The following is a 57,671-nucleotide window of genomic DNA, read 5'->3' as shown; positions in this document are numbered from 1 at the left end:
CTGAATCAGATCCAGGAATTGCAGGCCACGGTTGGTGTATTTCTTGGCGATAGAAATAACCAGACGCAAGTTCGCTTCAACCATTTCTTTCTTCGCACGGCGTGCTTTCGCTTCACCGATTGACATGCGACGGCTGATGTCTTTAACGCGCTCTACAGAAAGGCCGGTTTCGTCTTCAACGATTTTCAGCTTCTGTACGCAACGACGAAGATCTTCTTCGTACTGCTTCAGGCGATCGACGTATGGCTTTTCTGAAGCCAGTGCTTCATCCAGCCAGCTGTCTGATGATTCGTTGCCGCTGAACAGTTGTACAAAGGTTTTCTTCGGCATTTTCGCTTGGTCTACACACAGGCGCATCACGATGCGTTCTTGTGTGCGTACGCGATCCATTGTGTCGCGCATTTCGTTAACCAGGCGGTCGAATTGTTTTGGTACCAGACGGAATTGCTTGAACACTTCTGACAGCTCGGCGATTGCGCCTGCAGTGTCTTCGTGGAAGCGGCCGTTTTTCTGGATTGACAGCTGCATGCCTTCGTAAGCCAGACGCAAGTCGTTAAACTTTTCGCGTGCTAGCTCTGGGTCGATGCCAGTGTCTTCTTCTTCCTCGTCATCATCATCGTCGTCGCCGTCATCGTCCTCATCTTCCAGTTGCTCTTCGGTGAGCTCTGAACCGATGTGGGTGGCGGTAGGTGCGATGTCTTCCTGGTTCGGGTCTACGAAGCCAGAAATGATGTCTGTCAGGCGAAGCTCTTCTGCTTCTACTTTGTCAAACTGATCGAGCAGTGATGAGATGGAGCCAGGGTATTCGGCAACCGATACCTGTACTTGGTTAATACCATCTTCGATGCGTTTGGCGATGTCGATTTCGCCTTCGCGGGTAAGCAGTTCTACTGTACCCATTTCACGCATGTACATGCGCACTGGGTCAGTTGTACGACCTATTTCAGATTCAACGCTAGAAAGTGCTGCTGCTGCTGCTTCGACGGCATCTTCGTCCGCGACAGTTTCAGACATCATCAGCTCATCGGCATCTGGCGCTGTTTCCACCACCTGAATGCCCATGTCGTTGATCATCTGAATGATGTCTTCTATCTGATCAGAATCGACAATGTCTTCCGGTAGGTGGTCATTTACTTCTGCATAGGTTAGATAGCCTTGTTCCTTACCTTTTGCGACAAGCAACTTTAGCTGTGACTGCGGATTTTGATCCATAGACGATATCCAACTTCGGGTCTGAGTGAAGAATTTAGTATGCGGAAACGCAAACTGCCAATTTTAGCAAAATACAAGTATGCTGGCTAGTTTCTAGTCGGGCCGGTTGAGGATTAACAACTGCAACTCCCGCTTCTCTTCGACTGATAAGCCGACGGTATTCGATTTAGCTTGCAACTTGGCTATTTGTTGTTTGACACACTGATCCAGAATTTTGTCCAGTGAGTCTAAAAATACATCTAATACATTGTTTTCGTTGATAGGTAGTTCCCAACTTGCCAATTTGGCTAACAATGCTTCTTGTTCTGTGCCGCGCCAATGTTCCAGCAGCTGTCCTGTCGTAATATTGGGACGGGATCGGCAAAGTTCAAGCATGGTGGTGAATAAATTTAAGCCGGGGATCCCGAGCTCTTCCACACCATCAAGTGGCGGTACGTTTTCTACAAACCCTGGGTTCTGCAATAACAGGGTTATCACTTCGCGCATCGGCGTGCGTTTCATCTCCGGCAAAGGTTGACGTTTTTGCGTCTGACCCTGTCGGCTGATGAGCTTTTCGAGTTGTTGCTCATCAGGTAGACCTAGCTTCTGGCCCAAAATGTTACGTAGGTAGAGACGAAGTGTGCCGCCCGGCACTTTATCAATCAGTGGCACCGCCAAAGTGGTGAGCTTGGCTTTACCTTCCTGACTGCTGGTGTCGACCTGTTCCATCAAGGTGTTAAACAGAAATTCTGACAGTGACATGGCACCCGCAAGGCGCTGTTCAAAGCCTTCTTTGCCTTCCTGTCGAACCATGGAATCCGGGTCTTCACCGTCTGGCAGGAACATGAATTTGAGCTGGCGACCATCTACCAAATGGGGGAGTGCCTGCTCCATCGCACGCCATGCGGCGTCACGTCCTGCGCGGTCACCGTCGTAGCAGCAAATCACGTTGGAGGTCTGGCGGAACATGGTTTGCATATGTTCTGCGGTGGTAGCTGTACCCAGTGATGCAACGGCATAATCAATGCCAAATTGTCCTAGGGCGACCACGTCCATGTAACCTTCAACAACGAGTAATTGCTTGGGCTCGCGGTGTGCCTGTAGCACTTCGTACAGGCCATACAACTCACGTCCTTTGTGGAATATCGGGGTTTCCGGTGAGTTGAGGTATTTCGGTGTGCCATCGCCAATCACGCGGCCACCAAAACCGATAACACGTCCACGACGGTCACGAATAGGGAACATCACACGGCCACGGAAGCGGTCGTAACGGCGTCCGTTGTCGTTTTCGATCAGCATACCGGTTGATACCAGTGCCTGCTGGCTGGTGTTGTCACGGCCAAAGCGTGAACGCACCTGATCCCATTCGTCAGCGACGTAGCCAATCCCAAACTTCTGTACGATTTCACCGGAAAGGCCACGGCCTTTAAGGTAATCAATCGCTATTTTACCCGCTTCATTACGCAGCCCACCCTGATAGAACTGGGCGATTTGGCCCATCATCTGGTAGAGGTCGCGTTTCTGATCGCTACGTGCATAAGGCCCTTTTGGGGCTCCACCGCCGGATTGTTCTCTTGGTACATCTAGACCGAGCGAAGACGCTAGTTCTTCGATGGCTTCGACAAATTCAAGGCGATCGAACTCCATGACGAAGTCGATGGCATTGCCGTGCGCACCACAACCAAAACAATGATAGAACTGTTTCTCTTGGCTGACGGAGAAAGACGGGGTTTTTTCGTTATGGAAAGGACAGCAGGCACCGTAGTTTTTGCCTTGCTTTTTAAGTTTCACCCGCGCGTCTATTAGCTCGACAATATCGAGTCGTGCTAGCAGATCATCAATGAATGAGCGTGGGATCTTTCCTGCCATAAACCTTTATGCATTCGGTGAATAAGAGAAGAGGGTACTCTCAGTATTTGCTACTGAGCGAATACGAACAAGCCGCGCACTCCAAAAATGGATAGCACGGCTTGTTTGCAGGTCGGATAAAAGTTAAGCCAGATTAGCTTTAACCAATTGGCTGATTTTACCCATGTCAGCTCGGCCCTGAACCAAAGGTTTCAGAACGGCCATGACTTTACCCATGTCTTGCATGGAGCCTGCTCCAGAAGTTGCGATGGCTTCTTTCACCAGAGCATCAACTTCTTCGTCGCTGAGTGGCTTTGGCATGAACTCTTCCAGAACGGAAATTTCTGCCAGTTCCACATCAGCCAGGTCATCACGGCCTGCTGACTGATATTGCGAAACAGAATCACGACGCTGCTTAACCATTTTGGTCATCACTGCCAGCACTTCGTCTTCGTTCAGAGTTTTCTGACCGTCAACTTCTTGCTGTTTAATTGCAGCCATGATCAAACGGATAGTGCCAAGACGAGGTTTGTCTTTGGCTTTCATCGCCGTTTTTTGTTCGTCTTTCAGACGTTCAATCAATTCCATCTCGCAATCCTGTATTAATCGTAATTAGTACAGGCGAACGCGACGTGCGTTTTCGCGAGCCAGCTTTTTCAGGTGGCGTTTAACTGCAGCTGCTTTAGCGCGTTTGCGAACGGTAGTCGGCTTTTCGAAGTGCTCACGACGGCGAACTTCAGAAAGGATACCTGCTTTTTCACAAGAGCGCTTGAAGCGACGCAGTGCTACGTCGAATGGTTCGTTTTCACGTACTTTAACTACTGGCATGTGCCTTTCACCTCAGGGGTTAGTCAGTTATCGCTGGAGACAGATTGACCAGCTTTGATTAAAAATGGTGCGGAATTCTAATCCGATACTAGGGTGCTTGTAAAGCATAACTGGTGAATTTGATGCCGCCCATGTAAGATTGCCGCCTGATTTAGAAACCAGCAGATCGAAAGCGGATCGATCTGTGATCCAAGTGAGCTGAGGTGTTATGCGAATTCTGGGCATCGAGACGTCGTGCGATGAGACCGGCGTGGCTATTTATGATGATGAAAAAGGTCTGTTAGCGCACCAGTTATACAGCCAGGTAAAACTGCATGCTGATTACGGCGGTGTGGTGCCTGAACTGGCTTCTCGCGATCATGTTAAGAAGACGATTCCGCTGGTTAAAGCTGCGCTGAAAGAAGCGGGCCTGACGCCGAAAGACTTGGATGGCGTGGCTTATACGGCAGGCCCGGGGCTGGTGGGTGCGCTTTTGGTCGGCGCGACGATTGGCCGAAGTCTGGCTTATGCGTGGGACATTCCTGCGGTGGCAGTTCATCATATGGAAGGTCACTTGCTAGCGCCGATGCTGGAAGATAACCCTCCTCCGTTCCCGTTTATTGCGCTGCTGGTCTCTGGCGGTCACTCGATGATCGTTGAAGTAAAAGGTATCGGTGAATACCAGATCCTTGGTGAATCGATTGATGATGCTGCCGGTGAAGCGTTCGACAAAACCGCGAAGCTGATGAACCTGGATTACCCAGGCGGCCCTCTGCTTTCTAAACTGGCAGAAAAGGGCGACAGCAGCCGCTTTACTTTCCCACGTCCAATGACCAATGTACCGGGTCTGGATATGAGCTTCTCTGGCCTGAAAACCTTCACTGCCAATACCATTGCTGCCAATGACAATGACGACCAAACCCGCGCTGATATCGCCCGTGCGTTTGAAGATGCTGTCGTAGATACCTTGGTGATCAAGTGTAAGCGTGCGTTAAAGCAGTGCGGTATGAAGCGTGTGGTGATTGCTGGCGGCGTGAGTGCTAACCGTCATCTGCGCGCCAAGCTTGAAGAGCTGGCGAACAATATCGGTGGTGAAGTTTACTACCCACGCACTGAGTTCTGTACCGACAACGGTGCCATGATTGCTTACGCTGGCATGCAGCGCCTGAAAAACGGCGAGCACAATGATTTGGGCGTGAAAGCTTTCCCACGCTGGCCGATTGATACGCTTAAGCCGATTGAAGGGTAAGAGTGAAGAACAGGTCCTAGGAAAAGAAAGGTCCTAGATCCTAGGAAGAGCAAAAGCAGAGCTCATAGAACAGAAAAAGCGGCAACTGAATTTCAGTGCCGCTTTTTGTTTTTTTCTAAAGAAGGTAAGACTGCTTTCAGTATTCAGTATTCAGTATTCATTGCTCTAGTACCTAGGATCCTAGGACCCTAGGACCTCAAATCTCTTTCCCTTCCTGCTCTTCACTCTCTGTCAGCTTCTTCTTTTTGTTCCAGATCTTCTGCTCTTCGCCACGGATGAGACGTTTAATGTTTTCCTGATGGCGGAAAATGATAAGACAGGAGAGCATGGCGACAGGCATGGTGAACTGGGGTTTGACCATCCACGTAAAGAGTGGGGCAAACAAAGACGCGAGAAGTGCGCCGACAGAAGAATAGCCCGTGACTAAAACGGCAGCTATCCATGTCCCTAACATCATGCCGGTGAGATCTAAGCCTATAGGTGCAATGGCACCGAGTGCAGTTGCGACCCCTTTACCGCCACGAAAATGAAAGAAGATGGGGTAGATGTGGCCGAGGCAGGCAGCGATACCAATCAGGCCAAGCATGAAAGGATTGACGCCCAACAGGTAGCTTACCCAGACAGGAATAGTGCCTTTGAGCATGTCGCACAGCAGCACGAGTGCCGCAGCGAGCCGACCACCTAAGCGGAATACATTGGTCGCACCTGGATTACCTGAGCCTTGTTCTCGTGGGTCTGGCAGGCCATAGAGACGACAGATCAATACTGCGCTGGATATGGAACCCAGTAAATATGCAAGTACGATCATCAATAGGCCAAAAGCAGTCATTCAGTCATCCAGTTTGAACATTCGCTAGGGCGGCGAGAACTTGGTATAGTTCGCGCACCAGACACAAAGTATCCAATTTTTTAAGGATATTGTGTAGATATAATGAGCGCTCAGGCTATTTTTGCCATGGCGCTGGTTGAGCCGATGTTACGTGCTTTTGCGCATAATGGGTATCCGACCTCTGATATTTTTGAGTGAACATGGATTTAGTATTTATTGAGCAGCTTGAAGTCGTGACCACTATCGGCGTCTACGACTGGGAACAACAAATCAAACAGAAGCTGGTGTTTGATATTGAAATGGCACACGACAATAAACCTGCGGCAGATAGCGATGATGTGGCTTACGCACTGGACTATGCCTCAGTGAGTGGTGCGATTATCGATTTGGTCGAAAACGGCCGTTTTCTCCTTGTGGAACGCGTTGCTGAAGAAATTGCGGCGCTGATCCAGTCCCAATTCTCTGTGCCTTGGGTTCGCGTAAAAGTGAGCAAGCCAGGTGCTGTGCCTCAGGCCCGCACCGTGGGTGTGGTGATTGAGCGAGGCGCCAAGTGACTCAGGTTCTCGTGAGCGTCGGCTCGAACATTGAGCGCGAGCATCATATCTCTGAAGGTATTGCTGCACTCAGGGAACTCGACCCTCAATGTCGTTGCTCCCGCATTTTTGAAGCTGTTCCCGTCGGCTTCGAAGGTCCTAATTTTTATAACCTTGTCGTTGAACTTCATACCGAACTGAGCCTCGAAGGCATTATGGCTGCATTGCGTGAGATTGAATCGCGCTGGGGGCGTGAGCGAGATGCTATCAAGTTCCGTGATCGCACGTTGGATATCGATTTGCTGACTTACGGTGAGTTGTCTCAGCCTTCTGGGCCAGCTTTGCCACGTAATGATGTCTACAAGTTTGCTTTTACCCTATGGCCATTGGCAGAGCTTTGCCCTGACCAGATCATTCCGGGTGATGACAAAACTTATCAAGAAGCGTGGGAGGCATTCTCTGAAGAACAACCCCTTTGGCCGGTGACCGATTTTTCCCTTTAATAACTATAAGTGACTTAAAACTATGAGCATGTTTGAAGCCTTTGCGCTGGCTTTAATTCAGGGTCTGACGGAGTTCCTCCCCGTCTCAAGCTCTGCGCATCTTATTCTTCCGTCAGAAATTCTAGGTTGGCAGGATCAGGGCTTAGCCTTTGATGTTGCTGTTCACGTGGGTACCTTGCTTGCTGTTGTGGGCTACTTCCGAAAGGAAGTAACGCAATTGCTGGGCGCATTCTTCCGCTCCATCTTCAAAGGCGAGCGTTCTTCTGATGCCACGCTGGCATGGATGATTGCACTGGCGACGATTCCGGCCTGTCTGTTTGGCCTTTTCATGAAAGATATCATCGAAATTTATCTGCGTTCAGCGTGGGTGATTGCGGTGACCTGTATTGTTTTCGGCCTGCTGCTTTGGTGGGTTGATGTGAAAGCCAAATGCGAGTTTGACGAATACAAAACCACGCCGAAAATGGCGCTGTGGATTGGTATTGCACAGGCGCTGGCGATGATCCCGGGTACTTCCCGTTCTGGCGCGACCATGACCATGGCCCTTTACCTGGGTTACACCCGTGAAGCTGCGGCGCGTTTTTCTTTCCTGATGTCGATTCCAATCATCGTACTGGCGGGTTCTTACCTTGGCCTTGGTCTGGTGAAAAGTGACGTACCTGTCATGTGGGCACCTATCATGACTGGTGTACTGGTTTCTTTCATCAGTGCGTATGCGTGTATCCACTGGTTCCTGAAACTCGTCACCAAGATGGGCATGAAGCCATTTGTGATTTACCGTGTGGCGCTGGGTCTTGGCCTAATGGCGTTCCTGGCGACGCGATAAGAGCTTGAGGGCTTGGAAAAGCAGATCCTAGGCCCTAGGAATAGCAAGAGCAGATCCTAGGAATAGAAAAAGCGGCAACTGCTAACAGTGCCGCTTTTTTACGTCTGAAGTTGGAGATACTGCCTTCTAGGACCCTAGGACCCTAGGACCCTAGGACCCTAGGACCCTATTCCCTTCCAGATACTTTTTCACCGCTTCAATTCGCTGCTTTGTCAGCTCTTCCCGTATTGCTGGGCCTTTAAAACCTGCAGCGACAATCGGTTTCACTTCCACAGCACTTGCTGCATCAAATGCGCCGGTCAGCCATTCAGACTGCGGATAATCACGCTCTTCAAAGCCTGTGCGGCCCTGATGATCAGCTTTGCTCGCCGTGGCGAGCTGAGGGATTTTCTCGGGCTTTCGCCAGCAGTCATTGCGGTCGAATATCTTGACGAAAGTGGCGGCTTTTAACTCGCCCGCGTTGTGCACATTGGTGTGCTCGGCGCAGACCAGAAGCGCGGCGTCGCGGTAGGCGTTCGGTACACGGATGCGCTCACACAGGGCTTTAATCGGTTTCAAACCGAGCTTGGTATGTAGCTTGTGGCTTGGCCACTCTTCCTGTGGTGTCAGCCCCTTGCCCAAATCATGAACTTGAGCAGCAAAGCGGATGACTGGGTCTTCCGTCAGCAGTGCAGCTTGTCTGGCGACCATTAGGGTGTGAATACCGGTGTCGATTTCCGGATGCCACTGTTCGGGCTGAGGTACGCCGAACAGGGCATCTATCTCAGGCAGCACGACAGTCAATGCGCCGCAGTCGCGCAGCACACTTAAGAACACTTCAGGATGCTGGGAAGTGAGTGACTTTTCCCATTCTTTCCAGACGCGCTCGGCGGTCAGGGCGTCAAGCTCGCCGCTTTCGACGATTTCCTGCATCATCGCGAGGGTTTCATCAGCCACGCGAAAACCAAGATGATGAAATCTTGCCGCAAAGCGTGCAACGCGCAGCACACGTAGCGGGTCTTCTACAAAAGCAGGGGAAACATGGCGAAGCAGGCGATCGTTGAGATCTTGCTGGCCACCGTAAGGGTCAATCAGAGATCCATCTTCGGCTTTCGCAATGGCATTGATGGTCAGATCACGTCGCTGCAGGTCTTCTTCCAGCGTGACATCAGGTGCGAAATCACAAACAAAACCCGTGTAGCCTTTACCTGATTTACGTTCTGTCCGCGCCAGTGCATGTTCTTCATGGGTTTTAGGGTGGAGGAAAACGGGGAAGTCCGAGCCCACTTGCTGGTAACCAGCGTTTAGCATGGAATCAATGTCTGTGCCGACCACGACCCAGTCCCGATCTTTGACTTCCAGACCGAGGAGTTCGTCGCGAACGGCACCGCCGACAAGGTAGGTTTTCACATTACTATCCGAAATCTAAGCAATAATGTGATCATCATATACTGAAACCATGGGTCTATGCAGGCGCGAACCGTGCGCAGAATACAGGGATGTGTGTAAAAGCTGCGAACCTGTCCCTGATTACACAGTCTGAAGCTGTGACTGGCTTTACTTCATCTTTAGGCCGCGCTACCTTGCGAGCCATTGAGGGAACAGAGAAATATTCATGTACCAAGACTTTTTCCGGTTAACCGAGTCGCCATTTGCGATCGTGCCTAATCCTAAATTTTACTTTTTGAGCGAAAGGCACAAAGAAGCGCTGAGTCATGTCTTGAATGGCATTGAGGATGGCGGTGGTTTGGCACTGTTAACCGGCGAGGTGGGGACGGGTAAAACCACCACCATGAAAGCCTTGTTGGATCGCATGCCTGAGAAAACGCAGGTTGCAACGATCCTGAATCCGAGTGTGTCTGTTCTCGAACTGCTTCAAACGCTTTGCGATGAGCTGGGCGTGGAATACAAAGAGGACGATAGCTTCAAACGCCTCTATGACGCCATATCCGATAAGCTGTTCAATAACGAATCCAAAGGCATCCAAACTGTGTTGCTGGTGGATGAAGCCCAGCATTTAATGCCTGATGTGTTGGAGCAGCTTCGTCTTCTGACCAATATCGAAACCTCTTACCGCAAGCTGTTAAAAGTGATTCTGATTGGTCAGCCTGAGCTGCAGCAAATGCTGCGTCAGTCCAATCTTCGTCAGCTTGCTCAGCGCATTACCGCGCGTTATCACCTGATGCCGCTCACGCCGGATGAAGTACATCAATACATCACGCACCGTATCAGCTGCGCGGGTGGTTTGGAGCCTTTGTTTGATGGGGCTGCTATTAAGCTGATTGCCAACGAGACGGGCGGTGTGCCGCGTCTGGTGAACCTGGTGTGTGATAAAGCGCTGAAGATGGCGTTTAAAGAATCGCGCCAGAAGGTCAATAAAGCCATCGCGGCGCGTGCTTGTCAGGACGTATTGGAATGGCAGGGCGTGGTACAAAGCAAGCCACAGACTGACTACAAACGTTATTGGCCTGTTTATGCAGGTGCGATCGGTGGTGCAGCCTTACTTGCTATCGCTATTCGGGTTGGACTTGGTGTTGGCAGCGAGGACGAAGCGATTGTGGTCGCCACAGAATCTCCTGCTCCTGTGGTTGTCACTCAGCCAGCTGCTGTTGAAGTGGTTGAACAACCAGCGCCTGTTGTTGTTTCCGAGCCAACACCTGTGGTGAAAGTCGAGGCTAACAAGCCGGTCCAGACTATTGTCACTTTGCCACTTAGCGAAGTGACTCGTGAGAGCCTGAGCGCAGGTTCATCGATGCAGTCCCTTTATAAGCTTTGGGGCTTTGATGCCGATGTGTTGGCGGCGGGCTGTTCATCAGAAGTACGTGGAGAGCTTGCCTGCTTTAAAGGAAACTTACCGCTTTCCCAATTGTTGACCATCGACCGCCCCGCAGTGCTTGAAATGAACGGCACTGGTGGCCAAAACTGGTTTGCGGTGCTGTATGGCAGAGGTGACGGTCAGTTTGAATTGCTGGCTGCGGACAAACGTCTGCTGGTGAGCGAAGAATTCCTGAACCAATACTGGAGCGGCGAAGCCTTGGTGCTTTGGCGTCCGCCATTGGGTAACCCTAACTTTATCCGCTTTGGTCAGCGTGGAGAGCGCGTTCAGTGGCTGGATCAGCGCCTGAATCTGGTGCTGGGCGAGAATGCGCCGGTATCTAATACCTTTGGTCAGGAGCAGCGCGTGAAAGTGCGTGAGTTCCAGCGCAGCAAAGGCTTGGATGCTGACGGTATCCCTGGTGCGATGACCTTTATGGTTCTGGACTCTGTGCTGCAAATGCCTGGGCCAACGCTGGTGGGCAGCATTGATGCTACACCGGGCGAAAAGCTGGCGCTTTCAGATGGCGAGATTGTGGTGATGCCAGATTCAGATGTCTTTGAACTCGCGCTTGAGCCTTTGCCGCAGCCTGTCATTGAGGCAGTTGTGGAAGAAGAGATTGCTCAGTCTGAGCCGTCAGAGCCTGAAGTGGTAGAAATCGGCAGCACAACCTTTACCGCGCCGAATCAGACACAACTGAAAGGGAATAACGAGCTAACACTGGAAGATTTGGACTTGTCTGAGCTTTCTCCTGAATTGGCACAGAAAGTCGAAGCCGCCATGGGCAGTGATAAGTCGCGTACCCTAGAAGCGAAATTGGACCGCGCTCAGCCAGAGAGTAATGTCGTGCCGATTGCTGAACTGAATTCTGCGCAATTGAATCGCTTACCTGCGATGGACTTTCAAACCCATATCTATACCTCTAATGAGAGTAACCGTTGGGTGAAGGTAAATGGAAAAGAAGCCCGTGAAGGTCAGTTCGTGGCAGATGGTGTGTTACTCCGAGGTATCGAGCCTCAGCAAGTGGTGGTGCAGTTTGAAGATGCGCTTATCGCCATTCCAGCGCTGACGACATGGTAATTCAAGAGTTCGCCTCTAGAGTTTTTTCCTAGGACCTAGGACCTAGGGCCTAGGGTCTGGGAAAAGCAGCAAGAGCCAAACGCTGTGACCTTTTGCGCTGATTCAAAAAACAAAAAAGCCGCTTCCGCGGCTTTTTTATTGTTTTTCGGTTATCGCTTACGCCCAACCGTTATTACGCTTCTTGCGGCGTGGGATCAGGTGCGGCAGGATAAGACCAAACAACAGGCCACCACCCGCAACCATGCCACCGTAAGCAAAGTAGCGCATCAGCAGATCATCTTTCTGAGTGTCGATACGCGCGCGCAGTTCGCGGATTTCAGTTTGCGCATCGATCAGCTTCTGGTTCAGTTCGCTGGTGTGTTGCTCCAGCTCTTTCACCTGTGCGTTGCGCTGATCCAGCGACTCAATCAGGCCTTTGGTTTTTGCTTCCGCGTCGCCTTGTGCACTCGACAGTGCTTCTTTTACCTGCTTCAGTTCTTCTTCCAATGCAGGTACACGAACTTTCAGGCCTGGTTGGTTAGAAACATACTTGGTCTCAACCCAGCCTTTACGACCACGATCATCGATAACTTGGGTGTAGCCAGCGTTACGGTTACTGTCCACAACTGTTACTTTCGTGCCCGCATCCACACTGCCGATAATACGGAACTGGGTGCCCGGGCCAGAATGCATGTAAGTGAAAAGCTCATCTGAGATGTAGTTGTCCTTCGCATGTGCAGCAGGGACCGCCAGCATCATAAGTACAGCCAGGGCAGAGAAAAGTTGCTTCACGGAGTATTCCTTTGTTTTGGTCGTGAGTATCTGTTTGTGCCAAATACTAAAAAATTTTGGGGTTCAGGTACAACAAAAGGGAGGCATAACCTCCCTTTTTTGACCGAAGACTGACATCACTGCACAAAAACGTGACTGAAATGCCTTTCTTAGTTTGTCTTATACGCCGAATGCAGCCTGCATAACGTAGAAGAAAATCACTGCAAGCAGCGCACCGGCTGGTAGGGTGACTACCCAAGAAGCCACGATATTACGCACGACACCCAGATTCAGAGCACCGATACCACGGGCAAAACCAACACCCAACACTGCACCGACCAGCGTTTGCGTGGTAGAGATAGGAAGGCCCGTACCAGATGCCAGAACAACCGTTGATGCGGTTGCCAGCTGAGCGGCGAAGCCACGGCTTGGTGTTAGCTCAGTAATACCAGAACCGACGGTCGCCATCACTTTGTGACCCAAAGTTGCCAGACCCACCACGATACCGATACCACCCAGAGGCAGAATCCACCATGCAATGGTGCTCTTCTCGGTGATTTGGCCCATGTGTTCAACGGTAGAAACGATAGCCGACAGTGGACCAATCGCGTTTGCTACGTCGTTAGAACCGTGCGCGAATGCCATCGCACAGGCTGTCACGACCATCAACAGGCTGAATACGCGCTCAACACCCTGATAGCCATTTGCGCTTGCCGTGTCATCTTTGTATTTGCGGCTGATGTAGACGTAACCGAACATCATGATCAGAGAAGAAACCGCAATGGATACCATCACTGCTTCACCGGTAGAAAGATGCAAGCCGACGTGCTTCAGACCTTTCTTGATCGTCACCATAGCGATAATCATCGCGGTCAGGAACATGTAGACGGGTACGAAACGCTTGGCATTGATCAGCGGTTTGTCGGTATCAAAAATCAAACGCTGGGCACTGACAAAAATCGCGTAAGCGAACACACCGGAAATCAACGGCGTGACAAGCCAGCTACCTACGATGCCTTGCACCGAGCTCCAATCCACCGCTTCGGTACCCACAGACACACAGGCGAAACCGATGATCGCACCAATGATGGAGTGAGTGGTGGAAACCGGCCAGCCCATGTAGGACGCAACCAGCAGCCAGGTGCCTGCAGCCAGCAGCGCAGACATCATGCCGTAAACCAGCACTTCAGGTTGGGAAGCGTAAAGCGACGTTTCAATCACCCCTTTTCGGATGGTGTCTGTCACTTCACCACCGGCCAGATAAGCGCCGGCAAATTCAAAAATCATCGCAATGATGATGGCTTGTTTAACGGTCAGCGCTTTAGAACCCACTGACGTACCCATGGCGTTGGCAACGTCATTTGCACCGATACCGATAGCCATCATGAAACCAAAGACTGCGGCCACCAAAATAATAATGGTGCCGTAATTCGCTAGGATTTCCATTGTTTTACCTTGTTATCTCTTAGATGAATGGCGCGTTACGAGCGCGACAGCATCAGCTCTAGACGCGAGCCAACACGTTGTGCCTGATCAGCGATAGCGCCGACCCATTCAAGAATCTTGTAAAGGAACATCACATCAACCGGGTTGTATTCACTCTCGATTGACATCAATTGCTGGCGAAGCTTGATTTGCATTGAGTCAGTATCGCCCTCAATGGTATCCAACTGGTGGATCATTTCTTCAACCAGAGTGACTTCACGTCCTTTAAAGCCAGTTTCCAGCAGTTCATCCAATTCACTGATAACGCGACGTGCCTGTTCGGCAGCATCCAGACAACGTTGCACGTAAGCGACGAAGTCGGTGTAGAGCAAGGAAGGGACTTGGAGTTGTCGACCAATCACACGGCCGGCAATGTCTTTGGCGAGGTTTGCAAGCTTGTCCTGTTGGATAAGCAGGTCGAGCATGTCAGTACGATCTACCGGGAGGAACAGACCGCGAGGCAATTTGAGACGGATTTCACGTTTGAGCACATCAGCTTCTTTCTCAATCGTGGAAATCTCGTGGCGCAGTTGTTCTGCACGCTCCCAATCGCCTTTCTCACATGCTTCAAAGAAAGGGACCAACAGTGAACAGCAGTCATTAACGCGGCTCACGTGGCGTTGCAAAGGTTTTAAAGGGCTCTTTGCGAACAGCCCAACAATTGTATTTACAGGCATAGCCGTATCTACCTAAAAGACCTGTCCAAAGGATCAGGCTAAATATTACACCGAAAGCCATCTGATTATTTCAGGAGTATGGCTTTTTGGTGACGCGATGGTTATTTAGGCGGCGAATGTTATCGTAATCACATTTGTATTGATACCGTTTCAGATCAATGAAAGTCTCTTGCTCGACTTAGCGAATATCCATATCCTTGTTCTGCTATTGGTTATAGGTACCTTTATGGAAACTGAGATAGAGCTAAAGTTTTTTGTTTCGACGGATTTTTCACGCCAGATCCGGGACAAAATTGCTGATTTAAAGGTATTGCAGCAACGCCAGCGAGACCTCGGCAATATTTACTATGACACCCCGGATTACCTGCTGCGACGCCATGATATAGGCCTTCGTGTCAGACGTTATGACGACGTGTTTGTGCAGACACTGAAAACCGCAGGACGCGTTGTCGCAGGACTTCATCAACGTCCGGAATACAATGCAGAACTGGACTCTCCGGTTCCTGACCTTTCCTTGATCCCTGCTGATGCCTGGCCAGAAGGTTTAGACATCGAAGCACTCAGTGCTAACCTGAATCCTTTGTTCTCTACTGATTTTGAGCGCCAGCAGTGGTTGCTTGCGATGCCTGACAGCAGTCAGGTAGAACTGGCTTTCGACAGCGGCGAGGTCACAACGGAAGAGGGCGGTTATGACCCGATTTGCGAAGTAGAGCTTGAGCTGAAGTCTGGTCAGACGGATGCGCTGTTTGTATTGGCACGCGAGTTGGCAGAAAGCGGCGGCCTACGTTTGGGTAACTTGAGCAAAGCCGCTCGTGGCTACCGCTTGGCGACAGGCTACGAAGGCCAGCCAGTGAAACCGCTGACCATGGTCAAAGTGAATGGCCAGATGACGGTAGAGCAATCATTTGTGAAAGCGCTCGAGCACGCGCTCGACCACTGGCATTACCACGAGCAAATCTACGTAGAGCGTCCTGAACAGAATGCTATCTTCGAGATGTGTAATGCAGTGTCGCTTATCCGTCAGGCTCTGGTGCTTTACGGCGGTCTTATTCCCCGTCGTGCCAGTGCGCTGCTTCGTCAGGAGCTGCAATGGCTGGAAGGGGAGCTGGAATGGGTTTATGAAGGCCGTGCCATTGAGCGTCTTCTCGACGATAAAGGTCACTTCCTGCGTAAACTGAACGCGCAAAAGCCGTTGATGGCGAAACTTTCTGATCGATACGACGAATTGCCAGAGCGTGCGGAAGTGTTGGAACTCCTGCACTCAAGCCGTTATTGCAACCTGCTGCTTGATTTGAGCCGTTGGATTCTTACCCGAGGCTGGCAACCGTTCCTGGATGACAAAGCCCGTGAGAAACTGGGTGAGCAAATCCGCCAGTTCGCTAACCGCTCGATGGCCCAATCTTGGGATGAGCTGTTGAGTGTCTTTGCGGAAGGTAATGAGCTGGATCGTTTTGCGTATCTGGATCAACAGCCGCGCCTGACCCGAAACCTGATGTCAGGGTGCTGTGTTGCTGCCCTTTATGACAGTGAAGAACGTGAAACCTTCCGTCTTCCTTGGCTGGATTTGTTGCAGGGCATTGAAGACTTTCAGCTGCTTGAGCCAGTGAGAAAGCTGGCTGATGATGAAGATTTGGAAGAGGAAGATCGCGCGCAGATCGAGAAATGGCTGGGTCGCAAGGAAGAATCTTTGCTGCATGCCATGATGCAATCGCGTCAGATTGGCCTACAGCTTGATCCCTATTGGGATATCTAAATTCTGAATATCGAAAAATAGCGCCTGATGGCGCTATTTTTTTGCTTGTTGCGGAGGGGGTTTGTCCTCCAACTTGGCTTCAATTGCCGCAAGACGCTCCAATATTTCAGTTTGCTGCGTGAGAATCAGTTCCAGCGCTTCGCGGCGGCGTTCTTCTCTTTCCTGCGCTTTCTTCTCCGGCTTAGTGACATAGGAAGTCACAAGGCCGGTGATGGCACCAAAAATCCCCACGCCACACATAATCACTATTACCGCGACAGCGCGCCCTGCCGGCGTCACAGGGTAGTAATCGCCATAACCTACTGTCGAGATGGTGACAAACACCCACCAGATAGCATCAGTCAAGCTGGTGATGTTGGCTTCGACCGCGGGGCTTTCAAACGCAAATACCGCGGCAGAACCAGTGGAAACAAGAACCGTCAGCAGCAACAGAATGGTCGCCATGGTGGTTTCGTTTCGGTTTTCGCTCATGTAGGTGAGCAGCGACTGGCTTTGTTGAATAAGGCGTATGACACGGAAGATTTGAAAAATGCGGGCGAAACGCAATGCTTCGACCACAGGAATGCTGGCGAGGATATCTATCCAATGTGTTTTCAAATAAGTGACTTTGTTATCACTTTTAAGAAGATGTAGGGCGATTTGTAGCAAAAATATCAGACAAATCAGCGTATCGATGCCTAGCAATAAGGTATAAAGAGGGTCGCTTTTAGGCAGCAATAAAATGGTAGTGACTACACAAAGTGAGACAAAGGAAAGCAACAGACTCAACAATCCCATCGGATTCAGATCTAAGTTTTTCGTTTCGGTCTCGCTCATCACTCAATAAACAACCTGTGCTGCCGTTAGTTCTTTAGGGCTCAGCATCTCTACCGAAGTTTACTCTCGACAGATACCTAACCCTATTCCGCTTGCTTTCTCTCTACTGTATCGCAGTTTAGGCGATGCAACTATCAAGGAGTCATCGAGAATGTCACAGATGATATTCAGGCCTTGGGAAAAGGCCGTTGCCAACATCAAACTGGTTCCCAAACTCATTCTTTTAATGGTTTTCAGTACCTTGCTATTGGTGGCAAAACAGCTGTGGGACGCCAATACGTTCCGAGACTCTGTCAGTGAGGTCACTGAAGCGCAAAGCCATAGTCTGGCATTGCGAAGTGCTGAAATGGCAAAAGAGCTTTTGAAAGAAGAGAACGGCACATCGCTGCTTCAGCGCGTGGTGAGCCGAGAAAACGCAACCAGCGAAATTAACCAATACATCTACTTCACCAACCGTAAAACAGGTGAAGTTCTGGCGCACCCAAGTATCCGTAATTTTGATGGTTTGAACCTGCCACTTGAAAATGGCCGGATGCTGACGGAAGTGATTCGAAATACTCAGGGTGAATTTACCTACCATCTTGCCAATGAAGAGCGCCATGGCATTGCGGTGCCGGTAGGTAGCACCGATTGGCTGTCCATTTCTTCTCAACCAGATTCCGCGGCAGAACAATACTACAACGCTTATCTGATTCAGGTGGCATGGCAAACCGCGCTTATGATTGTTGCCTTTATGGTCATCCTGCTGGGCGGCTCTAACCTGATGCTTCGCCAAATCAATTGCTTGATTGACGGTATGCGTAACATGGCTCAGAAGAACCTGAGTGTGCCAGTAGTGATGGACTGCAAAGATGAGTTCGGTGAACTGGCGCGTGAACTGGAAAAAAGCCGTATTCAACTGTCGAGTGTGATTAAAACGCAGCGTCACTCTTCGGAAGAGTTGTCTGACATGGCTGAAGTGATGAGTATCAGCATGGATGAGACCCGCGAATCTGCCAAAGAGCAGTTTGGTGAAATCGATCAGTTAGCGTCAGCCATGAGTGAGATGACGTCGACGGTACAAGATGTTGCTGGTCATGCGCGTGCGGCTTCTCAGGCGACAGAAGCGTCCCGCGAGCAGGTGGCGAACGGTCAGCAGTACGTGAGCAACACGATTTCGACTATCAACAAGCTGTCTGATGATATCCGAGAGTCAGCGAGCGTGGTCAATCAGGTGGAAGAGCGCGTTGAGAAAATCAGTTCTGTGGTAGTGACCATTCAGGGGATTTCAGAGCAAACTAATCTGCTGGCACTTAATGCGGCCATTGAGGCAGCGCGCGCCGGCGAAATGGGCCGAGGCTTTGCCGTGGTAGCAGATGAAGTTCGTAACCTGGCGCAAAACACTCAGAAAGCCACTTTAGAAATTCAGGATATGATCACCCAGCTTCAGTCTTCTGCTCAGCAGGCGGTTGGCCTGATGGAGCAAAGCGTGGTGGAAGCGGTGGAAAGCGTAGAGTCAGTCAGCAAAGCGGGTGAAGAACTGAACCTGATTGTGGAGCAAATCTCCCAAATCAACGACATGAACTTCCATATTGCCACTGCTGCAGAGCAGCAAGCCTCGGTGGCTGATGAGATGAACCAGAATCTGACCAATGTCCGAGAGTTGGTGGAAGCGTCTGTGACTGTGGTGACTGAGCTGGCCGAAACCTCAGAAAGCATGCAGGGCAATGCAGAACAGCTGGATCTGAAAATCAAAGAGTTCGCGGTTTGATTTCCGTTTAGGAATGAGGAAGCCCACCGATTGTGTGGGCTTTTTTTATGATATTTTAAGGTTAACTAGAAAGATCAAAGGAAAGAACACCGATGTCGCTTCCCACGGAACTGGATGCTTGTGCAACCCGCGCTATCGACACTCTGGCTGAAAAACAGCCTGATAACCTTGAACAATGGCAAGGTGCTGACAGGGAAGTCCTTTCTCGCACATTGGCACTGAGCGACTTCATCAATGAATCGGTGCTTCATGACGAAAACCTGCTGCCTTGGTTGAAGGACAATCTCGGCTCCGGTCTTCGTATCGCGCAATACCGTAAACTGCTGAAAGAGCAGCTCGATAGCCAGCAGGATGAAAATAGCCTGTTGCGTGAGCTTCGCCGTTTCCGTCGACGTGAGATGGTTTGGCTGGCGTGGCATGACTTTAACGACACCATTTCCCTTGATGATGGGCTCGCCCATCTCTCCAAACTGGCAGAAGCCATGATCATGGAAGCTTACGGCTGGCTTTACCGTTTCTGCTGCAATGAGTGGGGAACGCCCTGTGATGCAGACGGAAATCCACAGCCAATGTTGATCCTCGGCATGGGCAAGCTGGGTGGCGGTGAGCTGAATTTCTCTTCTGATATCGATCTTATCTTCACGTACCCTGAGAACGGCGAAACCCAAGGTGCTCGCCGAAGCATTGCCAATGCCCAGTTCTTCACCCGACTCGGTCAGCGTTTGATCAAAGCGTTGGATCAGCAAACCTATGATGGTTTCTGTTATCGCGTCGACATGCGCCTTCGCCCATTCGGCGACAGTGGCCCATTGGTCATGAGTTTCGCAGCGCTTGAAGATTACTATCAGGAGCAGGGGCGTGACTGGGAACGTTACGCGATGATCAAAGCGCGCGTGATGGGGAAAGAGCAGTTTGCCTGTTACCAGACTCTCCGCCAGATGCTGCGTCCTTTTGTGTTCCGCCGATATATCGATTTCAGTGCGATCCAGTCTCTACGTCGTATGAAGGCAATGATCCGCAGTGAAGTGCGTCGCCGTGGCCTGACAGAGAACATCAAGCTTGGGGCGGGTGGTATTCGTGAAATCGAGTTTATCGTCCAGTCTTTCCAGCTTATCCGAGGCGGTCGCGATCCGATTTTGCGTAAACGTGGTCTTTTTATCACCTTGAATGCGATTCGTGAACTGGAGCTGCTGCCGGAGAAGGAAGCTGGTACGCTCGAAGCATCGTACCGCTATCTGCGCCGGGTGGAAAACCTGCTACAGGCTATTGGCGACAAGCAAACCCAAACCTTGCCAGACAGTGACCGTGACAGGCTGCGCCTTGCTGTTGCCATGGGGGAAACGGAGTGGGATGCGCTTCGAGAGAAGATCGCTTACCACATGCAGGGTGTACACGACATCTTCGATAATCTGATTGGCGACGAAGAGGAAAACGAAGAAGAGAAGATCGCTGCTGAATTCAGTGAGATCTGGGATGCTGTACGCGATCCGGATTTGGTTGAGAAGATCCTGACCGATATGCAGGCGCAAAGCGCTGAAGAGCAGGCCAAAGCATTGCTACGATTCAAAGAAGAGTTAGCAAAACGCACCTTGGGCCCTCGCGGCCGTGAAGTGGTAAACCGCCTGATGCCTCTGATGCTCAGCCACATTGTGTGTCGTGAAGATGCTATGTTGGTGCTTGAACGGGTGCTCAAGCTGCTGGTTCGCATAGCTACACGAACAACGTACCTGGAACTTCTCGATGAGCACCATGGAGCAATCACCCAATTGGTGCGCCTTTGCAGTGCAAGCCCAATGGTGGCAGAGCAACTGGCGAATTACCCGATCCTTCTGGATGAGCTTCTGGATCTGCAACACCTCTACAACCCAACGCCACTCGATCAATACCGCAACGAGCTGTTTGATTTTCTTGCCCGTATCCCGGAAGAGGATATGGAGCAGCAAATGGAAAACATCCGCCAATTCAAGCAAACCCAATTGCTCCGTATTGCCGCCGCTGACATTGCTGATGTGTTGCCAGTGATGAAGGTAAGTGACCACTTAACCTATCTGGCGGAAGCCATTGTAGAAGCGGTAGTGAATCAGGCCTGGTATCAGATGACGGAAAAGTACGGGCAGCCATCTCACCTGTCCGGCCGTGATGGCCGAGGCTTTGCGGTGATTGGTTACGGCAAAGTCGGTGGTATTGAACTCGGTTACAACTCAGACTTGGATGTGGTGTTTGTTCACGATTGCCCGGATAACACCTACACTGACGGCCCGAAAGAGATAGACAGCCGCCAGTTTTATTTGCGACTGGCTCAGCGTATCGTCCATCTGTTTTCTACCCGCACAGCGTCAGGCGTGTTGTATGAAATCGATACCCGCCTTCGCCCCTCTGGTGCTTCGGGCATGCTGGTGACAACGCTCGAATCGTTCGAAGAATACCAGAACGAAGAAGCCTGGACCTGGGAGCATCAGGCGCTGGTGCGTACCCGCTTGGTTTATGGTGATGCATTGCTGACAAAGGGCTTTGCGGATGTGCGTAAGCGCGTGCTGACGAAAGAGCGCGACGTCGATGCCCTTCGCAAGGAAGTGGTCGAGATGCGCCATAAAATGCGTGACCACCTTGGTAGCAAAGAGAAGGGCAAATTCCACATCAAACAAGATCCGGGCGGAATTACTGACATTGAATTTATGACCCAATTCTTTGTGCTGGCAAATGCCAATGACGAACCGGCATTGACCCGATGGAGTGATAACGTCCGCATCCTCGAAGACATGGCACAAGCGGGCATTCTCAGTACGCCGCAAGCACTGACCTTACGAGATGCCTATGTCGCAATGCGCGATGAAATTCATCGTCTGAACCTGCTCGATGCGTCTGTGGAAGTTGATGACAGTGCATTCATAGCAGAACGTGAAGCGGTGAAAGCGGCTTGGGAAGAATGGATGGAGCCTGTGTAAAACAGACCCTAGAGCCTAGGAAATGAAAAAGCGGCTACTGATTCAGTGCCGCTTTTTGCCGAATTACTCGCAGGATTTAGCCCCTTGATACCTCAATCATATAGCGAGGGTTCACCTTCAGGACGACTCTTGAATCGGCGGTGCAGCCACATGTACTGCTCAGGCGCACGCATGATAGAGCGTTCCACAAACTTATTGGTATAAACCGCAGAGGCTTCGGCATCATCGTAAGGGAACGCCTCCATCGGCGGGTCCAGTCTCATGGTGTAGCCTGTGCCTTCACGGTCTCGTGTGATGGTGAATGTAGCGACTTTACATTTGCTGGCAGAAGCTAGCAGGTGTGTACCCGTCGTAGTACAGGCTTTTTCGACCGCAAACAGTGGCGCCCAAGCATAGCGGTGACGTCCATAGTCATGATCCGGTGCATACCAAACCAGTTCGCCTTGACGAAGGCGTTTGATCATCTGTTTTACGTCGCGGCGATCAATGCATTTGTTTTCGCGTGTACGCCCACGGTATTGGAACCAGTCGTAAACCGGATTGGTATTAGGGCGGTAAACACCATAACCTGGGGAGTGAACCCCAAACGCACGGGCGCCAAGCTCCAAATTAAATGAATGCACCGCGACGACAAGTACACCTTCTTTGTTGGCTTTAAACCCTTCGATTTGTTCAAAGCCTTCATATTTCATGTGTTTCTTAATGCGCCACGCAGGCCAGAACCATGCCATGCAGGTTTCGAAAAAGGCGAGGCCCATATTCTGAAAGTTCTCTTTCAGTAATGCCTCGCGTTCACCACCTGTCATTTCGGGAAAACAAAGCTCCAGATTTCTTGATGCAATCTTCTTTCTGCTTTTGAAGAACTTCATGATCAGCAAGCCAAGTTTACGGCCGATAAAACGCTGTAAGCGGTAAGGCATCCAACTGATCAGAAACATCATTCCGACACCAATCCAAGTATGCCAATACTTGGGATGTAGTAAGGACCATTGGAAAGTCGGCGCTTCAGAATTGTTGCTCATGGCGTTGTCGTGTTTCCTGAATCAAGCGAGAAAATAAGGTCGTCATTGTATACCGAAACTTTTGAAATAGTCAGAGTTCGTCAACAAGCTATCTTACTGTAGCAATTGAAAGACATAGAAGATGTGAGTTGTTGCTCGCATGGCTGTTGCAGTGATGTGTTTATGGTAATATCGCCGACGTTCCTTTTTCCCTGGAGAAAACAATGAAACTGACTTTGCCTGACTATCAGCAAGCCGACGTTCTGGTTGTTGGTGATGTGATGCTTGACCGTTATTGGTATGGCCCAACGGGACGTATCTCTCCGGAAGCTCCGGTGCCGGTTGTAAAAATCAACCAGACTGAAGAGCGTCCTGGTGGTGCGGCGAACGTGGCAATGAATATTGCTGCGCTTGGCGGCAAAGCGCAATTGATTGGTCTTGTCGGTCAGGATGAGCAGGCACAAGTGCTGAACGACACACTTAGCTCGCTGAAAGTGGAATGTGATTTTGTTGGCTTGGAGAACTACCCAACCATCACCAAACTGCGTGTGATGAGCCGCAACCAGCAACTTATTCGTCTGGACTTCGAAGAAGGCTTCCATGATGTTGATGTCCAGCCAATCCTTGCTCGCATTGAAGCAGCATTGCCTAAAGCGAAGGCAATGATCCTGTCTGACTACGCGAAAGGCGCACTGGAAAATGTTCAGCCAATGATCCAACTGGCGCGCCAGGCAGGTGTTGCTACGTTAGTCGACCCGAAAGGCGCTGACTTTGAACGCTACCGTGGTGCAACGTTGCTGACACCAAACATGAGCGAATTTGAAGCCGTTGTTGGTACTTGTCGCACGGAAGAAGATATTGTTGAGCGTGGTTTGGCACTTATCGAAAAATTCGAATTCGAAGCTCTGCTGGTTACCCGCAGCGAAAACGGTATGACTTTGCTTCGTAAAGGCCATGAACCACTGAATCTGCCTACGTTGGCGAAAGAAGTGTATGACGTGACGGGTGCAGGCGATACCGTGATTTCGGTGCTGGCGGCGTCTTTGGCTGCGGGTAAACCTATTGAAGATGCGTGTGCACTGGCAAATGCTGCTGCAGGCGTTGTGGTTGGTAAACTGGGTACATCGACGCTGTCGACCATTGAACTGACTGAAGCGGTTCACGGCAGCCATCATTCTGGCTATGGCGTCGTGACTGAAGAGCAACTTAAAGCCGCTGTTCAGATGGCGCAATCACGCGGTGAAAAAGTGGTGATGACCAACGGTTGTTTCGACATTTTGCACGCAGGACATGTTGCTTACCTGAATGAAGCGGCCAAACTTGGCGACCGTCTGATTGTTGCTGTGAACACTGACGAATCTGTGCGCGGCCTGAAAGGTCCGGGCCGTCCTGTAAACCCTACCGATCGCCGTATGGCCGTATTGGCAGGTTTGGGGGCAGTGGATTGGGTTGTGCCATTCGGTGAGGAAACACCGCAACGTCTGATCAGTGAAGTGCTGCCAAGCCTTCTGGTAAAAGGTGGTGACTACAAGCCGGAAGATATCGCCGGCGGTAAAGAAGTGATTGCTGCGGGTGGTGAAGTTCGCGTATTGAACTTTGAAGATGGCTGTTCAACCACAGAGATCATTAACTCAATCCTGGGTGGTCACAACAAGGCCTAATGGCTTTTGTGATAGACCGAGATAGAGACAAAAAAGGCGCCGAGGCGCCTTTTTTAGTGCGTACCGAAAATTACTTTTTCGGTGGCAACAGACCGTTGTTGATATCAACCAGATCCTGCTCGCTCAATGTACCCACAGCCTGACGAAGCTGCAGCACGCCCAGAACATAGTCATAACGCGCATTGGACAGGTTGCGGTTTGCATCGTACAGACGACGGGTCGCATCCAGCACATCAACAATAGTACGTGTACCCACTTCAAAACCTGCTTCTGTCGCTTCCAGTGCAGAACGCTGTGAAATCACAGTTTGTTCGTAAGCACGCAGTGCGCCAATGCTGGCATTGATGTTGTTGTAGAAAGCACGTACATCCTTCACGGTAGAGCGGTATGTGCCTTCCAGCTGTTCAGAAGCCGCCACGTAGTTGAATTGCGCTTCTTTTACGCCCGCAGTGATGGTGCCACCGGTGTAGAGAGGCATATTTAAGTTAATGCCAGCCGTTAGCTGGTTGTTGTCGCCACTATTGCCAGTGGTTTTGTTATCTGTGTCAGCGTAATCATAACCTGCATTGAGAGTCAGGGATGGCAAGTGACCAGATTCTGCCAGACTGATGCGCTCTTTTGCCGCATCGCGGGAAATGCGCTGTGCCAGCAGACTCAGGTTACCTTCTTCTGCTTGCTTCACCAACTCGTCGGCCGTTTGCTGCGGGCGGGTTGCTGAGAAAGTTCTGGTGTTTAATACATACAGGTCAGAATGGCGGGTGCCGGTGATTTCGCGAAGTTCCTCATAGCTGTTGGAAACTTGGTTTTCAGACAGAATTTCCTGAGCAAGTACTGAGTCAAACTGTGCTTGTGCATCATGCACGTCAGTGATCGCTGACAGACCGACTTCAAAGCGCTGCTTGGTTTGCTCTAACTGACGACCAACCGCCGCTTTTTCTGCGCGGACGAAAATCAGATCATCAATGGCACGAAGCACGTTGAAATAAGCTTGGGAAACACGAAGGATCAGTCCTTGCTGCTCCGCCGCATAAACCGCATCTGCCTGACGGGCAGTGATCTCGGCGATATCAAGGTTAATCCAGCTGTTTTGCTCGAAAAGCTCTTGGCTTAGATCAACACCTGCTGATAAAACGTTGGTGTCAGATACGCCAGGACCATTCGTGCTGTAACGGGTAAGGTTGTACCCAGCATTCAGATTAATCTGCGGCAGCAAGGTGCCACGGTTAGTGTCAACGGCTGCGAAAGCAGCGTCTTTGGTTGCAGCAGCTTGTAGAAGTTGTGGGTCGCTTTGCTTCGCCTGCTCGTAAACCTGAATCAGATCATCAGCGCTTGCCAGGGGAGCGGCGGTGCCCAGCGCAACCCCGATAAAGAGGGGGAGCAATTTTTTCATAGTAGGTAATCCCTGAACGTATCGTTATTTGGTCAGTTTTCAGAAGGTATCCGGACCTTACGGCTAGCCCCTAGTTTAAACTATGGATGCTTACTTGGAACTGACAATGTGATGGTTTCTTGAGAAAAATTGATTGTAAAACCATCTGAACCATAAAGATATTCAAATAATTCTGCAATCCATACCAAAAAAGTCGAGGTGTGACATTGCAGCCCCATATTTCGACCATTTATCATTTGCCACCCGTTTGCAGGAATAAAGGGATATTCCGTGCCACAGCAAAATGCACCGTCCCAGTTTGGGAAAGGCGACGTAAAAATTGAAGCAAGTGACGTTGTCTATAATGGTTACTTCAAGATGGTGAAATATCGATTTCGTCATCGCCTGTTTGCTGGTGGCTGGAGCGAGACCATCGATCGTGAGCTTTTCGAGCGTGGTCATGCTGTCGCGATGCTTCCTTACGATCCGGTGACTGATCAGGTCGTCATGGTGGAGCAAATTCGCATTGGTGCGATGGTGGCAAGTGAATCTCCCTGGCAGCTTGAAATTGTCGCTGGGATCATCGACAAAGATGAATCGCCAGAAGAAGTGGCTGTGCGTGAAGCGGACGAAGAAGCTGGGCTGACTGTTGAAAAGCTCGAGCCTATGACCAGCTATCTGTCGAGTTCCGGGGGATGTTCTGAACGCATTCATTTATACCTTGGATTGGTCGATGCGTCAGAAGCCAAAGGTGTTCATGGCTTGCCAGAAGAAGGCGAAGACATATTGGTGCATGTGGTGCCATTTAACACAGCAATGCAATGGATTAACGAAGGTAAGGTCGAAAATGCCGCGTCTCTTATTGCTTTGCAGTGGCTGGCACTGAATCGTGACAGGGTTCGCGCGGAGTCATCCAGCATTGGGTGAACACGCTGCGATTGGGAATAAGGGTATGTTGAGGCAAGGGTATCGAGTCGACTTAAATGCGCTGATGCGCATGTACGAGACCAACTATGCTAAATTGCTAAGACTGATGCCGCGTGACGACAACGTGGGGGAATCCTGCGTGTACGAAATTCAGGGACATGAGTTCCAGATGGATATCGTCGAGTCAACGCGCTATACCACCTTGCTTGATATTTGGCAGCGGGGTGAAGTCCCTCAATATTTGCGACCCAGACTCACAGTTCGTATGTATCATGATGCACGTGTGGCCGAAGTGTGTACCACACAGCAGATTTCTCGTATTCAGCCGCGCTATGATTATCCGAACCCGCGTATGCACCAGAAAGATGAAAAGCATCAGGTTAATGCGTTTCTTGCTGACTGGTTAGCGCATTGCCTGCAAAACGGTATAACAAAACAGAATATAATTTATTAGTTTGACGCGCATGAGCGCGTATTTACGATCAGGGTTTTCAAGACGTTGCGGATAAGCCATCTACCAAGCCAACACAGCCAGACCGTCCGGTTGTTACAAATTACAGATACCCATCTCTTTGCAGACCCCTATGGTTGTTTGCTTGGGGTGAATACGGCTGCGAGTTTTCAGGCAGTAGTCGGTGAAATTCAATCCAGTCAGGTTGAGTTTGATGCCATTATCGCAACCGGCGATATTTCCCAGGATCACACGGCAGAATCTTATCAACGTTTTGTTGATGGGATTGCTCACTGGTCGCAGCCTTGCTTCTGGCTACCTGGCAATCATGATTACCAACAGGAAATGCAATCCATTCTGACGCAATCCACGCTGCAACGTTGTGATAGCGTGTTAGTTGGAGAGCATTGGCAACTGGTAGTGTTGGACAGCCAAGTGAAGGGTGTCCCGCACGGCCGCCTTTCTAAAGAGCAACTTTCCTTGCTTGATACTGCGCTATCAACGAACAAAGACCGTCACACCCTGGTGCTGCTGCACCACCATCCGCTCCCAGCTGGCAGTGCATGGCTGGACCACCACCAACTCCATAACCAGGAAGATTTCTGGGCGGTGGTTGAAAAGCACAACAACGTGAAAGGTGTAGTGTGTGGTCATATTCACCAAGCGCTGGATACCGAACACAAAGGTCGTCGCGTGATGGCGGCACCTTCAACCTGCATCCAATTCAAACCGGATTCTGATGACTTTGCGCTGGATTCTACTAACCCTGGCTGGCGCGAAATTGAATTGCATCAAGACGGCACCATTATCACTCACGTAGGACGACTCAAGGGCACGGAATTTCAGCCTGATATGAATTCCACAGGCTACTAAAATATGAAGCCCTTGCTCCTCTATATTCATGGTTTTAACAGCTCGCCACTCTCTGCGAAGGCAGAGCAGATGCGGGCTTGGTGCGAATTGCACCGTCCAGACATAAAGCTGGAAGTTCCCCGTCTCGCCTGTTACCCTGCCGAAGCCGCACACCAACTCCAACATATTATTGAAACCTACAAAGGTGACTATCAGATAGGTTTGGTTGGTAGTTCTCTCGGTGGCTATTTATCGACCTGGCTTAATGCCCAGTATGGTTTTCGTGCCGCACTGGTGAATCCAGCCGTGAAGCCTTATGACTTGCTGGCTGATTACCTCGGACCACAGCAAAACCCTTATACCGGAGAAACGTACCTGCTTGAGCCTCATCATATGGATGAGCTGAAAGCCTTGGATGTGGCCTCAATTTCCCATCCAGAGACACTCTGGCTGCTGCAGCAAGAGGGCGATGAAGTGCTTGATTACCGAGAAGCTGTCGCTAAATACCAGGGATGTAAGCAGACCGTTGAAGCAGGTGGCGATCACGCCTTTGTCGGATTCGACAGATACCCTGCTGATATCATTCAATTCCTGGGACTGTGACCACAACTCACAGAATAACCTCGTTAGCTGTGACAATATTTGACAAGCTAGCGCGGCATCACTGACCATGTGACAAAATTTAGAAAACCATTCATCTATGACAGACCAAGTTTATAACGCGGGATCCATTGAAGTTCTCAATGGTCTTGAGCCAGTGCGTCGCCGCCCTGGCATGTATACAGACACGACCCGTCCAAACCACCTCGGTCAAGAAGTTATCGACAACAGTGTCGATGAGGCATTGGCGGGGCATGCACGTAAAGTGGAAGTCATCCTTCATGCGGATCAGTCCCTTGAAGTGATTGATGACGGCCGTGGTATGCCGGTGGACATCCACCCGGAAGAAGGGGTTTCAGGGGTTGAACTTATCCTTTGTAAACTCCATGCCGGTGGTAAATTCTCCAACAAAAACTACCAATTTAGTGGTGGTTTGCATGGTGTGGGTATTTCGGTTGTAAACGCCCTGTCTAACCGTGTCGAAGTCTCGGTAAAACGCGACGGTCAGGTGTATGAAATCGCCTTTGAACACGGTGATAAAGTGCAGGAGCTGACAGTGACCGGCACCTGTGGCCGCCGTGCAAAAGGCACACGTGTCCACTTCTGGCCAGATGCGAGCTACTTCGACTCACCGAAATTCTCTGTTTCCCGCCTGAAAAGCATTCTGAAAGCCAAGGCTGTGCTTTGCCCTGGTCTGGAAATTGTCTTTACCGACAAGAACACTGATGAGACCACTAAGTGGTGCTACGAAAGCGGTCTTAAAGACTATCTGGCAGAAGGTGTAAAAGGTTACGAACTCCTGCCAGCAGAACCTTTTGTGGGCGAATTCAACGCGCCGCATGAAGCGGCCGACTGGGCGGTTATCTGGTTGCCGGAAGGTGGCGAGCTGATCGCTGAAAGCTACGTTAACCTGATCCCAACTGCTCAGGGTGGTACGCACGTGAATGGCCTTCGTCAGGGCCTTCTGGATGCGATGCGCGAGTTCTGTGAATTCCGCAATCTGTTGCCACGCGGCGTTAAGCTGACAGCCGATGATATCTGGGACCGCTGTGCCTACGTGCTGTCTGTAAAAATGCAGGACCCGCAGTTTGCCGGCCAGACCAAAGAACGTCTGTCATCACGTCAATGTGCTGCTTTCGTCTCTGGCGTCGTCAAAGATGCCTTTAGCCTGTGGCTGAACGAGCGTCCGCAACTGGCGGAACAACTGGCAGAAGTGTGTATTGCCAACGCGCACCGCCGTATGCGTGCCGCGAAGAAGGTGGTGCGTAAGAAAGTGGCGTCAGGCCCAGCTCTGCCAGGCAAGCTGACAGACTGCTCAATGCAGGATCTGGCGCGCACGGAACTGTTCCTTGTCGAGGGTGACTCAGCGGGGGGGTCTGCCAAGCAAGCCCGTGACCGTGAGTTTCAGGCCATCATGCCGCTTCGCGGTAAGATTCTGAACACTTGGGAAGTGTCAGCCGATCAGGTTTTGGCGTCTCAGGAAGTCCACGATATTTCTGTTGCACTGGGTATCGACCCGGACAGTGAAGATTTGAGCGGTCTGCGTTACGGCAAGGTATGTATCCTCGCCGATGCGGACTCGGATGGTCTTCACATCGCCACACTGCTTTGTGCGCTGTTCGTGAAGCACTTCCAGGCACTGGTTAAAGCCGGTCACGTGTATGTGGCAATGCCACCGCTCTACCGCATCGACTGCGGTAAGGAAGTTTATTACGCGCTGGATGACGAAGAGAAAGCCGGCATCCTTGAGCGTTTGAGCCAGAAGCGCGCCAAAATCGACGTACAGCGATTTAAAGGTCTGGGTGAGATGAACCCACTGCAGCTTCGCGAAACCACCATGGATCCGAATACCCGCCGTCTGGTTCAGTTGACCATTGACGATCAGGAAGAAACGGATCGCATGATGGACATGCTCCTGGGTAAGAAACGCGCAGAAGACCGCCGCCACTGGTTGCAAGACAAAGGCGACATGGCTGAGCTGACCGAAGTTTAAGCAAGAATTTTAAGATCGGACGTTTTCAATGACTGATATCACTTATGACGGTGTCGAACAGCTTCCGCTGAGGAAGTTTACTGAGGATGCATACCTCAACTATTCGATGTACGTCATCATGGACCGTGCACTGCCTTTTATCGGTGACGGCCTGAAGCCGGTACAGCGCCGCATTATTTATGCGATGTCTGAGCTTGGCCTGTCGGCAACTGCCAAATACAAGAAATCTGCCCGTACCGTCGGTGACGTGCTGGGTAAGTATCACCCGCACGGTGACTCTGCCTGTTACGAAGCCATGGTATTGATGGCTCAGCCGTTCTCTTACCGCTACCCGCTGGTTGATGGTCAGGGTAACTGGGGTGCGCCGGACGACCCGAAATCCTTCGCGGCGATGCGTTACACCGAATCGCGCCTGTCACGTTTCTCGGAAGTGCTGCTGTCTGAATTAGGACAAGGCACTGTTGACTGGCAGCCAAACTTCGACGGCACCATGAAGGAGCCGAAAGCGCTGCCTGCTCGTCTGCCGCATATCCTGCTGAACGGCGTGACCGGTATTGCGGTTGGTATGGCGACGGACATTCCACCGCACAACGCCCGTGAAGTGGCAAATGCGCTGGTGGCGTTGATTGATACGCCAAAATTGGAGCTGGATGACCTGCTTGAGCATGTCAAAGGCCCGGATTATCCGACCGAAGCAGAAATCATTACACCGCAGGTAGAGCTCAAGAAGCTGTACCGCGATGGTCGTGGCTCCATCAAGATGCGTGCTTGCTGGCACAAAGACAACGGCGATATCGTGATCACCGCGCTGCCGCATCAGGTTTCCGGTGCGAAGCTTCTGGAGCAAATTGCTAACCAGATGCGCGCGAAGAAGTTGCCGATGGTCGACGATCTGCGTGACGAGTCGGATCATGAAAACCCGACACGTATCGTGATTGTTCCACGCTCAAACCGTGTGGATTGCGATCAGCTGATGAACCACCTGTTTGTTTCAACGGATCTGGAAAAAAGCTATCGCGTTAACCTGAACATGATTGGTCTTGATGGCCGTCCTCAGGTGAAAGGTCTGGTGAAAATCCTGACTGAGTGGCTGGAATACCGCCGCGAAACCGTGCGTCGCCGTCTGCAATATCGTCTGGACAAAGTACTGGCCCGTCTGCACATCTTGGAAGGTTTGTTGGCTGCGTATCTCAACATTGATGAAGTGATTGAGATCATCCGCACCGAAGATGATCCGAAAAAAGAGCTGATGAGTCGTTTTGACCTCAGCGAGAAGCAAGCCGAAGCGATCCTTGAAATCAAACTCCGCCAGTTAGCCAAACTGGAAGAGATCAAGATCCGTGGCGAGCAGGACGAGCTGAACAAAGAGCGCGAGCAACTCGAAAAGCTGCTGGGTTCTGAGCGCCGTATGAATACCCTGCTGAAGAAAGAAATTCTGGCTGATGCTGAGAAGTATGGCGACGATCGCCGCTCACCTTTGATTGAACGCGCTGAAGCGAAAGCAATGACTGAGCGTGATCTGATCCCGAGTGAGCCAATCACGGTTGTTCTGTCCGAGAAAGGCTGGATCCGTCATGCCAAAGGACACGACGTTGATGCAACCACGCTGAGCTATAAGTCAGGTGATAATTACTTGGCGTCCGCGCGTGGTAAGAGTAATCAGCCAGCTGTGTTTATCGGCACTGATGGCCGCAGCTACGCACTTGAGTCGCACAGTCTGCCCTCTGCGCGTAGTCAGGGTGAGCCGATTACTGGCCGCTTGAACATCACTGCAGGCACCACGGTGCGCCATGTGATGATGGGCGAGAACGATCATTTGGTGCTGATGGCGTCTGATGCGGGTTATGGTTTTGTGTGTAAGCAAGACGACCTTCTGTCGAAAAACCGCAGCGGTAAAGCCTTGCTGAGCTTGCCTCAAGCTGCTGAAGTGATGGCACCCCAACGTGTGTTTGACATCGACAACGACGATATTGTCGCTATCACTAACGAAGGCCGTATGCTGGTGTTCCCGGTGAAAGAGCTGCCTCAACTGGGCAAAGGTAAAGGTAACAAGATCATCAACATTCCTTCTGCGCGCGCGAAAGCCCGTGAAGAACTGTTGGCGCAATTGTTTGTTATCCCGCAAGGCTCAACCGTGACTCTGCATGCCGGTAAGCGGAAGTTGTCACTGAAACCTGCGGACATGGATAATTTCCGTGGCGAGCGCGGCCGACGCGGCTCTATGCTGCCACGAGGTTTGCAGCGAGTAACGGCGATTGAAGTAGTGACACCAGACACATCGTCGGTAGAAACCTCAGCGCCAGATATTCCGGAAGCTGAATAAGAAAAGCCCTCTACGGAGGGCTTTTTTTCGTCTTGTTAACCGAAGGTTGATGATTTTTGTCAATGCATGCGTATACTAGTCGCAGCCAATTTAAGCGAACAAGTGTACGCTGTAATTTTTACCCGACCGCTCCAGGCCAACAGCCTGATTCTTTGCGGCTAAATGGTGTTAGGAGAATTTGAATGTACTTTATACTGCGACTGCTGGCTGTCGCGTTGTTTGCGATTTTCATGCTTGTATTCGGTTGTGGTTACTGCCTGTTCAGTCCGAGAAATCCAAAGCACGTTTATACCTTTGGCCGCATGTTCGGCAAGCTTTCTTCTCTGTTTGGTATCAAGCTTGACCTGCGCCAGTCTGAAGCCTCAAAAGACGTTGGCACCTGCGTTTATATCGCCAACCACCAGAGCAACTGGGATTTGGTGACCGTATCGAATGCGGTTCGTCCACGCGCAGTGACCGTGGGTAAGAAAAGCCTCGCTTACATTCCTATTTTCGGCACCTTGTACTGGCTGACCGGTAACATCCTGATTGACCGCAACAACCGTAGTAAAGCAGTCGGCACTATTGGTCAGGTGGTTGACCAAATCAAAGACAATGACGTCTCTGTTTGGCTGTTCCCTGAAGGTACGCGTTCACGCGGCCGTGGTCTGTTGCCATTCAAAACCGGTGCGTTCCATGCTGCCATCGGTGCCGGTGTGCCTATCGTTCCTATCGTTTGTAGCTCAACCAAGCACCTGAGTGCGTCACGTGGCGATAACGGACACATCATTGTGGAAGTGATGGATCCGATTTCTATCGAAGGCTATGACAAAGACAATGTGCGTGAATTGGCGAAGAAGTGTCATGACATCATGGCGGCCAAGCTGGCAGAACTGGACGCAGAAGTAGCCGAGCTCAACAAGAAGTAATAGACTACTCAGTAAATGTAAAAACCAAAGGATACGCAGATGCGTATCCTTTTTGTGTTTTAAGAAGCCTCTGATTTGTAAGAGAAGTAAGACAGGTATGCTGAGAGATCAGGTTGTTCTGGTAACAGAAAATGGCGAGCCAACAGGGCTTGCCGAAAAACTGGCTGCGCACGAGCAAGGGCTTTTGCATCTGGCATTTTCGGTGATGATTTACCGGGAAACCCCGTATGGCCGTGAATACCTGCTCCAGCAAAGAGCAATGGGGAAGTATCACAGCGGTGGATTATGGACTAACACCTGCTGCTCGCACCCTATGCAAGGGGAGTCTTTTGAGGCCGCAGCGAAGCGTCGTTTGAACGAAGAGCTTGGCATTGTTGCGCCGCTCAGCTTCGAGATGGGCGAATCTTTTTGTTATCGCGCTGAGCTTGATAACAATCTGACTGAGCATGAGTTGGACCAAATCATTGTCTGTCAGGTAGACGACGTCACCCTGGTTCCCAACCCTGATGAAGTGATGGACTGGCGCTGGTGGTCTCAGCAGGAAATGAGTGCTGCAATGGGAGAAAAGCCCGAGCAGTTTACGGCCTGGTTCCGTCAGGTTGTCGACAAGATTGAAGTGCAGTTGGCAGCTTAATAATTTGCCCAGACAATAAAAAAGCGACCTTGTGGTCGCTTTTTTCATTTTCGTTCAATCAAAGTCATCAGACCTTGAGAGAGATTATTTGCGTACTGCGATCGCTTCGATTTCGATGCCAACATCTTTTGGCAGGCGAGCAACTTCAACACAAGAGCGTGCTGGGTAGTGTTCTACACCGTGCTCGTCGAAGAATTTGCCGTATACCTCGTTAACAGTACCGAAGTCGTTCAGATCTTTTACGAATACGGTCATTTTCACGATGTCGCCAACAGTCAGGCCAGAAGCTTCAACCACAGCTTTCACGTTTTCCAGAGACTGGCGTGCTTGAACCGCGATGTCTGCTGACACTTCACCCGTAACTGGGTTCACTGGGATTTGGCCTGAAGTCAGTACCATGTTACCCAGATCGACGCCCTGAATGTATGGGCCAATTGCTGCTGGAGCGTGTTCAGTGTGAAGCACTTTAGTCATTTACCAATCCTTCATTCAATGTTTTTCGGTAGGGTGGTTAGTCTGCATGGCGACTCGCCTGACGTAAACCCAATTTCATCACATTTTATACCCGACACCATGTAATGTTCCGCTCATAGACAAGAAAAGCCAGCGCAAAGGCTGGCTTTTTGAGTGCAGAGAAAACGATCAGTGGCTTTCTGTCATGATTTCGCGTGAGAACACCTTCTCACAGTATTTGCACTTAAGGTGGATGTCGTCAGTTTTCTCAATCACGTTGAAGCTGCTCTCAACGGCTTTTTCGTCGTGAGTGATACAGTTGGAGTTAGGACAACGGAACACGCCCAGAATGCTTTTAGGCAGCGTCAGGGGGATTTTTGCGACGACTTGGTAGTCTTCGATTTGGTTGACGGTTGCTTTAGGCGCGTAGAGTGCCAGTTGTTGCGCCTGCTCTTCAGACACGAAGATGTTTTCAATCTTTATAAGATCTTTCGCACCCAGTGCCGAGGAAGGCAAGTTCAAGCCTACGGTGACGCGCTCGTTGGTTTTGTGCAGCTTAAACAGCTTCATGACCTTAAAGCCGACATTGGCAGGGATATGGTCGATAACTGTGCCGTTCTTGATGGCTTCAACCTGTAATTTGTGTTCTTTAACCATGTTGATTCTCCTGCCTTAAACGCTTCCGTTGATAACCAGTGCCAGTAATGCCTGACGTGCATACACCCCATTTTCCGCCTGCTCGAAGTAGTAGGCGTATGGGGTTTTATCGACTGCGACCGTGATTTCATCTACGCGTGGCAGTGGGTGAAGCACTTTCAGGTTATCGCGGGCGTTAGCAAGCTGTGGAGTGTCGAGAATGAACGCCGCTTTGATGTGTTGGTACTCGGATTCGTCAAAACGCTCTTTCTGAACACGTGTCATGTAGAGAATGTCGAGTTCCGGCACAACGTCCTCGATGCTGGTGTGCAGGCTGTAAGGGATGCCTTGCTCGTCCAGCTCTTCCAGAATGTAATCTGGCATTGCCAGTGCTTCTGGAGCAATGAAATAGAACTGGTTGTTATCGAACTTTGACAGTGCCTGAGTCAGAGAATGCACGGTGCGGCCGTATTTCAGGTCACCGACCATGGCCACTTTCAGGTTGTCCAGACGGCCCTGAGTTTCGTAAATACTGAAAAGGTCCAGCAGGGTTTGGGTTGGGTGCTGGTTGGCGCCATCGCCGCCATTAATCACTGGCACACCTTTGGAGAACTCTGAAGCCAGACGGGCAGCGCCTTCTTTCGGGTGACGCATTACGAACGCATCAACATAAGAAGAGATGACCTGTACTGAGTCAGACAGGGTTTCGCCTTTTTTACCGGAAGAGGTGTTTCCACCATCCGGGAAGCCGATCACCGTGCCACCAAGACGCTGAACAGCCGTTTCGAAAGACAGACGGGTGCGTGTAGATGCCTCGAAGAAGCAACTCGCAACTACCTTGTTCTTCAACACGTTAGGGTTCGGTTCCGCTTTCAGTTTGCCGGCAGTGTCGACGATAAGTTCCAGCTCTTTGCGGGACAACTCCGGGATGGAGATGATGTGTTTATTGTGCAGCGAGGTCGCCATGTCTTCTCTTCCCTTAACAGATTCCATGCGTTGGCTGGATGAAAACAGCCAGTGCAACATGGTGGATGGTACATTTTGGTCAAAAAAAAGCCTCCCGATCAGGAGGCTTTTCTTGAGAATCCAGTAAAAACAAAAAACGGTGCCAGTGCCGAGATTCGGCAGGTTTTAGCAGTCAGTTGTGTCGCTAATGTTGGCATTCCGATTCGTTTTTTTGACAAATTGCGAAGGATTATACGCCCATTTTTATCCGGTGCAAGGCAGAGCGAATGACATTGGGTATAGTCTACAAAATAAAAAACCGCGCAAGTGCGCGGCTTCATCATAGGTACGATGGGATTAACTGCCCAGCGTGGCTACCATCACTGCTTTAATGGTGTGCATACGGTTTTCTGCTTCATCAAACACGATGGAGTATTCAGATTCGAAGACGTCCTCGGTGACTTCGAGCCCTTTCATGCCGTATTTCTCCGCGACTTCTGCACCAATGGTGGTTTCATCATTGTGAAACGCCGGCAGGCAGTGCATGAATTTGACGTCTGGATTACCTGTGGCTTTGATCATGTCCATATTGACCTGATAAGGCTTCATCATTGCAACACGCTCGTCCCAGGCTTCTTTTGATTCGCCCATGGAAACCCAAACGTCGGTGTAAAGGAAATCACAACCTTGAACGCCTTCTTCCACATTTTCTGTCAGAGTGATTTGCGCGCCAGTCTTGGCGGCAATCGCCTGACACTCTTCAACCAGCGCTTCTTCCGGCCAGAACTGGCTTGGGGCAACCAGACGGATATCCATGCCCATCTTCGCTGCACCCACCATCAGGGAGTTACCCATGTTGTTGCGTGCATCGCCAAGGTAAGCAAACTTCATTTCGGAAAGCTTTTTGCCCTGACCGTGCTCAAGCATGGTGAGGAAATCTGCCAGGATTTGGGTCGGATGGAATTCATCAGTCAGACCATTCCAAACCGGAACACCTGCAAATTGGCCCAGCTCTTCAACGATGGACTGGCCAAAACCACGATACTGGATGCCGTCATACATACGGCCAAGAACACGCGCAGTGTCTTTCATTGACTCTTTATGACCGATCTGCGAGCCAGATGGGCCGATATAGGAAACCTGTGCACCTTGGTCAAAGGCGGCAACTTCAAAGGCACATCGCGTGCGGGTAGAAGCTTTCTCGAAGATCAGGGCAATGTTCTTGCCTTTCAGACGAGGCTGCTCGTAGCCACCGTACTTGGCTTTCTTCAACTCTGCCGACAGATCCAGCAGGTGCGCGATTTCCTTTGGCGTGAAATCCAGCAGCTTGAGAAAGTTCCGGTTACGCAGATTAAATGCCATGTTGAGTTCCCTTTCTAAAAATCCGTTTACTGCGATGTGACTTGTAACCAAACAACCTGAAGATGCAGGATTTGGGTTGTTTTGGTATATATTTGCGTCACTTTGATATTAGTCACGATTTTGACTCATTTGTGAGTATTAATTCAACCCCTTTGAATAAATATTTATTTGTGTTTGGTCGGTATTTTCTCGGATACATAAAAAAGCCACCTCGCAATGAGGTGGCTTGTTCGGTTAAGGAGAGTGGGAGAGTTCGGTTCCTTTTACAGTCCTTCGCGTTCGATAGGGCAGCTCATGCAGCGTGCACCGCCGCGACCACGGCCAAGTTGGTCGCCCGGGATAGGAAGAACGGTGATGCCTGCTTTGTCGTATTTTTCATTGGTGTACACGTTGCCTTCATAACCAATCACCACGCCTGGGCGCACGGTTAGAACGTTGTTGGCATCGTTCCACTGTTCGCGCTCTGCTTCAAAGCTGTCACCACCGGTGGTGATGATGTTGAGCTGAGGCAACTCCAATGCTTTTTCGATGGCATGCAGGAAGTAGTCAGCTTCTTTCACTTCCACATCGCCATTGCCTTTGTTGATAAGACGCCAGCTTTGCAGGTCTTTACGCATTACTTGTGGATACACAGAGAAAGTGTCGATGTCCATGTGGGTCATCACGGTATCCAAGTGCATGCAGGAGCGGTGCTTTGGTAAGTTAATGGCAATCACTTCTTTTGCCTGACCATGAGCAAACAGGCTACGTGCCAACGCTTCCACACCTTGTGGTGTTGTGCGCTCAGACATACCCACCAGAACTGCACCGTTGCCGATAACCAGCACATCACCGCCTTCGACCATGGCATTGTCGTAGTCGCGCTGCTCATCACCAAGGTAAGTGATGAAGTCCTGACCTGCGAACAATGGGTGCCAGCGGTAAATGGCGCGCAGGTGGTTGGTTTCACGCTGACGGGCAGGCATCGCCATTGGGTTTAAGGACACGCCACCGTAAACCCAACAAGACGTATCACGGGTAAACAAGTGGTTCGGCAGTGGGTCGATGATGAAATCCATGCGTTCGTGCATTGCCTGCATCATCGACGCTGAATGGTTTGGAAAGTCGATATAGCTTAAGCCGCCGAGAAGGATGTGTGCCAGCTCTTCGTTACTGAGGGTTTTTAAATAGCTTCGCACATCATGGGCGAACTGGTAACCAAGACGGTATTCGCCCACTTGGGTATTTAGCAGCCAAGTCTTGGCTTCCGGCACTTCTAATGTTTGGGCCAGCAGATCGTGCAATAGCAGCACTTCTACGCCTTGGTCACGCAGGGTTTGCGCGAATTGATCGTGCTCCTCGCCGGCACGTTCCACCGCAAGTACATCATCAAACAACAGGTCTTTGTAGTTAGACGGCGTAAGGTGGTTTAGCGCTCGTTCTGGTCGATGAAGCATTACACGCTTCAATTGACCGACTTCAGATCCCACATATAGCTGACTCATGATCGTTTCTCTCTTGAATTTTTATTAACCTCCACCGTTTTACTTCGCGTGAGTTAGGTTGAAGAGAGCGTTCGCCTCTCTGTCATGCCAGTGCTCAGCAGGAACGGTGGGGAAAATGGAGATAAAGCGACAGAATTCTGTATTCGTGGCGTCGGATAGTAGAGACGCCTGAAAATTTGTCGTAAATCCATTTATCTTGTTGCATTAGGGCTAACCATGGTTTGCTCGATCTTCGCCGAGTGTGAAAGCCCGCCATGCATCTATCGGTGCTTATCTATGCGATTTAAATGCACACTATTCCATAATTCAGGGTTTTGTTGGCGCAAGATTGGGTATTTTTAAATTTATCCAGCATCTTGTGTTGTTATTGCCCTGTTCTCAAATAATGACAACCTTGTTCGATAAGGTCAATTTTACTTTTAATTAACATGTAGGGAGTGTGGGAAATTGACGTGGTAAACCATGCCAATCCATGCCATAGTTCTGCCGTTAATTAAGTGCCTGGAGTGATCTGATGTCTTACGCTGACATTATTGAAGAACAAAAAGCGGAAACCCGTGAAATCATTGAAGCCCTGCTGGAAGATGGTAGCGATCCTGATGCGTTGTATACCATTGAGCACCACCTGTCTGCAGACAGCTTTGCAGAGCTTGAAGGCGCGGCAGTAGAAGCGTTCAAAATGGGCTTTGAAGTGCTGGAAGCGGAAGAGCTTGAACTGGAAGACGGCTCCACAGTGATCTGCTTTGATGCAGTGATGGAATCGGCGCTGGATGCAGACCGCATTGACGAACAGGTTGAGAAGCTGGTGAAGCTGGCTGAGAAATTCAGTATCGATTACGACGGCTGGGGCACTTACTTTGAATCGGACGAAGAAGACGCCGAGGAAGAGGGTGAACTGGAAGAAGACGATTAATCATCTTTGCCGAAAAGAAAGCCGGAGCGTTAAAGACTCCGGCTTTTTTGTGTCTGGTAATGGGTGACTTATAGTTTTTTCAGCATCGCGACTTCGCAGTCTGTATGTCCGGTGTTACCAAGTGGAGCATCGACACGTTTAAAGCCGAGTGACTCGTATAGGCGAATAGCTTCTTTCAGGCAGGCCGTCGTTTCTAGATAGCAGCTGTGATAACCCTGACTACGTGCGAACTTCATGGCCATTGCCGCGAGCCTTCTCGCAAAGCCTCGACCACGAAGTTCAGGACGGAAATACATTTTCTGCAATTCGCATACACCCTCTTCACCGGGCAAAGGTGCAACGCCGCCGCCACCCAAAATTTTTCCGTTCTGTTCGACTACCCAATAAGCCGCATTATCTGCTTTGTAGCTTTCACTCAGTACATCCAGTGTCGGGTCTGCCACGCTGTAGCCTTTGTCAGCAGTCAGGCCATACTCTTCCGATACTTTGCGAATAACAGTGGCAATGGCTGCGTTGTCGGCAGGCTCCAACAGGCGAAGGGTAAAACCTTTCTGGTGCTCGCTCTGCTCCATTGCCCGGTTGTAGCGGTGCAGTGATGTGGAAAGGGATTCAATTTCGTCGGTATCCAGCTGTTCCAGATACAAGGCGATTTGCTGATTGATCCCAAAGTGATGCTCATCCAGACGTTCTTTGCCAACATCAGACAGAGAATAGCGTGGCAGATTACTTTCACCGTCGATAGAGGAAGCAACATTGTCATTGTTGATGAGAATAGCCAGTGTGCGGTTAGCATTGGTGACATCAATGTTGAGGCGTTCAGAAAGCTGCTCAGCGGTAAGAGACTCCTGCTCAAGCTCAATCATCACGTGGCATTGCACCGTGGTCAGCCCAGCAGTGCCATATATGTTATCCAACAATCCGCGATGGCGAAGAAGTTGGCGGACGAGCGATCTGATTTCAACCGGACCTGTAGTCATTGTGTCTCCATTTTACACCGAATGTGTCACTTTCCTTTGTGGCTTACTGTCTTTGGGTAAGCAAGCAACTCGGAGGTAATTGCTCCGTTTTGCACAAAATAAAGCCTCTTGATTCGCACTTGCTTAATTTGGCTATAAGCCTATTGAGCATAATGATTATGATGGCGAAACCATAATAAAACAGTTGGCAAAGGATTGACCATGGAAAACAAGATGATATTTCACGGCACGGGCCGTGAGTTTTTTGGCATTTGGATTGTGAATATTGTGCTGAGTGTTCTTACGCTTGGGATTTACTCAGCGTGGGCAAAAGTACGTACAAAAAAATACTTCTACGGAAACACTGAACTTGCGGGTGATCGCTTTGATTATCATGCCACACCAAAACAAATCCTGATCGGGCGGGCGATTGCAGTCGCGGCGCTTGTCATCTGGATTGTGGTTGGTCAGTTTTTTCCGCTGTTTTCGGGCGTTCTATTTTTGGCTGGTCTTCTGGTATTGCCTTGGCTCGCGAGAAACAACGCCCGTTTTGATGCGCGCATGACCAGTTATCGAAACGTACGGCTCAACTTTACAGGCTCTTTGCATGGGGCGTATGCGGCTATTCTTGGTCGTGGTGCGTTGATTGTCTTAATGTTTATTGCACTGGTGGCGTTTGCCACTACCCAAACGAATGGCTTTGTCATCTTTGTCTTTATTCTGGGCGGATTCATAGCAGGGTTTGTTATGTTTGCTTGGTTGATGAAAGGTATCGCAAGTTACTTTGCTAACGGCTATGGATACGGAAGACTGTCCTTTCAAGCTGAATTATCTACTGGGACTTACGTTCGGACCTATTTGGGCGCAATGTTATTGGGATTCTTGGTGTCTATCGGCACCGGTATTTTGTCCGCGGCTGTGGTTGCAATTGCTGAGTTCATCTTTCCTATTCCGCTGACATTGAATGATATAGATATGGAAAATATCTCAATATCTGACCTAGGTGGCGTACTCAATTTAGCCTCTGTCATGATTCTTACGTACGCAACCATGTTTGCGTCTTTTCTCGTTGTAAGTGCATACGTTGTTTCTCGTACTCGAAATCATGTATTCAGTCGCATGCAAGTCGGTGAAACAGGAGACTACCACCTGAAATCTGAGATGCGGGCTCGTGGCTATGCATGGCTGGTTGTGAGTAACTTTTTCCTTCAGCTGTTTACACTGGGTCTCGCTCGTCCTTGGGTGAAAGTGCGTACTACCCGTTATTTGTTGTCTGTGACTACAATTCACGGCGATCTTGATGCGTTAAGCGTTTACGAAGATGAAAATGGCGCGAAGTCTGCAGTAGGTGATGAAATGTCACAGGTCTTCGACTTAGATATCGGGATAAACTGATGGTGAAAGGGACAGCGTTTGCGGCAGGTGAGTCAGGCAAGCATGAGGCTGAGCTCTTTGTCATGGGTGAGACCAAAGCGATACTGAGATTCGACGGCAAAACCATTGAATGCCGTTTGGATGAAGTCTCCCGCTCTGAGCGCATTGGTAATCTTCCTTTGCAGCTTCGTTTTCCAGAGGGTGAGCTCTTTATTGCGAATGATGAATCTGACTTGCCCTACTCTTTGCAGGCTAAAAAGCGAGGATGGCTGACACGCCTTGAGAGTAGTAAAACGGCAATTCTTTCTTCCATTGCGGCTGCGCTGCTGTTTATGGTGGCCTTTTTCTATATTGGCTTGCCTGGGATCAGTAAAGGAATAACCCAGCTTTTACCGGATGAAATTCCGATGGCGGTGGGTGAGCATGTGATGTCTCAGCTCGATGAAAGAATGTTTACTGCTTCCGAACTGGATACCGAACGCCAGCAAGCGCTGAATCAGCGTTTTGATGAGCTTGTTGAAATGCTACCGCCGATGCCTGTCAAACCTAAACTGGTGCTCCGCAATTGGAAACAAGGTCCGAATGCATTTGCTTTAAGTGATGGCACTGTGGTGTTACTCGATCCTTTAGTCAATCTTGCTCAAACTGACGCGCAACTTGAGAGTGTAATACTCCATGAGCTTGGACATGTTTATCACCAGCACGTGATGACGGGACTGGTGCGATCAACCCTGATTTCAGTCTCGGTAGCCGTGCTCACTGGTGAAAGCACTGGTGTCATCGACATGATGACAGGCTTGGGTGTACTTGCGGCAACAGCCAGGTATTCAAGGGCAGATGAGGAAGAGTCCGATCAGTTCGCTGCTAAATACCTCAGTGCTATTTATGGTGATGCCAGTGCACAGGCGGAAATGTTTGCCTTGCTTGGCGAGGCTCATCAGACGGAGGGAATGTCGCAATGGCTCAGTTCCCATCCAGACACAGAAAGCCGCATAGAGGCCGCAAATAGCTTCCAGACAGAATGATAAAAGGGCAGCTTACGCTGCCCTTTCTTATTTCCAAACGTGTTCTCTATTAAGCTGCCATTGGATGGTGGTGACATTGCATCATGCTCAGGCGTTCTTTCTTCTGCCATACACGTTCATGGAAGTAGTAAGCCATGGTATTGATACAAGGTTCAATCATTGCCATCACACTGCCAATCAGTACATCACCCGTCAGCAGGTAAGCCACACCAAACGCAACGCTGAAATGTACAACAGCGAAACTTGCTGTTTTACGGCCTGGATGATTTGTTGCCAGACGCTTCAGTAATTTGTTGTCCCACGCTTTTTCGTGGAAGTAGAACGCGACCGTATTGACCATAGGCTCTACCATGGCAATCAAACTACCCAGCAGAATATCGCCAGTCAGGACATACGCGACTGTAAACGCAACGGTAAAGTGAATCACAGCAAAACTTAAGGTCTTTTTCATAACAGTTCCCTCATTCGGTATGACTTCATTATTGCAAATAATTCTCATTTGTAAATGAGTTTTCTGTTGATTGTTTTGATAGGCTTAAGCTATCAAAGTGTCGAGGGGGCGAGAATGAGGAGAATAATGGAATAAGAAAGCGCTGAGAGTGGGCCCTGGCTCCAGATGTTGAACCAGGGCTACAGGAAGTGTTTAGGCGACTGCCTGTTCTTTTAAGGCGAGAGTGAATGCATCCAAGGTGAGAGGTTTGTAGAACAGGTAACCTTGTGCCATCTCCAATCCGGCAGCTACCGCGGAAACAAGTTGTTCCTCTGTCTCCAACCCTTCAATCAATACCTGTTTTTTCATGCCTTTAAGCATATTGACCATACCACCAAGTAAGCGCTCTGAGCGGTCACATTTGCTTAATCCCCAAGTGAAGATTCGGTCGATTTTTATCACTGATACTGGCAAATCAAGCAGATAACCAAAGGAGGAATACCCAGTACCGAAATCATCAAGGTGTAGTGACCACCCTTGTTCATGTAGCTTGGCAATATTCGCTTTGCAGCCTTCCCCTTGAACGAAACATCCTTCGGTGATTTCCAGTGATATCCGATGCTTGTCGATACCATATTGTTGCAAGATGCCACTTAGAATTGGTAATAACTCCCGGCGGTTGAGTGACAAGGGAGATATGTTGATGGCAATTTCTGGCAGCTCAGGATGGTTTGCCAGTACTTTACAGGCAGAGCGGAATACAAAGGTATCGAGCTCGAAGCTGAGCCCAGCGGCCTCTGCGATTGGGACAAATACACCCGGTGACACTTCCCCCAATTCTTCATGGTTCCACCGCAGTAAGGCTTCAGCCCCAATAATGCGATTATTAATGAGGTTGACCTTAGGTTGGAAAACCAGATAAAGCCTTTCTTCAGAAAGATCCTGGCGCAGTTTGTTAATCAGGTTAAGCCTCTCGTTGCAGGCCTTTTCCATATCATCATCAAAGATGAGTGTGGCACCACGACGTTTGGATTTCGCTTGTTTAAGGGCCATTTCGGCGCGTCTTAAGGCGACTTCTATGTTGCTGAGGTTTCCATCCTCCTTCACGCTGAAAATCCCGGACGTCACACCAAGGTAGAAGGTGCCACCGTCCCCCATTTCAAAACAGGTGTCCTGAAGAGTTTGAAGTACATTCAGCAATGACGCTTCGCCTAGCTCTGTAGCGACAGCAAAAGCATCACTGTGAAGTCGGCTGACGACGCTACTGGCAGGGAGGCTTTGTTTTAAGGCATTACCGAACACTTTGAGCACCTTGTTGCCGTAGTCAAAGCCCAGCGATTCATTAATCTGATGAAAATCGTCGATATCAATCATTGCAAGGGTGAGGCGGCCTGCTTGCTTCAAAAGCGATGGCGCTTGTGAATCAACAAACCCCAGTCGGCTGTGAAGACCGGTGATTTCGTCAATAAAGGCGGCATCAAAAAGCTGATTGACGAATTTGGTGTTTTCCAAACCGAGTGCAACATTCTGGATGAATACAGACAGTAGTTCAGGATCAAGCTGATCCAGCACATCGGTTTTGTCAGTGAAAATGTAGATCACCGCTTTCCAACGGCTTGGCGTGTCCATATACAGGGCGATGTTTCCGCCATTGATAACGTTTCTGCCTTCCTTAAAGGCTTGTTTGATGACAGTGTGAGAGGTGTCATCCAACGCCACACTGTCGAGGCTTTTACCAAATGCTTTTTGGTATTTTTGGCTGGTGGCAACGACGATGTGTTCATCTTCGTGGCGTTTGCTGGTGGCGTGAAAGTAGATTTTTTCCAGTTGCTCCGGTGGATTCAACGGGCGACTGGATACACAGAATATACCTTCAGAGTGAATGTCGAACAGTACGTTGATTTGCTCCAGTACACCTTCACTGAAGCTGGCGATTGAGCGTTCCTGAAACTGGTTGGCGGCTGAATCGACGATTTTCTTTAATCCATCTCGGCTTTTCTGAATCGAATACAGATTCTGGTATGAGCGGATAGATGTGCAAATGGTGCTGAACAACTTGGTGCGTGTCAGCTCGTTCTTTGTCTTGTAGTCGTTTATCTCAAAGTTCTCTATCACTGACTCTTCAGGGGCATAACCTGGCTGGCCGGTACGCAGAACGATTTGCGTGGCGTGGTTACCCAGCTCTTTTCGGATATAGCTCGCGAGCTGTAATCCTGCATCTTCGGTTTCCATCACCACATCAAGCAGCACGACCGCTGTATCAGGGTTATCTGCGAGAAGCTGCTGACCTTCTTCTCCTGAGTAGGCATGGATGAATGTCAGCGGGTAACCCATGATGGTGACATTGTTCAATGCTAGTGTGGTGGCCTGATGCATGGAGGCTTCATCATCAATAATGGCGATTTTCCAGCTGCGGATGGGCACAGTCTTAGGTTCGGATAGGGCAGATGGGCTATCGATAATGCTGATTTTAAAATTGCTCATTGTCCACCTTCTGCTTGTTGAATAGATGCCGGAATAGATATGTCGAACACGGCACCATTGTCGTTGTACACCTGAATATCCCCTTGCAGCATATTGACCACAATGCTGTAGACGATATGCATACCCATCCCGGAACCACCTTTACCCAAACGGGTTGTGTAAAATGGTTCAAAGATGCGTTTGATGCCTTCTTCAGAAAGGCCTTTGCCCGAATCGCGATAAAGCCAGCGAATGTGGCCATCTTTCTGGGTCAAAGTGAGGGAAATATCTCCATGAGCATCTTGATCAAATCCGTGAAGAATTGAGTTATTAAATAGGTTGGTAAACACCTGCCCAATCGGCCCTGGGTAGCTGTTCATCATCAGTTTATCGTCCGCATGAAGTTCAAAACTGATAGGGCGGTTTTTGATTTGGTGGTGCAGGGTGCTGTAAACCTCTTGCATCAAGGTACCCAGCTCAAACTCCCGCAGTTGCTCGCTGGTTTGGTCGTTGGCCACTTGTTTGAAGCTGTTAATGAGTTCAGAGGCTCTTTGCAACGAACGGTTCAAGACACTGAAAGCATCGTTCCCATGAGACTCAAAGCTTTCAAGATCTTCCCGACGGATCTCCCCGGTTTTGAGCTTTTCCAAAAACGAAAGGTGCTCGGCTTCCAGCGTGCTCGCCATGGTCACCGAAATTCCAAGTGGCGTGTTAATCTCATGGGAAACCCCTGCCACCAGACTCCCAAGGGAGGATAGTTTCTCAGTCTCTATCAGCTTATCCTGCGCAGATTTCAGGTTCTCCAACATCTCTGTCAGTTGTTCTTTGTCGCGTTTCAGAGCTTCTTTCTGGTTAGCATTTTCTATCTGCAGTTGGTCGAGTCGGGAAAGGCCTACCTGGAAGTTTTTCAGGCTCAGGGTGATTCGTCCCAGCTCATTGTCTTCAATGTCTTCGAAAGGGATATTGCGATGACCCAGACGCAGTGCCTGAATGGTTGTGTTGATTTTCTCCAGTGGCCTGAACAATGAACGCTGGAAAAAGAGGACAATGAATGCCAGCAAAACAGTCGCGAAAACAGTGACAAATATAAGAAGGTACATGGACTTATTGGCTATGTTGCGTAGCCCGTGAGATTCTTCAATCAATAGGCTGTCCGACTGGTCAGCCATCTTGTTGAGTAGTGTCTTCATGTCCAGAAAGATGCCTCGCTCCAACGCAATAACCGCTTTCAGTGCACGTTGTCGGGCAGTGTTGTCGTGGTGTTTGAAGACGTTATTGGCAATTCCGAAAAATCTGGCAAAGTGCCATTCAATGCGCCTTAGCTGCTCGAGAATGCTGGGGTCGCTCGTTGCATCAGAAAGCGATTGTATGTAGTACTTGAACTCCTCTGCATTGGCGATGAAGCGTTTTTCAGCTAACGGGTAGCCGAGCAGATAAATATCTAAATCAGATTTCATATCCTGCATTTCATCGAGTAACTCTAGATCGTATCGATGTAAGGAAGCGAAGTCGTTATGGAATGCCTGAAGATCGCTTTGATTGTTAATGAAGGTATGGAGCTTATCGAGAAGCACTTCAAGTGGTTGACTTGTAGAGTTGATGAGAGAGCGGGCACGTTGCTCTGCTGTGGGGTCGAATACGTTAAAGACGCTTTCTTGCGAGAGTGACAGAAAGGCCTGATGTAGCGCACGCAACTCTGCAATGTCCTGACTGATGGCCTGATCTTTCGAGACGCTGAGGTCTTGCTTGTGTTTGACGAAAGTCTCCAGATGTTGAAGAAAGGCTGCGTGACCTTCCTCATCTTCCTCTTCCACATACCGCATCAGATTGAACAGCATTTCGCTAAGCTCATCCACCATGTGTATGGTGTTGATGGTATTGGGAAGTGCCTTATCTAACAGCGCATCAGTACTGCTTCGGGTATTAAGCGCGACCCAAACAGTCAGAGATGACACGGTGAGTAAGAGAACCGTTAGTGTTATCAGGCTGAGGTGCAGCCTGAATGCGATTGAATTCATTTCTACGTTTCATTGGTTGCAGAATAGCGTTCTATAAAGCGTAGTAATGGATTTCGACGCGAATGTTAAAGCTGCTCATCAATTGCGGCGCATGTCACTTTTATGCATCAGATTGTTGATGAATTTAACAGGGTTAGCGGGTAGAGAGAAAAGAAAACGGGCCTTCCGTTGGAAGACCCGTTTGTGAGCGTAAGTTCCGCGGTGAGATTACAGTGCAGCGATAACTGCTTTCTGCTCTTCCAGCTTAGTTAGGGTTTCTGCGTAACCGTCCAGCTTCGCACGCTCAGCAGCAACAACCGCTTCAGGAGCTTTCGCCACGAAACCTTGGTTATTCAGCTTGCCTTCAACGCGTTTGATTTCACCCTGGGTCTTGGCAATTTCTTTGTCCAGACGAGCCAGCTCGGCGTCTTTATCAATCAGACCTGCCATTGGGATCATCAGGGTAGATTTACCAACAAGTGCGGTTGCACATGCCGGTGTTTCTTCGCCTGCTTCCAAAATGCGGATGCCTTCCAGCTTCGCCAGTGACATCAGAACCTGCTTGCTTGCTTCAACACGCGCAGCATCTTTCTCGTCAGCGGCTTTCAGCATCACATCCAGAGGTTTGCTCGGTGCGATGTCATATTCAGCGCGCAGGTTACGGATGGCAGTGATGAAACCTTTCACCCACTCGATATCAGCCAGTGCTGCTTCATCGAACTGTGCTTCGTCATACTGTGGCAGTGCCTGCAGCATGATGGTGTCACCTTCAACACCGTCTACCAGTGGCTTCACGCTCTGCCAGATAGATTCAGTGATGTAAGGCACAACTGGGTGCGCCAGTCGCAGTGTCTTCTCAAGCACGTTGATCAGCGTGTGACGGGTCGCGCGCTGTTGTGCTTCAGTGCCTTTCCACAGAACAGGTTTGGTCAGCTCCAGATACCAGTCGCAGAATTGGTTCCAGATGAATTCGTACAGGGTGTTCGATGCCATATCCAGACGGAAGTTTTCGATATGCGCGTTGAACTCTTTTGCTGCCAGTTGGAATTGAGATTCGATCCACTTATCAGCCAGTGAGAACTCCATCTCACCGCCTTGCATGCCGCAATCCTGATCTTCTGTGTTCATCAGCACGTAACGGCTTGCGTTCCAGAGCTTGTTACAGAAGTTGCGGTAACCCTCAAGACGCTTCATGTCCCAGTTGATGTCACGACCTGTTGAAGCCATGGCAGCCAGAGTGAAGCGCAGTGCGTCGGTACCGTAGGCTTCGATACCATTTTCGAACGTCTTACGGGTGTTCTTTTCGATCTTCGCCGCCAGTTGTGGCTGCATCATGTTACCGGTACGTTTTTCTACCAGTGACTCTAAGTCGATACCGTCGATCATGTCGATCGGGTCAAGTACGTTACCTTTAGATTTCGACATCTTGTCGCCGTTTTCGTCACGGATCAGACCCGTTACGTAAACAGTCTTGAATGGCACTTGTGGCTTGCCATCTTCATCTTTCATGAAGTGCATGGTCATCATGATCATGCGCGCAACCCAGAAGAAGATAATGTCGAAACCGGTTACCAGTACATCAGTCGGGTGGAAGGTTTTCAGTTCTGGCGTTTCTTGTGGCCAGCCCAGTGTACCGAATGTCCACAGTGCAGATGAGAACCAGGTATCCAGAACGTCATCGTCCTGACGCAGCACAACAACTGGAGCAAGACCGTTCTTCTCACGTACTTCTTCTTCTGTACGACCTACGTAAACGTTGCCGTCGTTGTCATACCAAGCAGGGATGCGGTGACCCCACCACAGTTGACGGGAGATACACCAGTCTTGAATGTCACGCATCCACGAGAAGTACATGTTCTCGTATTGCTTAGGCACGAACTGGATGTCGCCGTTTTCAACCGCTTCAACCGCAGGCTGAGCCAGCGTCGCAGTGCGAACATACCATTGGTCAGTCAGCATTGGTTCGATAACCACGCCACCACGGTCGCCGTAAGGAACAGTCAGGTCGTGATCTTTGATTTCGTCCAGCAGGCCCAGTTCTTCGAACTCAGCAACGATCGCTTTACGTGCAGCGAAACGCTCCATGCCACGGTATTTCTCTGGCAGGTCAGTGCTGTATACATCGCTCGCTTCGCCGTTGGTGTTGAACACTTCGGCTGCGTCGCGGATGTCTGCGTTGAACGTGAGGATGTTGATCATTGGCAGCTGGTGACGCTTGCCAACTTCGTAGTCATTGAAGTCATGCGCAGGGGTGATCTTCACACAACCTGTGCCTTTCTCCATGTCAGCGTGTTCGTCGCCCACGATTGGAATGCGGCGGTCAACGATTGGCAGGATGATTTCTTTACCGATGAGATCTTTGTAACGCGGATCTTCTGGGTTAACAGCTACACCGGTATCGCCCAGCATGGTTTCTGGACGGGTAGTTGCTACCACGATGTAGTCTTTACCGTCTGCGGTTTTAACGCCGTCAGCCAGTGGGTAACGGAAGTGCCACATGTGACCTTTCACGTCCTTATTTTCTACTTCCAGATCGGAAATAGCCGTGTGCAGTTTCGGGTCCCAGTTAACCAGACGCTTGCCGCGGTAGATCAGGTCATCTTCATACAGACGTACAAACACTTCCTGAACAGCAGCGTAAAAGCCATCATCCATGGTGAAGCGCTCACGATCCCAGTCTACAGACGCACCCAGACGGCGCAGCTGCTTGGTGATTGTGCCACCGGATTCGCCTTTCCACTCCCAGATCTTGTCGATGAAAGCGTCACGGCCGTAGTCGTGCTTGGTTTTGCCTTCTTCTGCCGCGATCTTGCGCTCAACAACCATTTGGGTCGCGATACCTGCGTGGTCAGTACCGACCTGCCAAAGGGTGTTTTTGCCTTTCATGCGCTCACAGCGGATCAGGGTATCCATGATGGTGTCCTGAAACGCATGGCCCATGTGCAGGCTGCCCGTGACGTTGGGTGGTGGGATCATGATGCTGTAAGCAGCTTTTGATGTGTCACCGTGAGGCTTGAAGTAGCCAGCCTCTTCCCAGCGCTGGTACAGCGCCTTTTCAATTGATGTTGGGTTGTATGTCTTTTCCATAGCGCTCTTGATGGACTGATTTAATAGGACATTTCTTCAATGGCGAGGGTACGCATTTGACGCCCCGCCATGCGGTAAATTTTGTAGCGTTCCCGAGCCTGTTGCTTGAGAGCTTCTTCGCAAGGCACGAAGTCTACCACTTGTGCAAAGGAAGGCGCAAAAGTTGCTGCTTCTTGCGCCAGATTTATTAGCACTTGGCGGTGGCCAGCATGGCGTACACCCGGCCAACCAATTTCAACCTGTGCACCTCCCCGTGGACCTTCGCCAACGAGGTTATGAGGCACAAAGTGTTCCGTGGTTTGCTGAAAGAGCCATTCATCAATCGCTTCGGCTTGTTTTCTATCTTCAGCCATGATGAATGCCTTCATACCTTGCTGACAAAAAAGGGCAGAGAGTTGGCTAACCTTGTCCAACATTTGTTGTGTTGGTTGGTCTTGCGATTCATCCAGTAAGTAGAAGGTCGCCATGCCTGTCATCGATTTCCCCCTTTAGCCATTTTTAGCGGTATTGATAACACCATTGTGTTCGGCTCAGTGTGCGGTGAGTTGCTCACACTCGCAACAAAAAGCAGCAACAAAAAAGGAGGCCGAGGCCTCCTTTTCTCTTTGTGCAGTTTTACTCTGCGACTTCAAGGCCAGAACGGTTCAGAAGGAACTGGACCAGCAATGGGACAGGACGACCTGTTGCGCCTTTGTTCTGCCCGCCTTTGAACGAAGTACCGGCTACATCGAGGTGTGCCCAGTTGTACTTCTTCGCGAAACGTGACAGGAAACAACCCGCAGTGATGGTACCGCCACCAGGGCCACCGATGTTTGCCATATCAGCAAACGGGCTCTTGAGTTGCTCTTGGTACTCTTCTGTCATCGGTAGACGCCACGCACGGTCACCCGCTTGCTCTGACGCATTGACGATTTCGTGTGCCAGTGGGTTGTGGTTAGAAATCAGACCGCTAATGTGGTGGCTCAGTGCCACGATACATGCACCGGTCAGGGTCGCCACATCAATCACACACTCTGGCTCGTAACGCTCAACGTAAGTCAGGGCGTCACAAAGTACCAAGCGGCCTTCTGCGTCAGTGTTGAGTACTTCAACAGTTTGGCCTGACATAGTGGTCACGATATCACCTGGGCGGTATGCGTTGCCATCGGGCATGTTTTCACAGCCTGCTAGTACCCCAACCACGTTGATAGGCAGATCCAGCTTCGCCAGAGATTTCATTGCACCGAATACAGAAGCAGCACCACACATGTCGTACTTCATTTCGTCCATGTTAGCAGGCGGCTTCAATGAGATACCGCCTGCATCGAACGTTAGGCCTTTACCTACCAGAATGATTGGTTTTGCATCTGGGTCTGGGTGACCTTTGTACTCCATGATGGACATCATGGACTCGTTTTTCGAGCCTTGGCCTACAGCAAGGTAAGAGGTCATGCCCAGCTCTTTCATTTCTTGCTCGCCAATGATCTTGGTGCTGACTTTTTCAAAGTCATCCGCCAGACGGCGCGCTTGAGAAGCAAGGTACGCTGGGTTTGCAACGTTTGGTGGCATGTTGCCAAGGTCTTTACATGCGTTCACACCGGAAGCAACCGCAAGACCGTGTGCAATTGCGCGCTCACCCAGATTCAGTTCACGACGTGTTGGTACGTTGAACACCAGTTTACGCAGCGGACGGCGGGTTTCTGGCTTCACGCTCTTGAACTGGTTGAAGGTGTATAGGCTGTCTTTGGTGCTCTCAACCGCTTGGCGCACTTTCCAGTAGGTGTCGCGACCTTTGACGTGCAATTCAGTCAGGAAGCAAACCGCTTCCATTGAGCCCGTTTCGTTCAGCGTGTTGATGGTGTTTTTGATGATTTCTTTGTATTGGCGCTCACCGAGTTCACGCTCTTTACCACAACCAACCAGAAGCACACGCTCAGACAGCACATTAGGAACGTGGTGCAATAGCAGCATCTGGCCAGGCTTTCCTTCGAGGTCACCACGGCGCAGCAGGCTACTGATGTAACCGTCACTGATTTTATCAAGTTGTTCTGCCACTGGTGACAGGCGGCGTGGTTCAAACACACCTACAACGATACATGCACTGCGCTGTTTCTCGGGACTCCCGCTTTTTACACTGAACTCCATGCGTACTCCTACATCCTAAAGACAAGTGAGGCTAAATGTTGGATAATGCCCGCTTTATCGGAACTCGAAACTGTGTTCGACGTAAATTTCATTAAGCAGGCCAACACTTGGCCGAAAGATTAAAAAATAACTAATTTACCGAAAAACTATAGCGATTCGAGTAAAAAAACAAGTTTTCTAAAGGTAAAACGCCGTGATTATTGTTCGGTATTTGATCCGAGAAACAGTGAAAACGCAACTTGCGGTGCTGTTTGTGCTATTTCTGGTCTTTTTTAGCCAGAAATTTATCCGAGTGCTGGCCAACGCTACAGATGGCTCAATTCCGGGCAGTGATGTGTTAACTCTTGTCGGGTTGTACATGCCGTCGATGGGCATGTTGATGCTGCCGCTCAGCCTCTATATCGGTATTTTGATTACTTTTGGGCGTTTGTACGCAGAAAGTGAAATTACCGTCATGAATGCGACGGGTATCGGAAACAAGTTTTTGATCCGTGCGGCGCTGTATTTGGCGGTGATTACCGGTACGGTGGCGGCCTTCAACGCCTTATGGTTAACGCCATGGGCAAATGACAAAGAAATCAAAGTGATGGAAACGCTCGAGGCGGATACAGGTCTTGAGCTTTTGGTGCAGGGGCAAATCCAAACCACGCCAGATGGACAGGCTGTGGTTTTTGTCAGCGAGATCACCGGAGAAGGCAAAGATCTCCATAAAGTCTTTATTGCACAACCTGTACCTCGCGGCACCTTGCGCCCCAACGTTGTTGTGGCAGAGAAAGGTTATATCTCAGAATTACCTGATGGACGTCAGGTGCTCGACCTGAATGGCGGTATGCGCTATGAAGGTGTGCCCACCTTACTCGATTACACGGTGACAGATTACGAGAACTATCAGGTGCTGATTGGTCAGCGTGAAGTGCGTCAGAAACATCGTGATTGGGATGCAGTCCCTACCCAGGTGTTGCTCAACGAACCTTCAGCACGTGCTCAGGCTGAACTTCAGTGGCGTATCTCTCTGGTGCTATGTATCCCGCTGATGACCATGATTGTGGTCCCGCTTTCGGCGGTGAATCCGCGTCAGGGACGTTTCGCAAAACTCTTCCCTGCGGTGTTAATTTATCTGGCTTACTTCCTTTCTATCAGTGCGGCGAAATCTGCGGTGGAGGAAGGCAAGTTGCCACCTGAGATTGGTCTTTGGAGTGTAAATATATTGGCGTTGCTGGTGGCGTTAATGCTGATCAGTTGGGATAGCTTGCCAATGCGTAAGCTGAAATACCGATTGAGGAGAGCGGCCTAATGTTTAAGATCCTCGACCTTTATATAGGCCGCACTATTATCGCCACAACAACCTTGTGTCTTGCGACACTGGTTGGCCTGTCCGCCATCATCAAGTTTGTTGAGCAGCTGCGTTCAGTGGGTGAAGGGACCTTCACCATGATGACGGCGATTCAGTACGTGCTACTCAGTATGCCGCGCGATATTGAAATGTTCTTCCCAATGGCTGTGCTTTTGGGGGCTTTGATTGGATTGGGCACGCTGGCTTCAAGCTCTGAGCTTGTGGTGATGCAAGCGGCGGGCTTTTCTAAGTTGGATATCGGCCTGTCGGTACTGAAAACCGCCATGCCTCTGATGCTGGTGGTACTGGCGCTGGGGCAGTGGGGCGCGCCTGATGCTCAGAAAGCTGCGCGTGAACTTCGCGCCTTCGCTAAATCTGGCGGTAACGTGATGTCGGTGAGAACCGGCGTATGGGCAAAAGACGGGGCTGACTTCATCTATATTGCGCGTACTGATCAGAAAGAATCACTGACGGGTGTGAATATCTGGAAGTTCGATGACACCCAAAACCTGCAGGCTCAGGTTTTCGCAGAGCAAGCTACATACCTGGATAAAGACAGTTGGATGCTGGAGAAAGTGACAGTGACGCACTTCGATGGCCCGGTGAAGATCAGTGAAACCAAAGAAGCAGAGCTGGCATGGAAAACCACACTGACACCGGAGAAGCTCGCGATTGTGACGGTGAAGCCTGAAGAGCTCTCTCTCAGTGGTGTCTACAGTTACGTAGATTACCTGAAAGCATCAGAGCAAGATGCTTCCCGCTACGAGCTGGCTTTATGGCGCAAAGCACTTCAGCCATTATCGATTGGTGTGATGATGCTGTTGGCGCTTAGCTTTGTCTTCGGACCATTGCGTTCGGTGACCATGGGGGCGAGGGTGCTATCCGGCGTGATCTTTGGTTTCGCCTTCTATATATCTAATGAAGTCTTTGGCCCTATGACACTGGTCTACAAGTTGCCGCCATTTGTTGGTGCGGTGGCACCGAGTTTGGCTTTTATCGTTGTGACACTTTATCTGCTAAACCGAAAACTCTGACAAAAGACGATATCAGACTGTAAAACAAGAGAGGGAGCCTGTTGGCTCCCTCTTTATTATCAGTATTTTTACGAATTATTTAATCGTATCGACTTTAATCACCTGACTGTTGGAGAAGTGATCCTGAAACGCGCGGTTGTTTCGGTCAAACAGAGTCAGCAGGTTGCCAATACCTAAGCAAGAAGTTGCCATTCGGATAAGGGCTTGGGTAAAGGTGATGTTCCCACCAAACTCACTGATGACTTTAAGCTTCCATGCTTTCATCCCAACTGTCTGTCCTGCTCGGGTCCAGAAGTAACCATAAAAGCCAGCTGCAATAGCAAACACATAGATAGTAAAGAAAGGACTGACTGCCGGGTTGCGTGTCAGGTAATCGCTGACATCTTCATAGCCATCAATAGAAAGTCCCAGTTGCACAGCGATAGCTACGGCACCGACGACTAATGCGATTGCTAACATCTCCACAGCGATGAGTACAAGAAAGTCATAAAGCCAGGCGCCGAAGCGGCGGAAAAAGCTAGCGCCCTTGGGTACGCTGTACTGTGTCGATGATTGAGCCATTGTTCTGTCCTAGAAATGAGTACTGTGTGTAGTTTACCAGCCTAATCGGCAGTGTTGAATGCGTAAAAATAGGCCAGATAGCGCGTGTTTATAGCACTGTGGTGAAAAAAGAACCGATCGAGAAGGTTTTGTGAATTATAGGCTTGCTTCAACCCATTGCTTGCGTATAATTGCTCGCACTTGCCCGGGTGGCGAAATTGGTAGACGCAGCGGATTCAAAATCCGCCGGTGAATAACTGTGCCGGTTCAAGTCCGGCCCCGGGCACCAATTTCCGGAAAAGCCCCAGTCGAAAGACTGGGGCTTTTTTCGTTATATGCTTTTCTGTTACCACGCCAAAAACTCCTCTTTATTACGTTCTTTTACTCTAACCCCTATTTAATGATGATTTTTTCCCTATCTCTTCCGTTCTAATTACTAGTGACAAGAAAAAGCTCGATGATTATTGGGCTCATCAGCGACTTCTTAAACGCAATTCCTACTGTATATAGGGGTGAGGGCGTGCTTCATTTCATTTTTCTTTGCACTTTTAGGGTGAAAGTTGCTGGATAACCACTCATTTTTGCTGTTTTTGCTGGCTTTGTGACCATTTGAATCGATTTTTGAAAATTATTTGGTTTTTGCTATTGCCAACGGAAGTGAACTCTCTATAATGCGCCTCATCGACACGGCAAGCGGCTCGCAGAGCAAGCTACCAAGTCAACGTTCTTTAACAATTTGACCTATGCAATCTGTGTGGGCACTCGTGATTGATAGACAAAAGATTTATCGATGTTTACTGAGTGACCAAACGAAATAACTTCGGTTATATCGGCACAGTCAATTCGTTTTGCTTCTGCTTTTTTAAAAAGCGGAGACAAAACAACAACAGTATTTCATCGAGCCAAAAACTTTAATTGAAGAGTTTGATCATGGCTCAGATTGAACGCTGGCGGCAGGCC

General features: G+C 50.0%; 46 protein-coding genes, 1 tRNA gene and 1 pseudogene (1 of these 48 running past the window's edge). 23 read left to right on the top strand and 25 right to left on the bottom strand.

Annotated elements, in window-relative coordinates; genetic code table 11:
• From rpoD to rpsU, 4 genes and pseudogenes are all read right to left on the bottom strand, one after another.
• Positions 1–1,242: pseudogene (gene rpoD, locus QL223_RS10900) on the bottom strand (RNA polymerase sigma factor RpoD) (its annotated part extends 624 nt beyond the left edge of the window); the annotation flags it as partial.
• A 63-nt stretch (positions 1,243–1,305) separates the two neighbouring features.
• Positions 1,306–3,060, bottom strand: coding sequence for a DNA primase (gene dnaG, locus QL223_RS10895; protein WP_002537658.1), 1,755 nt, complete (start codon positions 3,058–3,060; stop codon positions 1,306–1,308).
• Positions 3,061–3,183: 123 nt separating this feature from the next.
• A complete protein-coding gene (locus tag QL223_RS10890; RefSeq protein ID WP_002537657.1) occupies positions 3,184–3,627 on the bottom strand; it encodes a GatB/YqeY domain-containing protein in 444 nt (147 codons plus the stop codon).
• Between the two features lie 24 nt (positions 3,628–3,651).
• A complete protein-coding gene (gene rpsU, locus QL223_RS10885; protein WP_002537656.1) occupies positions 3,652–3,867 on the bottom strand; it encodes a 30S ribosomal protein S21 in 216 nt (71 codons plus the stop codon).
• Between the two features lie 208 nt (positions 3,868–4,075).
• Here rpsU and tsaD point away from each other — a divergent pair, with 208 nt between their 5' ends.
• Positions 4,076–5,095 (top strand): tRNA (adenosine(37)-N6)-threonylcarbamoyltransferase complex transferase subunit TsaD, encoded by a 1,020-nt coding sequence (gene tsaD, locus QL223_RS10880; protein WP_002537654.1) that lies wholly within the window; start codon positions 4,076–4,078, stop codon positions 5,093–5,095.
• A gap of 196 nt (positions 5,096–5,291) precedes the next feature.
• On the opposite strand, the gene plsY is transcribed toward tsaD, so the two are convergent.
• The gene (plsY, locus tag QL223_RS10875; RefSeq protein ID WP_281544751.1) at positions 5,292–5,924 is read right to left on the bottom strand and encodes a glycerol-3-phosphate 1-O-acyltransferase PlsY; all 633 of its coding nucleotides are present in this window, start codon (positions 5,922–5,924) and stop codon (positions 5,292–5,294) included.
• A gap of 194 nt (positions 5,925–6,118) precedes the next feature.
• On the opposite strand from plsY, the gene folB reads away from it, so the two are divergent.
• Genes folB through QL223_RS10860 form a run of 3 tightly spaced genes read left to right on the top strand, consistent with a single transcriptional unit; the run spans position 6,119 to position 7,786 of the window.
• Complete coding sequence (gene folB / locus QL223_RS10870; RefSeq protein WP_039849772.1) at positions 6,119–6,478, top strand: bifunctional dihydroneopterin aldolase/7,8-dihydroneopterin epimerase; 360 nt, start codon at positions 6,119–6,121, stop codon at positions 6,476–6,478.
• Positions 6,475–6,960 carry a 2-amino-4-hydroxy-6-hydroxymethyldihydropteridine diphosphokinase gene (gene folK, locus QL223_RS10865; protein WP_046304100.1) on the top strand — a complete coding sequence of 162 codons (486 nt, stop codon included), beginning with the start codon at positions 6,475–6,477 and terminating at the stop codon, positions 6,958–6,960. Before folB ends, folK begins: the two co-directional genes overlap by 4 nt.
• Before the next feature lie 22 nt (positions 6,961–6,982).
• A complete protein-coding gene (locus tag QL223_RS10860; RefSeq protein WP_002537649.1) occupies positions 6,983–7,786 on the top strand; it encodes an undecaprenyl-diphosphate phosphatase in 804 nt (267 codons plus the stop codon).
• Positions 7,787–7,936: 150 nt separating this feature from the next.
• On the opposite strand, the gene QL223_RS10855 is transcribed toward QL223_RS10860, so the two are convergent.
• Complete coding sequence (locus QL223_RS10855) at positions 7,937–9,175, bottom strand: multifunctional CCA addition/repair protein (protein ID WP_281544750.1); 1,239 nt, start codon at positions 9,173–9,175, stop codon at positions 7,937–7,939.
• Positions 9,176–9,380: 205 nt separating this feature from the next.
• Between QL223_RS10855 and QL223_RS10850 the strand changes: the two genes are divergently transcribed.
• Positions 9,381–11,660, top strand: a complete 2,280-nt coding sequence (locus QL223_RS10850) for an AAA family ATPase (protein ID WP_281544749.1) — start codon at positions 9,381–9,383, stop codon at positions 11,658–11,660.
• Positions 11,661–11,816: 156 nt separating this feature from the next.
• Here QL223_RS10850 and QL223_RS10845 read toward each other — a convergent pair whose 3' ends face one another.
• The 3 genes from QL223_RS10845 to QL223_RS10835 form a co-directional block, all read right to left on the bottom strand.
• On the bottom strand, positions 11,817–12,431 hold the full coding sequence (locus tag QL223_RS10845) for a TIGR04211 family SH3 domain-containing protein (RefSeq protein WP_002537645.1): 615 nt from the start codon (positions 12,429–12,431) through the stop codon (positions 11,817–11,819).
• A 159-nt stretch (positions 12,432–12,590) separates the two neighbouring features.
• The gene (locus QL223_RS10840) at positions 12,591–13,856 is read right to left on the bottom strand and encodes an inorganic phosphate transporter (RefSeq protein ID WP_002537644.1); all 1,266 of its coding nucleotides are present in this window, start codon (positions 13,854–13,856) and stop codon (positions 12,591–12,593) included.
• 35 nt (positions 13,857–13,891) lie between these two features.
• On the bottom strand, positions 13,892–14,572 hold the full coding sequence (locus tag QL223_RS10835; protein WP_002537643.1) for a TIGR00153 family protein: 681 nt from the start codon (positions 14,570–14,572) through the stop codon (positions 13,892–13,894).
• Between the two features lie 226 nt (positions 14,573–14,798).
• On the opposite strand from QL223_RS10835, the gene QL223_RS10830 reads away from it, so the two are divergent.
• Positions 14,799–16,325 (top strand): inorganic triphosphatase, encoded by a 1,527-nt coding sequence (locus QL223_RS10830; protein ID WP_281544748.1) that lies wholly within the window; start codon positions 14,799–14,801, stop codon positions 16,323–16,325.
• A 33-nt stretch (positions 16,326–16,358) separates the two neighbouring features.
• On the opposite strand, the gene QL223_RS10825 is transcribed toward QL223_RS10830, so the two are convergent.
• Entirely contained in the window at positions 16,359–17,141 is a 783-nt protein-coding gene (locus QL223_RS10825) for a potassium channel family protein (RefSeq protein ID WP_002537641.1), read from the bottom strand.
• Positions 17,142–17,292: 151 nt separating this feature from the next.
• Here QL223_RS10825 and QL223_RS10820 point away from each other — a divergent pair, with 151 nt between their 5' ends.
• A complete protein-coding gene (locus QL223_RS10820) occupies positions 17,293–18,891 on the top strand; it encodes a methyl-accepting chemotaxis protein (RefSeq protein WP_281544747.1) in 1,599 nt (532 codons plus the stop codon).
• A 92-nt stretch (positions 18,892–18,983) separates the two neighbouring features.
• Entirely contained in the window at positions 18,984–21,836 is a 2,853-nt protein-coding gene (gene glnE, locus QL223_RS10815; RefSeq protein WP_281544746.1) for a bifunctional [glutamate--ammonia ligase]-adenylyl-L-tyrosine phosphorylase/[glutamate--ammonia-ligase] adenylyltransferase, read from the top strand.
• Between the two features lie 92 nt (positions 21,837–21,928).
• Here glnE and lpxL read toward each other — a convergent pair whose 3' ends face one another.
• A complete protein-coding gene (lpxL, locus tag QL223_RS10810) occupies positions 21,929–22,858 on the bottom strand; it encodes an LpxL/LpxP family Kdo(2)-lipid IV(A) lauroyl/palmitoleoyl acyltransferase (RefSeq protein WP_039849771.1) in 930 nt (309 codons plus the stop codon).
• A 203-nt stretch (positions 22,859–23,061) separates the two neighbouring features.
• Between lpxL and hldE the strand changes: the two genes are divergently transcribed.
• Positions 23,062–24,498 (top strand): bifunctional D-glycero-beta-D-manno-heptose-7-phosphate kinase/D-glycero-beta-D-manno-heptose 1-phosphate adenylyltransferase HldE, encoded by a 1,437-nt coding sequence (hldE, locus tag QL223_RS10805; protein ID WP_281544745.1) that lies wholly within the window; start codon positions 23,062–23,064, stop codon positions 24,496–24,498.
• 70 nt (positions 24,499–24,568) lie between these two features.
• On the opposite strand, the gene tolC is transcribed toward hldE, so the two are convergent.
• On the bottom strand, positions 24,569–25,888 hold the full coding sequence (gene tolC / locus QL223_RS10800; protein WP_281544744.1) for an outer membrane channel protein TolC: 1,320 nt from the start codon (positions 25,886–25,888) through the stop codon (positions 24,569–24,571).
• A gap of 270 nt (positions 25,889–26,158) precedes the next feature.
• On the opposite strand from tolC, the gene nudF reads away from it, so the two are divergent.
• The 8 genes from nudF to idi all read left to right on the top strand — a co-directional run bounded on the left by nudF (position 26,159) and on the right by idi (position 34,555).
• Positions 26,159–26,794 (top strand): ADP-ribose diphosphatase, encoded by a 636-nt coding sequence (nudF, locus tag QL223_RS10795; RefSeq protein ID WP_002537635.1) that lies wholly within the window; start codon positions 26,159–26,161, stop codon positions 26,792–26,794.
• A gap of 25 nt (positions 26,795–26,819) precedes the next feature.
• Positions 26,820–27,248 carry a DUF1249 family protein gene (locus QL223_RS10790; protein ID WP_046304088.1) on the top strand — a complete coding sequence of 143 codons (429 nt, stop codon included), beginning with the start codon at positions 26,820–26,822 and terminating at the stop codon, positions 27,246–27,248.
• A 45-nt stretch (positions 27,249–27,293) separates the two neighbouring features.
• Entirely contained in the window at positions 27,294–28,118 is an 825-nt protein-coding gene (gene cpdA / locus QL223_RS10785; protein WP_281544743.1) for a 3',5'-cyclic-AMP phosphodiesterase, read from the top strand.
• A 3-nt stretch (positions 28,119–28,121) separates the two neighbouring features.
• Positions 28,122–28,700 (top strand): esterase YqiA, encoded by a 579-nt coding sequence (yqiA, locus tag QL223_RS10780; RefSeq protein WP_046304086.1) that lies wholly within the window; start codon positions 28,122–28,124, stop codon positions 28,698–28,700.
• Positions 28,701–28,797: 97 nt separating this feature from the next.
• Positions 28,798–30,690 (top strand): DNA topoisomerase IV subunit B, encoded by a 1,893-nt coding sequence (gene parE, locus QL223_RS10775; RefSeq protein WP_281544742.1) that lies wholly within the window; start codon positions 28,798–28,800, stop codon positions 30,688–30,690.
• A gap of 28 nt (positions 30,691–30,718) precedes the next feature.
• Complete coding sequence (parC, locus tag QL223_RS10770) at positions 30,719–33,013, top strand: DNA topoisomerase IV subunit A (protein ID WP_281544741.1); 2,295 nt, start codon at positions 30,719–30,721, stop codon at positions 33,011–33,013.
• A 182-nt stretch (positions 33,014–33,195) separates the two neighbouring features.
• The gene (locus tag QL223_RS10765) at positions 33,196–33,921 is read left to right on the top strand and encodes a 1-acylglycerol-3-phosphate O-acyltransferase (protein WP_002537628.1); all 726 of its coding nucleotides are present in this window, start codon (positions 33,196–33,198) and stop codon (positions 33,919–33,921) included.
• Between the two features lie 97 nt (positions 33,922–34,018).
• On the top strand, positions 34,019–34,555 hold the full coding sequence (gene idi, locus QL223_RS10760; protein ID WP_281544740.1) for an isopentenyl-diphosphate Delta-isomerase: 537 nt from the start codon (positions 34,019–34,021) through the stop codon (positions 34,553–34,555).
• A gap of 84 nt (positions 34,556–34,639) precedes the next feature.
• Here the strand turns inward: idi and QL223_RS10755 are convergent, their stop codons facing one another.
• From QL223_RS10755 to arcA, 5 genes are all read right to left on the bottom strand, one after another.
• Positions 34,640–35,029, bottom strand: a complete 390-nt coding sequence (locus QL223_RS10755) for a RidA family protein (RefSeq protein ID WP_002537626.1) — start codon at positions 35,027–35,029, stop codon at positions 34,640–34,642.
• 168 nt (positions 35,030–35,197) lie between these two features.
• Positions 35,198–35,665 carry an aspartate carbamoyltransferase regulatory subunit gene (gene pyrI / locus QL223_RS10750; RefSeq protein ID WP_002537624.1) on the bottom strand — a complete coding sequence of 156 codons (468 nt, stop codon included), beginning with the start codon at positions 35,663–35,665 and terminating at the stop codon, positions 35,198–35,200.
• Positions 35,666–35,680: 15 nt separating this feature from the next.
• Entirely contained in the window at positions 35,681–36,610 is a 930-nt protein-coding gene (pyrB, locus tag QL223_RS10745) for an aspartate carbamoyltransferase (protein WP_281544739.1), read from the bottom strand.
• A gap of 336 nt (positions 36,611–36,946) precedes the next feature.
• Positions 36,947–37,951: an ornithine carbamoyltransferase gene (argF, locus tag QL223_RS10740; protein ID WP_002537621.1), complete on the bottom strand. Its 1,005-nt coding sequence runs from the start codon at positions 37,949–37,951 to the stop codon at positions 36,947–36,949.
• Between the two features lie 263 nt (positions 37,952–38,214).
• Positions 38,215–39,435: an arginine deiminase gene (gene arcA / locus QL223_RS10735; protein ID WP_281544738.1), complete on the bottom strand. Its 1,221-nt coding sequence runs from the start codon at positions 39,433–39,435 to the stop codon at positions 38,215–38,217.
• A gap of 514 nt (positions 39,436–39,949) precedes the next feature.
• Between arcA and rraB the strand changes: the two genes are divergently transcribed.
• Positions 39,950–40,348, top strand: a complete 399-nt coding sequence (gene rraB, locus QL223_RS10730) for a ribonuclease E inhibitor RraB (RefSeq protein WP_002537618.1) — start codon at positions 39,950–39,952, stop codon at positions 40,346–40,348.
• Positions 40,349–40,416: 68 nt separating this feature from the next.
• Here rraB and QL223_RS10725 read toward each other — a convergent pair whose 3' ends face one another.
• Positions 40,417–41,325 (bottom strand): helix-turn-helix domain-containing GNAT family N-acetyltransferase, encoded by a 909-nt coding sequence (locus QL223_RS10725; protein WP_281544737.1) that lies wholly within the window; start codon positions 41,323–41,325, stop codon positions 40,417–40,419.
• A gap of 201 nt (positions 41,326–41,526) precedes the next feature.
• On the opposite strand from QL223_RS10725, the gene QL223_RS10720 reads away from it, so the two are divergent.
• Positions 41,527–42,699 (top strand): YjgN family protein, encoded by a 1,173-nt coding sequence (locus QL223_RS10720; RefSeq protein ID WP_281544736.1) that lies wholly within the window; start codon positions 41,527–41,529, stop codon positions 42,697–42,699.
• The gene (locus QL223_RS10715; RefSeq protein WP_281544735.1) at positions 42,699–43,703 is read left to right on the top strand and encodes a M48 family metallopeptidase; all 1,005 of its coding nucleotides are present in this window, start codon (positions 42,699–42,701) and stop codon (positions 43,701–43,703) included. The genes QL223_RS10720 and QL223_RS10715 overlap by 1 nt, the downstream gene beginning before the upstream one ends.
• A 49-nt stretch (positions 43,704–43,752) precedes the next feature.
• Here the strand turns inward: QL223_RS10715 and QL223_RS10710 are convergent, their stop codons facing one another.
• From QL223_RS10710 to pepA, 6 genes are all read right to left on the bottom strand, one after another.
• Positions 43,753–44,154, bottom strand: coding sequence for a DUF2061 domain-containing protein (locus QL223_RS10710; RefSeq protein WP_002537612.1), 402 nt, complete (start codon positions 44,152–44,154; stop codon positions 43,753–43,755).
• 192 nt (positions 44,155–44,346) lie between these two features.
• Positions 44,347–46,617, bottom strand: coding sequence for an EAL domain-containing protein (locus QL223_RS10705; RefSeq protein WP_281544734.1), 2,271 nt, complete (start codon positions 46,615–46,617; stop codon positions 44,347–44,349).
• Positions 46,614–48,614, bottom strand: a complete 2,001-nt coding sequence (locus QL223_RS10700) for a HAMP domain-containing sensor histidine kinase (protein ID WP_281544733.1) — start codon at positions 48,612–48,614, stop codon at positions 46,614–46,616. Before QL223_RS10700 ends, QL223_RS10705 begins: the two co-directional genes overlap by 4 nt.
• 207 nt (positions 48,615–48,821) lie before the next feature.
• Complete coding sequence (locus tag QL223_RS10695; RefSeq protein WP_002537608.1) at positions 48,822–51,680, bottom strand: valine--tRNA ligase; 2,859 nt, start codon at positions 51,678–51,680, stop codon at positions 48,822–48,824.
• Between the two features lie 20 nt (positions 51,681–51,700).
• Positions 51,701–52,156: a DNA polymerase III subunit chi gene (locus tag QL223_RS10690; RefSeq protein ID WP_281544732.1), complete on the bottom strand. Its 456-nt coding sequence runs from the start codon at positions 52,154–52,156 to the stop codon at positions 51,701–51,703.
• Between the two features lie 139 nt (positions 52,157–52,295).
• Positions 52,296–53,804 (bottom strand): leucyl aminopeptidase, encoded by a 1,509-nt coding sequence (gene pepA, locus QL223_RS10685; protein ID WP_002537606.1) that lies wholly within the window; start codon positions 53,802–53,804, stop codon positions 52,296–52,298.
• Positions 53,805–53,997: 193 nt separating this feature from the next.
• Between pepA and lptF the strand changes: the two genes are divergently transcribed.
• On the top strand, positions 53,998–55,098 hold the full coding sequence (gene lptF / locus QL223_RS10680) for an LPS export ABC transporter permease LptF (protein WP_039849768.1): 1,101 nt from the start codon (positions 53,998–54,000) through the stop codon (positions 55,096–55,098).
• Positions 55,098–56,171 carry an LPS export ABC transporter permease LptG gene (lptG, locus tag QL223_RS10675; RefSeq protein WP_281544731.1) on the top strand — a complete coding sequence of 358 codons (1,074 nt, stop codon included), beginning with the start codon at positions 55,098–55,100 and terminating at the stop codon, positions 56,169–56,171. Before lptF ends, lptG begins: the two co-directional genes overlap by 1 nt.
• A 75-nt stretch (positions 56,172–56,246) precedes the next feature.
• On the opposite strand, the gene QL223_RS10670 is transcribed toward lptG, so the two are convergent.
• Positions 56,247–56,732, bottom strand: a complete 486-nt coding sequence (locus QL223_RS10670) for an RDD family protein (protein WP_281544730.1) — start codon at positions 56,730–56,732, stop codon at positions 56,247–56,249.
• Positions 56,733–56,914: 182 nt separating this feature from the next.
• Between QL223_RS10670 and QL223_RS10665 the strand changes: the two genes are divergently transcribed.
• Positions 56,915–57,000: transfer RNA gene (locus QL223_RS10665), tRNA-Leu, on the top strand.
• The last annotated feature ends 671 nt before the right edge of the window (positions 57,001–57,671 follow it).

This window comes from Grimontia sp. SpTr1, from assembly GCF_947387585.1.
Lineage (GTDB): Bacteria > Pseudomonadota > Gammaproteobacteria > Enterobacterales > Vibrionaceae > Enterovibrio > Enterovibrio indicus.
This window is presented reverse-complemented; position numbering and strand designations above follow the sequence as displayed.

Excerpts from the sequence above, each read along its gene's own strand:
- lptG (WP_281544731.1), top strand. The coding sequence starts at position 55,098 with ATGTTTAAGATCCTCGACCTTTATATAGGCCGCACTATTATCGCCACA.
- QL223_RS10720 (WP_281544736.1), top strand. The coding sequence starts at position 41,527 with ATGGAAAACAAGATGATATTTCACGGCACGGGCCGTGAGTTTTTTGGC.
- tsaD (WP_002537654.1), top strand. The coding sequence starts at position 4,076 with ATGCGAATTCTGGGCATCGAGACGTCGTGCGATGAGACCGGCGTGGCT.
- QL223_RS10670 (WP_281544730.1), bottom strand. The coding sequence starts at position 56,732 with ATGGCTCAATCATCGACACAGTACAGCGTACCCAAGGGCGCTAGCTTT.
- pepA (WP_002537606.1), bottom strand. The coding sequence starts at position 53,804 with ATGGAGTTCAGTGTAAAAAGCGGGAGTCCCGAGAAACAGCGCAGTGCA.
- dnaG (WP_002537658.1), bottom strand. The coding sequence starts at position 3,060 with ATGGCAGGAAAGATCCCACGCTCATTCATTGATGATCTGCTAGCACGA.
- QL223_RS10790 (WP_046304088.1), top strand. The coding sequence starts at position 26,820 with ATGTTGAGGCAAGGGTATCGAGTCGACTTAAATGCGCTGATGCGCATG.
- idi (WP_281544740.1), top strand. The coding sequence starts at position 34,019 with ATGCTGAGAGATCAGGTTGTTCTGGTAACAGAAAATGGCGAGCCAACA.
- argF (WP_002537621.1), bottom strand. The coding sequence starts at position 37,951 with ATGGCATTTAATCTGCGTAACCGGAACTTTCTCAAGCTGCTGGATTTC.
- QL223_RS10765 (WP_002537628.1), top strand. The coding sequence starts at position 33,196 with ATGTACTTTATACTGCGACTGCTGGCTGTCGCGTTGTTTGCGATTTTC.
- pyrI (WP_002537624.1), bottom strand. The coding sequence starts at position 35,665 with ATGGTTAAAGAACACAAATTACAGGTTGAAGCCATCAAGAACGGCACA.
- QL223_RS10755 (WP_002537626.1), bottom strand. The coding sequence starts at position 35,029 with ATGACTAAAGTGCTTCACACTGAACACGCTCCAGCAGCAATTGGCCCA.
- QL223_RS10825 (WP_002537641.1), bottom strand. The coding sequence starts at position 17,141 with ATGAGCGAGACCGAAACGAAAAACTTAGATCTGAATCCGATGGGATTG.
- QL223_RS10820 (WP_281544747.1), top strand. The coding sequence starts at position 17,293 with ATGTCACAGATGATATTCAGGCCTTGGGAAAAGGCCGTTGCCAACATC.
- parE (WP_281544742.1), top strand. The coding sequence starts at position 28,798 with ATGACAGACCAAGTTTATAACGCGGGATCCATTGAAGTTCTCAATGGT.
- parC (WP_281544741.1), top strand. The coding sequence starts at position 30,719 with ATGACTGATATCACTTATGACGGTGTCGAACAGCTTCCGCTGAGGAAG.
- QL223_RS10890 (WP_002537657.1), bottom strand. The coding sequence starts at position 3,627 with ATGGAATTGATTGAACGTCTGAAAGACGAACAAAAAACGGCGATGAAA.
- plsY (WP_281544751.1), bottom strand. The coding sequence starts at position 5,924 with ATGACTGCTTTTGGCCTATTGATGATCGTACTTGCATATTTACTGGGT.
- QL223_RS10830 (WP_281544748.1), top strand. The coding sequence starts at position 14,799 with ATGGAAACTGAGATAGAGCTAAAGTTTTTTGTTTCGACGGATTTTTCA.
- arcA (WP_281544738.1), bottom strand. The coding sequence starts at position 39,435 with ATGAGTCAGCTATATGTGGGATCTGAAGTCGGTCAATTGAAGCGTGTA.
- QL223_RS10835 (WP_002537643.1), bottom strand. The coding sequence starts at position 14,572 with ATGCCTGTAAATACAATTGTTGGGCTGTTCGCAAAGAGCCCTTTAAAA.
- yqiA (WP_046304086.1), top strand. The coding sequence starts at position 28,122 with ATGAAGCCCTTGCTCCTCTATATTCATGGTTTTAACAGCTCGCCACTC.
- lpxL (WP_039849771.1), bottom strand. The coding sequence starts at position 22,858 with ATGAGCAACAATTCTGAAGCGCCGACTTTCCAATGGTCCTTACTACAT.
- QL223_RS10695 (WP_002537608.1), bottom strand. The coding sequence starts at position 51,680 with ATGGAAAAGACATACAACCCAACATCAATTGAAAAGGCGCTGTACCAG.
- rraB (WP_002537618.1), top strand. The coding sequence starts at position 39,950 with ATGTCTTACGCTGACATTATTGAAGAACAAAAAGCGGAAACCCGTGAA.
- QL223_RS10705 (WP_281544734.1), bottom strand. The coding sequence starts at position 46,617 with ATGAGCAATTTTAAAATCAGCATTATCGATAGCCCATCTGCCCTATCC.
- QL223_RS10725 (WP_281544737.1), bottom strand. The coding sequence starts at position 41,325 with ATGACTACAGGTCCGGTTGAAATCAGATCGCTCGTCCGCCAACTTCTT.
- QL223_RS10690 (WP_281544732.1), bottom strand. The coding sequence starts at position 52,156 with ATGACAGGCATGGCGACCTTCTACTTACTGGATGAATCGCAAGACCAA.
- hldE (WP_281544745.1), top strand. The coding sequence starts at position 23,062 with ATGAAACTGACTTTGCCTGACTATCAGCAAGCCGACGTTCTGGTTGTT.
- QL223_RS10860 (WP_002537649.1), top strand. The coding sequence starts at position 6,983 with ATGAGCATGTTTGAAGCCTTTGCGCTGGCTTTAATTCAGGGTCTGACG.
- rpsU (WP_002537656.1), bottom strand. The coding sequence starts at position 3,867 with ATGCCAGTAGTTAAAGTACGTGAAAACGAACCATTCGACGTAGCACTG.
- glnE (WP_281544746.1), top strand. The coding sequence starts at position 18,984 with ATGTCGCTTCCCACGGAACTGGATGCTTGTGCAACCCGCGCTATCGAC.
- QL223_RS10700 (WP_281544733.1), bottom strand. The coding sequence starts at position 48,614 with ATGAATTCAATCGCATTCAGGCTGCACCTCAGCCTGATAACACTAACG.
- QL223_RS10850 (WP_281544749.1), top strand. The coding sequence starts at position 9,381 with ATGTACCAAGACTTTTTCCGGTTAACCGAGTCGCCATTTGCGATCGTG.
- tolC (WP_281544744.1), bottom strand. The coding sequence starts at position 25,888 with ATGAAAAAATTGCTCCCCCTCTTTATCGGGGTTGCGCTGGGCACCGCC.
- QL223_RS10715 (WP_281544735.1), top strand. The coding sequence starts at position 42,699 with ATGGTGAAAGGGACAGCGTTTGCGGCAGGTGAGTCAGGCAAGCATGAG.
- QL223_RS10710 (WP_002537612.1), bottom strand. The coding sequence starts at position 44,154 with ATGAAAAAGACCTTAAGTTTTGCTGTGATTCACTTTACCGTTGCGTTT.
- pyrB (WP_281544739.1), bottom strand. The coding sequence starts at position 36,610 with ATGGCGACCTCGCTGCACAATAAACACATCATCTCCATCCCGGAGTTG.
- QL223_RS10840 (WP_002537644.1), bottom strand. The coding sequence starts at position 13,856 with ATGGAAATCCTAGCGAATTACGGCACCATTATTATTTTGGTGGCCGCA.